Raw genomic sequence first — 54894 nt, 5'->3', positions numbered from 1 at the left:
GCCTCCCGGCCATAACCGATAGAGATTGGGAAATGCCCGATAGCATTCAGGAAGTCTTGCAGGCCTTTGCCCGGGGCGAGCTCGTCGTCGTCACCGATGATGAGGACCGCGAGGGCGAGGGCGATCTGATCGTCGCCGCCTCGCTCTGCACCGCCGAGAAGATGGCGTTCATCATCCGCCACACCTCCGGCATCGTCTGCGCGCCCGTGACCACGGAGGACGCGCGCCGCCTGCGGCTCGATCCGATGGTCGCCCACAACGATTCCGCGCACACCACCGCGTTCACGGTCTCGATCGACTACAAGCCCGACGGCGGCACCGGCATCTCGGCCGAGGAGCGCGCCTCGTGCTGCCGGGCGCTGTCCAATCCCAATGTCGGCGCCAACGACTTCGCCCGCCCGGGCCACATCTTTCCGCTGATCGCCAAGGATGGCGGCGTGCTGCTGCGCTCCGGCCATACCGAGGCCGCGGTCGACCTCTGCAAGCTCTCCGGCCTGCCGCCGGTCGGCGTCATCAGCGAGCTCATGAACGACGACGGCAGCGTGATGAAGGGCGAGCAAGTCGCCCGCTTCGCCGCCGAGCACAAGCTCAAGCACGTCACCATCGCGGACATGATCGCTTACCGCCAGGGGCGCGAGAAGCTGATCGAGCGGGTCTCGACCTTCGTCACCGAGAGCCCGATCGGGCCCTTGCAGGGCTATGCCTACCGCTCGCCGTTCGATTCCATCGCCCACGTCGCCTTCGTCTACAATGGCGTCGGTGACGGCAAGAACGTGCTGACGCGCTTTCACAAGCCGAACATCGTCAAGGACGCTTTCACCGGCCACAAGCGCATGGCGGCGGTGCTCGAGCATTTCAAGAAATCCGGCCGAGGCGTGCTGGTTTATTTGCGTGATGGCGCAGCCGGTGTGCCCGTGGAGCCGCTGCCGGACGAGACGTCCACGGAAGCCGACCGCAACCGCCAGTGGCGTGAGGTCGGCGTTGGCGCGCAGATCCTGCGCGATCTCGGCGTGACCTCGATCCGGCACCTCACCTCCTCGGTGCACGACTACAAGGGCCTGTCGGGCTTCGGCATCGAGATCGTCGCCAACGAGCAGCTCGAAAGCTGACACGCAGCGTAGAGGCGAGGAGATTGCGGGTTCGACGTTTCGCCTCGCCCCGGAATGACCGAAACCAGGATGCAATTGCACTTGTTGCCGCGGCGCTTTAATTTGTCGGGCAATTTATGACGGAACCAGACGCGAAAGGACGTTTCATGAGCGTGCGCCCTCAGGCCAAGGACAAGCCGGCTGCGGCTTCTTTCCAGTGGGACGATCCGTTCCTGCTCGACGAGCAGCTCACCGAAGACGAGCGCATGGTGCGCGACACCGCTCGCGCCTACGCCCAGGACAAGCTGCTGCCACGTGTCTCCCAGGCCTATCTCGAAGAGAAAACGGATCGCGAGATCTTCAACGAAATGGGTGAGCTCGGCCTGATCGGCATCACGCTGCCGGAGGAATATGGCTGCGCCAATGCGAGCTACGTCGCCTATGGCCTCGTCGCGCGCGAGATCGAGCGGGTCGATTCCGGCTATCGCTCGATGAACTCGGTGCAGTCCTCGCTGGTGATGTATCCGATCTACGCCTATGGCGACGAGAACCAGCGCAAGAAGTACCTGCCGAAGCTCGCCAGCGGCGAGTGGGTCGGCTGCTTCGGCCTGACCGAGCCCGATGCCGGCTCCGACCCGGCCGGCATGAAGACGCGCGCCGAGAAGGTCTCGGACGGCTATCGCCTCACCGGCAGCAAGATGTGGATCTCGAACGCGCCGATCGCGGATGTGTTCGTGGTCTGGGCCAAGTCGGCGGCGCACGACAACCAGATCCGCGGCTTCGTGCTGGAGAAGGGCATGAAGGGCCTCTCCGCACCGAAGATCGGCGGCAAGCTGTCGCTTCGCGCCTCCATTACCGGCGAGGTCGTGATGGACGGCGTCGTGGTTCCCGAAGACGCGCTGCTGCCCAACGTCTCCGGCCTGAAGGGCCCGTTCGGCTGTCTCAACCGCGCCCGCTACGGCATCTCCTGGGGTGCGTTAGGGGCCGCCGAGGACTGCATGCACCGCGCCCGCCAGTACACGCTCGACCGCAAGCAGTTCGGCAAGCCGCTCGCCGCCACCCAGCTGGTGCAGAAGAAGCTCGCCGACATGGAGACCGAGATCGCGCTGGGCCTACAGGGCTCGCTTCGTGTCGGCCGCCTGATGGACGAGGGCAAGTTCGCGCCAGAGATGATCTCGATCATGAAGCGCAACAATTGCGGCAAGGCGCTCGACATCGCCCGCACCGCCCGCGACATGCACGGCGGCAATGGCATCTCGATCGAGTACCACGTGATGCGCCACGTCCATAACCTCGAGACGGTCAACACCTACGAGGGCACCCACGACGTCCACGCCCTGATCCTGGGCCGCGCGATCACGGGCATTCAGGCGTTTTTCTAGTCGCCGCTTTCTTCGGCTGTGGCTAGTTTGCTCCGTTGTCATCGCCCGCCTTGTGCGCAATGCGCACTGGGGCGGGCGACCCAGCATCCCAGAGACCTCGCCTTCGCCACAGGCGCCACGGCGTACTGGATACCCCGCCTTCGCGGGGTATGACGGCGGGGGTTGGGGCAGCAGTGCACAGGAAGTCCCATGTCCGACAATGACGACGTCCCGTTCAACCGCAACTTTCCGCTGAAGCCCGGAATCGTCGAGGAGGTTCGCCCCGGCGTGCGGCGCGTGCTCTGTAACAATCCGAGCCCGTTCACATTCACCGGCACGGTCAGCTACATCGTCGGCACCGGCAATGTCGCAATCATCGACCCCGGCCCGGACGATGCGGCGCATGCGGCAGCGCTGCTCGATGCCGTGCGCGGTGAGACGGTGAGCCATATCTTCGTCACCCACACCCACCGCGACCATTCGCCGAACACCGCGCGGATCAAGCAGGCGACCGGCGCGCCCGTTTATGCCGAAGGCCCGCACCGGGCCTCGCGCCCGCGTTTCGAAAGCGAGAAGCACAATCCGGAATCCGGCGCCGATCGCGATTTCGCGCCCGATGTCAGGATCGCCGATGGCGACGTCGTCGAAGGCGCCGGCTGGCGGCTCGAGGCGGTGGCAACGCCCGGCCACACCGCAAACCATCTCGCCTTTGCCTGGCCCGAGCGGAAATTCAACTTCGTCGGTGATCACGTCATGGGCTGGTCGACATCGATCGTGGCACCGCCCGACGGCTCGATGATCGACTATATGGACTCGCTGGACCGCCTCGCGTCCCGCGAGGAGGACCTCTACTTCTCCGGCCATGGCCCGGAGATTCCGGACGGTCCGCGCTTCGTGCGTTTCCTGATCCGTCATCGCAAGGCGCGCGAGGCCTCGATCCTGCACCGCCTCGCCAAGGGCGAGGCCGACATCCCGACCATGGTGCGCGCGATCTATATCGGGATCGATCCCAGGCTGGCGACCGCCGCTGGCTACTCCGTGCTGGCGCACCTGGAAGACCTGGTCGCGCGAGGCCTGGTCGCAACGGATGGCGATCCCGTGATCGGCGGGACATATCGGATGGCGAGCTAGCCGCCCGTCATTTCTTCACTGTCTTCGCCGGCGCCTTTGGCGGCGCGACCGGCGTCTTCTTCACCGGCTTGAGCGCATCGGCATCGGCGGCGGTGTTGAGATCATCAATGAATTTCTTGACGCGGGCAGCGTTGCTGCCGAGGTCGCTCTCGAAATAGCGCGAGGCGGAGCGGATATCGACGCGGGAATCATCGCCATCAGGCACGACCCGGATCGAGATGTCCTCGCGGAACCCCATGATCGGCGTGCGCGCGACCGCCTCGATGCGACCGATACGGCGCGGCGGCTGCGGCGCACGCTCGTCGATGACGAGCCATTTGCGCTTGTTGACGAGCTGGCGCGTGATCGCATAGGCGCGGTCAGCCGGGATCTCCAGCTCGATCGGCTCGATGTCGGGATAAAACTGGCGCTGCTGCTCGGCCGAATAGAGACCGGCATAGACCGCGGTGTTGGTGCCATCGCCGGTGCGTATGGGCGCCAGCGCGTCGAAGCGCGGCGGGTCGATCGGATTGGTGGTGATGTCGTGGATCGCCGGCAGCTTACGATATTGCAGGCCGAGATAGGCGGGATAGGCGAGGATCAGCGCATCGATCAGGAAAGCGAGCAGGATGCGCGCCATGCCGCGTGAGCCGTTCTGCCAGATCGCGGCAAAGCCGGCGAGCCCGAACAGGATCGAGAGGCCGGCGATCGCGAGCCCGCCGAAGAAGGCCATCAGCGCCGGCTTCATCTCCAGGAAGTCGAAGCGGACGATGATGATCGAGACCACCACCGCCACCACCGCGAACACGGCCAGATTACGCGCCCAGCTCGCGAGGCTGGACACGGGCTCCGACTGATAGGGAGCGGAAAACCTGCGGGCCATCGGGTGAGCTCTGCCGGGTGTTGCGGGCGGCGCCGGCCGATATGGCGCGACGATGCGCCGTTGAGACCACGGCGCGGGGGCAAATTCAAGGGTCGTTCACCCTCCCCTGGAGGGGGAGGGTCGATCGCGCGAAGCGCGAGCGGGGTGGGGTGACGGTCTCTCACTGAGGCGGTGCCCGTGTGGAGAGATCACCCCACCCGTCTCACATTGCGCTTCGCTCCATGTGAGCCGACCCTCCCCCTCCAGGGGAGGGTGGCACCGTCTTACGCCGCCGCGTTCGGGAAACGGTAATCCTTGAACTGGTCGCGCAACTCCGTCTTCAGGATCTTGCCCGTCGCGGTGTGCGGAATGCCCTCGACGAAGACGACGTCGTCGGGCATCCACCACTTGGCGATCTTGCCATCCATGAACTTCAGGATGTCCTCGCGCGTGGCCTGCTGGCCCTGCTTGAGGTGCACGATCAGGAGCGGCCGCTCATCCCATTTCGGGTGGAACACGCCGATCACGGCGGCTTCGGCCACGGCCGGATGGCCGATCGCGAGGTTTTCGAGATCGATCGAGGAGATCCACTCGCCGCCGGACTTGATCACGTCCTTGGAGCGGTCGGTGATCCGCATGTAGCCGTCCTCGTCGATGGTCGAGACGTCGCCGGTGTCGAAGAAACCTTCCTCGTCGAGGATGTTGGCGTCGAGCCGGTAATAGGCCTTGGCGACGGCTGGGCCGGCGACCTTGAGGCGGCCGAAGGTCTTGCCGTCCCAGGGCAGCTCCTTGCCGGCATCGTCGGTGATCTTCATCTGCACCGCGAACGGCGCATAGCCCTGCATCTGGAGCACGTCGAGCCGCGCCTCTCCGGTCGCGTTTTGGAACGGCGGCTTCAGCGCCGCGACGGTGCCGATCGGGCTCATCTCGGTCATCCCCCAGGCGTGGCGGACGTTCGAGCCCATGTCGAGGAAGGCCTTGATCATCGAGCGCGGCATCGCCGAGCCGCCGCAGATCACCATCTTCAGGTCGGGCAGCTTCAGATTGTTGGCGGCCATGTGCTGGAGCAGCATCAGCCACACCGTCGGCACGCCGGCAGTGTGCGTCACCTTCTCGGTCGAGAGCAGCTCGTAGACCGAGGCGCCGTCGAGCTTGGCGCCGGGCATCACCAGCTTGGTGCCCTGCGAGGGCGCGGAGAAGGCGATGCCCCAGCTGTTGGCGTGGAACAGCGGCACCACCGGCAGCATGGTCTCGGAGGCGCTGGTGCCGAGCGCGTCGACATTGTTGGCCATCAGCGCGTGCAGCACGTTGGAGCGATGCGAATACAGCACACCCTTCGGGTCGCCCGTCGTGCCCGACGTGTAGCACATCGCGGCTGCCGTGTTCTCGTCAAAGTCCTTCCATTTGAATTTACCGTCGGCCTGCGCAATCCAGTCCTCGTAGGCGACCACATTCTTCAGTGTGGTTTCCGGTAAATGCGCCTTGTCGGTGAGCACGACATAGCGTTCCACGCTCGGAAGTTTGTCGGCGATCTTCTCCAGGATCGGAACGAAGGTGATGTCGGTCATCACGATGCGGTCCTGCGCATGGTTGATGATCCAGGCGATCTGCTCGGGGAAAAGGCGGGGATTGACGGTATGGCAGATGGCGCCGATCCCCATGATGCCGTACCACACCTCGAGATGGCGCCAGGTGTTCCAGGCGATCGTTGCGACACGGTCGCCGAGCTTGATGCCGTCGCGCTCCAGCATCTGCGAGACCTTGAGCGCGCGCTGGTGGATCTCGGCGTAGTTGGTGCGATGGATCGGCCCCTCGACAGAGCGCGTGACCACCTCCTGCTTGCCATGAATCCTGGCGGCGTGTTCGATGATCCGGTGGCAGAGCAGGGGCCAATCTTGCATCAAACCGAGCATTCTGACGTTCCTCCGAGAAGTCGCTGGGCGCGTTATCGCTCTCAGCCTTGGGCCAAACAATTGTGATGAGTTTTAGCCTGCCGGACTTTCGCCGCAAATGGTCTTGTCGCGGCTATATGTCCACCGGCGCGGCAATGGTTACCGCCGCGCTCGCGCTGTCGCTAGTGCTCGCCGAGAGGGCTGAGGCGCGGAAATATCCTGCGCCATGGGATATCTTCGGCCTTGGTACACCACGACCGCGCGCAGCCGTTCGTCACGCCAAGATTCCACTGCCAAAACCGCGCCCCGAAGAGGCCCCCAAGGCGTCGGACGAGGGGGCGCCGGAGCCAGAAGGCAAGCCATCCGAGGACAAGCCAAGCGCCGACAAGCCCGCCGAGGCCGCGCCGCCGCCCGAGAAGCAGGCCTCGGCCTGCCGGCTGGCGCTGACCGAGGAGATCGCGATCGCGCCGTCGATTCCGGATATCCGCGGGCCCGGCGCCTGCGGCGGTGAGGATCTGGTGCGGCTAGAGGCTATCGTGCTGCCGGACAAGCGTAAGGTGGTGGTCAAGCCGGCAGCGATCCTCCGCTGCAACATGGCGTCCGCGGTCGCCGATTGGGTGCGCAAGGACATGGTGCCGCTGGCGGCGAGCCTCGGCTCGACCATCAGCGACCTCGACAATTTCGACAGCTTCGAGTGCCGTGGCCGCAACCGCGTCGTCGGCGCGATGCTGTCCGAGCACGGCAAGGCCAACGCCCTCGACGTCCGCGCCATCAAGCTGGCCAACGGCCAGTCGATCGGCCTGACCGACCGCACCATGTCGCGCGATGTGCGCGAGCGCGTGCTGCATTCGGTGTGCGCGCGCTTTTCCACCGTGCTCGGTCCGGGCTCGGACTGGTACCACGAGGACCACATCCATCTCGATTTGGCGCAGCGGCGCAATGACTACCGGATCTGCCAGTGGAACGTCTGGGATCCCCTGCCGCAGGTCGCCCCGCTGCTGCCGGCGGAGCGCCCCGAGGAGGCCCCGCCGCGCGAGGTCGCGGCCAAGCCCGACGGCAAGGAGGACGCCGACGAAGGGGCAGCGGAGACTCCCCCTGCGGCTGCGGACAAGCCGTCGGCTGGTGGCAACAAAGCCCGGTCGCACAAGCCGGCAACAAAAAAGCGCCGGTAAGACCGGCGCTTTTGGATGTCAGAGATCAGAATGCGATCAGTAGCTGCCGGCTTGGCCGGTTTGGCTGCCGCCGAGCGCCAGGCGCGAATTATACGGCGAGTCGCCATGCTTCGGCTCGAGCACCACGACGATGGTGCCGACCTTGACGCGGTTGTAGAGGTCGATCGCGTCCTCGTTGGTCAGGCGGATGCAGCCCGACGAGATCGAGGCGCCGATATATTCCGGCTGGTTGGTGCCGTGGATGCGGAACAGCGTGTCCTTGCCGCCCGAATAGAGGTACATGGCGCGGGAACCCATCGGATTGTCCGGACCCGGCGCGACATAGGTCGGCACGCCCAGGCGCGAAATCTCGCCCGGCGTCGGATGCCAGGCCGGCCATTCGGTCATGCTGCCGACCTTGGCAATGCCGGACCAGGCCATGGCCTCTTCGCCGACGGTGATGCCATAGCGGATCGCCTTGCCGCCCTCCAGCACGTAATAGAGGTAGTGGTTGTCGGAATCGACCACGATCGAGCCCGGCGATTCCTTGCGGTGATACTCGACGATGGCGCGGCGGAACGGCTCTGCGACCGGGGTATTTTCATACCGGACCTTGGCGAGGAGTTCCTTGTCCTTCGGCTTGAAGGCTTTGGTGTCGGTCGCCTCGAAATGCGTGGCCTGCATGCAGCCCGACAGCATCAGGCCAGCGGCCAAGATCCCCAATTTAACTTTCAGCGACGACATGGTTTGGTTCCAATCAAAACAATACCGTACGGAACGCCTGAGCTTAGCGCCCAAGTTCCTCGACTCCGTTAATCCCATTATCGTTGAAATCTGCCACAATTCCAGCACTGAAGCCCTTATCCCGCGCTGCAAGACCCCAGCTGTGGCTTTTTTGCCGCAAGTTTTGCGGCGCTGTGCGGATTTTGCGGCAGGAGGCTTCGAACTGTCGATTCCGCGCCACAGTTGAACCCCGACCCCGCCACAAATACCAACGCTTCGTTAATCCGGTTGTCATCGTGAACTTGTCAGAATCGCGCTAAGGGCTGTCATTCTGTCGCAGGTTCTCTGGAGTTGTCATGTTTTCGGTGTTTGTTCCCTCCGAGGCCTCCCTCAAGAAGGCTGTCATCGAAGATCTCACCGCGCTGCCGGAGAGCGCGGTCTGGATCGACCTCGTCAACCCGAGCGCGGCCGAGGACAAGGCGGTGGAGCGGCTGGCGGGCATCGCCATCCCGACCCGGGAAGACATGCAGGAGATCGAGATCTCCAGCCGGCTCTATATCGAGAGCGGCGCGCGCTACATGACCGCGACGCTGATGTGCCACTCCGATACCGACATGCCCCGGACCACGGCAGTGACCTTCATCCTCGGCGACCACCGCCTGGTGACGGTGCGCTACGATTTGCCGAAGCCATTCGCCCTGGTCGAGGCCAAGCTCGGTCGCTCCTGCACGCCTTCCATCACCGGCGAGATGGTGCTGATGGAACTCCTGGACGCCGTGATCGACCGCTGCGCCGACATTCTGGAGCGCTGCGGCGCCGAGATCGATCAGGTCTCGCACGACATCTTCGAACCCGAGAGTGAGCGCCACGGCCACGCCAAGCAATATTCCCAGATCCTGATCTCGATCGGCCGCAAGGGCGATCTGACCTCGAAGGTTCGGGAGAGCCTGGTGTCGATCGGCCGCGTCGTGACCTTCTTGTCCGCAGTGGTGGAAGGCGTGAAATGGTCGAAGGACATGCGCGAGCAGCTCAAGACCATGCAGCGCGACGTGGGCTCGCTGACCGATCACGCATCCTACCTCTCCAACAAGATCACCTTCGTGCTCGACGCCATGCTCGGCGTCGTCAATCTCGAGCAGAACAACATCATCAAGCTGTTCTCGGTCATGGCTGTTGTCCTGATGCCGCCGACGCTGATCGCCTCGATCTACGGCATGAATTTCAAGGTGATGCCGGAACTCGAATGGATCCACGGCTATCCGATGGCGCTGGTGATGATGCTGGTGGCCGCAATCGTCCCGTACTGGATCTTCAAGTGGAAGAAGTGGCTCTGATCTCCCGCGCTCTCGGAAGATAGCTACCGAGACCTTACGCGGTTCGCAAAGACACGGTCGATCGTGTCGCAGAATAGAGCGGGATTGAGGCGCTGCCGTGATGTGTGCGCTGTGCCCCAATTCCTCCGGTAAAATTTGAGCGGTGGGCTGAACGTTTGCGCGAAACTTGTCTGCGATAAGCAGCGTGTTAGCCGCGAGGAACAGCCATGGTTGAAAAACACATAACGACGCCCCGCAACGTCATCGATCTGGCGAACTATCGTCAGGTCGTGACGAGCGGCAAGGCGCCGTCGTTGTCGGCACGCCTGTGCCGACACTGTGGTGCTCCGCTGCTCGACGGCGAAAACGACGACGACTGCTCGACTGCATTGAACGTCGCCGCTCCGCGGCTGCGCGAACGGTCGCGTCGGATTCGACTCGATTGAGGAACGGAAGGAAGGCGGGCGATCCAGGTCTTGCGGCGGCGTTGTCTGGATCGCCTTGCTTCCGTCTTTCGGCAAATCAGCTAGCGCTTCACGATCTGCGCCGTCGAGACAATGGTCTCGGCGATGGCGCCGTCGCGGCTGAAAGCGACGAGATGCTTTAAGACATCGCGCAGCATAGCCTCGACATTCTCGCCCAAAGCATCCGGTGATGACGACGAATAAGTGAGAGTGCGTTGCGCCAAGTCGTACAGGCCGACCAGATGGCTGGTTTCGACTGTGACGAGCTCGGCGGGCTGAAACGAGCTGCCGCGGAAGAACGCGGGAAGGTCGCGGTGGGTCCGTGTGCCCCGGCCGGCTTCCTCCCAGAGCTTTGCCGGTGACCAGCGGCGGCGGATCTCGTTGTAGCCATCAAGCCAGGAGTTGCGGCCATCGGCGGCCGAGAACGAGGCGCAGATCGCGAGCGCACCGTCGTGCGCGACCAGCCGATCGAGCAATGCAAGCGTCAAGTCACGATCCATCCAATGCAGCGCGCGGCCGATTGTGACGATGTCGAAACTGCCGATGTCGGAGGCGAGCGTCTCGGCGTTGCTTTCGATCAGCGTGACATGTCGCCCCGCGCGCGCTGCCGCGAGCCGGGCGGCGTCGAGCATCGCAGGCTCAGGGTCGACACCGACGACACGGCCCACATAAGGGCCGAAGCCGAGCGCCAGCAGCCCGGGTCCGGTGCCGAGATCGATCAGGCTGCTCTCCCTGGAGAGGCCGAGATTGTGCGCGACACTGCGAAAGAATTCGCGCGGGTAAGGCGGGCGCAAATGCTCGTAGAGTGACGCCGTGCTTGCGAATCTGCCCATGCTTCCACCGTTCTGGCCTATACGTGCTCGCCGCCTTGATGTGCCGCGCGATCACGACAGAATGCGATGTCGCCCGTCGGGCAAAACACCGTGCGATCACAGCCGTGTTGTCAAGATGCCTGCTCGGAAATATTCCACTTTACCGAAATTCGGATTTGTCGTATGTGTCGTCTATCCCGGCTCATCCTTGAGGGGCGATCGTGTGGTCGTCATGTTTCGTGAGCCGGGCTTGCGGTGGACGCAGCAGCGTCGGGCGCGAACAGCCAGGGCAGGGCGGATTGCTCTCCGTGAGCCCAGGGCTTCGTGCGGACGGACGGCGCTGTCAGGTTCGTCTCGCCCGTAAGTTTCCTGCTCCGTCGACAGGGCTGGGAAAACTGCGGCGAAATGGCGGGCCGTGCGTACGGCAAAACCGTGTGGTCCTGGCCGTCGTTGCTACGGTCAAGCTCTTGCGGATGTGGCAATCGCGTCAACCGGCGCGGTGCCGGCGACTTTCGCAAGCGTGAGGGAGGCCAGAAGGAACTCGGCTCCCGGGAGAGCTCGGTATACGCCGTCCGACCATCGCGCAGGGAAGGCCGAGTGATTGGCTACACCTGTATGCTGCTGTGCGGTTCTTCCTGCGTGTGCTTTTCGCGCAGCGGACCGCGGGTGCCGGCCGGCACCCGGCCTTCCCTGCGCCCTCTTGGCTTCGAGGGTGGAGAGATGAAGCAAAGCTCGGGCGAAATACGCCGCGAGAATGCGAACGCATGTCTGCAGCCACAACTCGCTGTCATCGCCCGGCTTGACCGGGCGATCCAGTACGCCGAAGCGGCAGTGACGAATCGAGAAGCTGCGGCGTACTGGATTCCCCGCCGGAGCCTGTCATCGGGCTCGCCGAAGGCGAGACCCGGTGGCGGGGAATGGCAGTGGAGATTGGAGTGCCAGCCGTCGCCTCATGCTCTGTCATTGCCGTGCAGCGACGAGAGCGGATCAAACGTGCTGGCCGCCGTTGATGTGGATCTCGGCGCCGTTGACGTAGGAACTGGTGTCCGTGCACAGCACATAGATGATCTTGGCGACCTCGTCGGGTGTGCCGAGACGATGCATCGGGATCTGCTGCTCGACGATCTTCTCGGTGCCGGGCGAGAGGATCGAGGTATCGATCTCGCCGGGCGCGATCGCGTTGACACGCACGCCGATGCGGCCGAAGTCGGAAGCCATCTCGCGCGTCAGCGCGGCGAGCGCGGCTTTGGACGTCGCGTAGGCGGCACCCGCGAAGGGATGCACGCGCGAGCCCGCGATCGAGGTGACGTTCACGACCGATCCCCTGGCCGCCTTCAATTCTTCGATCAGCCCGCGCGCCATCATGATCGGCGCGAAGAAGTTGACGTTGAAGACATGCGTCCAGGTGTCGAGGTCGGTGTCGACCGAGCCGAGCCGCGCGCCGCCCGCGCCCTTCGGCGAGATCGCGGCGTTGTTGACCAGCGCATGCAGCGTGCCGCCTTCGAGCCGGCGGCGGATCTCGGTGATCGCGCGCGCCGTATCCTCGGGATCGCCGAGGTCGACCTGGATGTGGTCCTCGGGGCCTGCGTCCCACGGGCAGTCCTCCGGGAAAGCATGCCGTGAGCAGGTGATGACGCGCCAGCCGGCCGAGGAGAAACGGATCACGGTGGCGTGGCCGATGCCGCGGCTGGCCCCGGTCAGGAGCAGCGTACGACGCGGCACATTGGACGAATGCGGCATGGACATCTTTCAGGTCGGCCCAAAGCTAAAGACAACGCTCAAGGATACATCCGAGTCTTGGACCATTTCTGGCCGGCCGCGTCACGGCGAAATTCGATGCGGTCGTGCAGGCGGAATGGGCGGTCGTGCCAAAACTCGATGCGCACCGGCGCGATGCGCCAGCCGCTCCAGCCCGGCGGCCGCGGCACCTCGCCGATGACGTATTTGGCCGCGACTTTCGCGATGGCCTGTTCGAAGGCAAAGCGGCTCTCCAGCGCCTCGGATTGCTTGCTCGCCCAGGCGCCGATCTGGGCCTGCTTGGGGCGGGTGGCGAAATAGGCATCGGCCTCGGCGTCGGTCACCGGCGTCACGTTGCCGCGGATGCGGACCTGACGCCGCAGCGACTTCCAGTGAAAAAGTAATGCTGCCTTAGGATTTGCGGCGAGTTCGCGGCCCTTCTGGCTGGCGATGTGGCTGTAGAAGACGAAACCCTCGGTATCGAAACCCTTCATCAGCACCATGCGCACGTCCGGAAGCCCGTCCGGGTCGACGGTCGCGAGCGCCATCGCGTTCGGATCGTTCGGCTCGCTCTTGATCGCCTCGTTCAGCCAGGACTCGAACAACGCAAATGGCTCGTCGGCGGCGGTGAAATCACCGGATGTTAAGGGTGTCTGGTGTTTCATCGAGGTCGTGTCGGTCATGTCTGGAGTCCGAGTTGCGTCCCGCGGCCCAAAACGCGCTATTGTCCGCTACCGCCCTATATAGGGCATGGGGACGCGTTGGCCTATCGGTGATCCGTCCGTCCGGCTTCGTCATGACGATGATTCTAATCGGGCTTGGTGCCGGCGGTTGCAGCTTTTCGCGCAACGACAGCAGTGCCTATGCCAAGGCCGACGACAGCGACCTGACCGGATCGATCGCGCGGCCGGCGAAGGACGCCCCGCCGACCGAGACCGATCTCGCCTTCGCCCGCAACGCCGCCTCCGACGTCCTCAGCAAGGGCGACAAGGATTCCAGCCAGCACTGGGAGAATCCGGAGACCGGGGCGCGGGGCTCGGTCACCCCGATCGCACAGTCCTATGCCGCGGAGGACGGCCGCAAGTGCCGCGACTTCCTGGCGAGCTACGTCAACGGCAATACCGAAAGCTGGCTCCAGGGCGCCGGCTGCCAAAGCAGCCGTGGCCGTTGGGAGATTCATACGCTAAAGCCGTGGCGGAGCTAGGATCCGGCGCGGGCCCTAGTTGCAAAAATGCCACTCTCTCCCCACATGATCTGCAGGTGGGGCGGGGAGCCCTTTGAACAATTCGATTCCGTGAAGGAGACGTGACGGATGCGCGACCCCTATGAGGTCTTGGGGGTGCCGCGGAGCGCCAACGCTGCCGCCATCAAGAGCGCCTATCGCAAGCTTGCCAAGAAGCACCATCCCGACAGCAACAAGGGTGACCCGAAGGCTGCCGAGCGCTTCGCCGAGATCAACTCGGCCAACGAGATTCTCGGCGACGAGGACAAGCGCAAGCAGTTCGACCGCGGCGAGATCGACGCCGAAGGCAAGCCGCGCTTCCAGGGCTTTCCAGGTGGCGGCGGGCCGCGCGGGCGCGCGGGCCCCGGCGGGTTCGAGAGCTATACGTTCCGGAGCGGCGGTGCGGGTGGCAGCCCGGGCGGCGGCGCGTTCGAGGATATCCTCAACAGCATGTTCGGCGGTGGGATGCGTGGCGCGCGGCCCGGGGCCGGGGGCGGCGCCCAGTTCGACTTCGACACCGGCGGGATCGGGCTCGATCTCGACGTGAACGTTGCCATGTCCGTCTCTCTGGAAGAGGCGGTCAAGGGCGGCGAGAAGCGCGTCCGGCTGCCCACGGGCAAGGAGCTGAACGTCAAGATTCCGGCCGGCGTCACCGAAGGCCAGCAGATCCGGCTGAGGGGGCAGGGCGAAAGCGCGCAGGGCCATCCGCCCGGCGATCTCCTGATCACCATCAACATCGCGCCCCACCCCCACTTCAAGGTCGAGGGCACGGACTTGCGGATCGATCTGCCGGTCACGCTCTATGAGGCGGTGCTCGGCGGCAAGGTCCGCGTCCCCACCCTCGGCAATGCCGTGGAGCTCTCGGTCCCGAAAAACACCTCCAGCGGCCGGACCTTCCGCCTCAAGGGCAAGGGACTGCCAAAGGCCGGTGGAACCGGAGACCTCTTCGTCGTCATCAGGATTATGCTACCGGACGGGAACGATGCCGAGCTTGAGACATTGATGGAAAAGTGGCGGGACCAACATCCCTACAATCCGCGTAGCGGGCTCGGCTAGGGCGCTATCCGAGGCCACCTCGACGATCGGAGCATTCTCTTCCTGAAAGGATGATGCTCAACATACGCCTGAAGCGCGGTCGCGCTTCAACGCTGACGTTTGAGGCGTGTCGGCTGTCCGGCGGGGCCGCCGATAAAAAGGTGCGGCCTCGAGAGGGGGACCAGCGCGGTACCAAAAACCCCAATCGAGGCCGCCTGCGTCGATCGGCGGATCGAACGCTGCTCATTTTCGCGTGATCATCCGGTGCGATTCTGAGACGCGCCGATGTCCTGATTCCAAATTTTCGATGTCGGAATCGAGGCATCGCGATAGCGCGGGTTGTCTAGGTACCGTGCTTCTCTGCCTGGTCGTAAACGGCCTGCGCCACCTTGGTCAGCCGGTCGCGGTCGGCGCCGCCGCTGACGACGTAACCGACGCCGCGCTCGGCCCAGAACAGCGCCCCGTCCTTGTCCGTTTTGGCGTAGCGCATCTGCGTCGCGCCGTTCTCGGTCTTGGCCGTGTAGATCGTGTACCGCTCGCCTGAGGCGCCCTCATACATCAGGAACGACGCCGGACCTTTCGGCCCTGGCAAGAGCCGGCCGCCGACGAGCTTCAGCCCGCTCGCCTCCAGGTTCGGCGCGAACACGGTCCAGCCGCAGCGCCGGGTCAGCCAGGCCTGGAGATGGTCACGCTCGTTGCCGCCGACCTCGACGGGGTGGCGGACCTCGACGACATAGAGGCGGTGGGCGTCGAGCGCGTCCGCCGTAAAACTCTGGAAGGTCGAGGGCGCGTTGGCGGCGCCATGCGCGACCCAGCCGGCCGTGCCGCCGGCGACGAAAGCAACCAGCACAGCCGCGGCGGCGCCATAGAGCCATTGCCGGGGTCGGCGCTCCAGCCGCTCGAGCTCCAGCCGTGCCGGCACCGGCTCCTGGGCGACGGCGTCGTAGCGGGCGTGCAGCATCTCGGCCATGGCGCGCCAGGACTGCACACGCTCGGCCTCGTCAGGATGGGCGGCAAGCCAGGCCTCGACGTCGGCGCGACGTTCGGCCGGCAGCTCGCCGTCGACATAGGCGTGCAGCTCGTCTTCGGTGATCGGAATGTTGCGGTCGTTCATATCGGTCGTCTCTGGCTCTGCGGCCTAAAATGTCCTTCGTTACTCAACGTCGCCCGCTCCATCGGCATGTGGGCGGACAACACGCGATGCATCAGCCCTGCCATCATTTCACCCGCCTGAGCGCCGGGCGCGCGCCCTCGAGCGAGGCTTTGACGTGGGCGCGGGCGCGCGCCAGGCGCGACATCACGGTGCCGATCGGCACGCCCTGGATGTCGGCGACCTCGCGATAGCTCATGCCCTCCAGCATCACTAGGAGCAGCACCGAACGTTGGTCCTCCACGAGCGTCGCCAGCGCCTTCTCGATGTCGCGCCCTTCGGCCTCAGTCCCGCTGGCGTCCGGGTTGTTCTCCGTCAGCGGCATGAATTGCGGCCGCCTGGCCAGTGAGCGCCGCCGGTTCTTGTTGAGGTTGGTCAGGATCGTGTAGAGCCAGCTCCTGACGTCGCCCCCGAGGAACAGACGCTCCGAACGCAGCGCGCGTACCAACGTATCCTGTACCAGATCGTCGGCCGCATCCGCATCGCGCGTGAGCGCGCGGGCATAGCGGCGCAACGCCGGGATCATGGTTTCCACACTCTGGCGAAACGCATTCATTGCGGTTTTCACGTCCCGGTGTTCGGCGCGAGCGCTACAACGATCATAACACCCGAATGAAACGGCTATTCCGGCGCTCGAAACAGCGTTAACGCCGCGTATTAGGACTGTACCGCGAAGGAGGGCTGGTGTACCTCCAGACCTTAACCCGCTCGATGGGACGTTGAAAAAATGGCGCAGAATTCAGGTCTGATGCAGGGCAAACGGGGCGTGATCCTCGGCGTTGCCAACAACCGATCGATCGCCTGGGGCATCGCCAAGGCATGCCGCGCGGCCGGTGCCGAGCTCGCCTTCACCTATCAGGGCGATGCGCTGAAGAAGCGCGTCGAGCCGCTCGCCGCGGAGGTCGGCGGTCTCGTGCTCGGCCATTGCGACGTCACGGATGCCGCCACCATCGACGCCGCCTTCGCGGTGCTGAAGGAGAAGTGGGGCAAGATCGATTTCCTGGTGCACGCGATCGCCTATGGCGAGCAGCTCGACGGCCGCTATGTCGACACCACGCAGGAGAACTTTTCGAAGTCGATGCTGATCTCCTGCTATTCGTTTACCGCGGTGGCGCAGCGCGCCGAGAAGCTGATGACGGATGGCGGCTCGCTCATCACGCTCAGCTATTACGGCGCCGAGAAATGGATGCCGCATTACAACGTCATGGGCGTGGCGAAAGCTGCGCTGGAAGCCAGCGTGCGCTATCTCGCCGCCGATCTCGGCGAGAAGAACATCCGCGTCAACGCGATCTCGGCAGGTCCGATCAAGACGCTCGCCGCCTCCGGCATCGGCGATTTCCGCTATATCCTGAAGTGGAACGAGTACAACGCGCCGATGCGGCGCAACGTGTCGACAGAGGATGTCGGCGGCAGCGCGCTGTATTTCCTCTCCGACTTGTCGCGCGGCGTGACCGGCGAGGTGCACCACGTCGATTCCGGCTATCACGTGCTCGGCATGAAGCGCCCGGACGCGCCGGATATCTCACTCGGCGGGTAGAGCATGATCCGGAAAAGTGGGAACCGGTTTTCCGATAAGATCATGCTCGAACAAGACTAGCCTTCGAACCGCAATGCCCGTGCCCACGATCTATTTCCTGCGCCACGGCGAGACCGAGTGGAACGCGCTCGGGCGGCTCCAGGGCGCCCAGGACATTCCACTGAATGCACGTGGCCGCGGACAGGCCGTGCACGCAGCCGGCGTTCTCGCCGATCTGTTGAGGCGCGACGGCAAGGACAAAGCGGCGCTGCCCTACGTGTCGAGCCCACTCGGGCGTGCGCGCCAGACCATGGAACTCGTCCGCCGCAAGCTTGAAATGCCGCTTGCCAATTATTCGCTCGACGACCGCCTGCGGGAGATCGGCTACGGCACCTGGGAGGGGCTGACACTGGCCGAAAGCGAGGCCTCCGATCCCGCGGTCTATGCAAGGCGCCTCGCCGACAAATGGACGGTCGCGCCAATCGGCGGCGAGACCTATGCGGCGGTGCAGCTGCGCATGCTCGATTGGTACGAGTCGCTTCTGGTCGATACCGTCGCGGTCGCCCATGGCGGCACCTGCCGGGCCCTGATGGTGGCTTTGGGCATTGAGACCCCCGCCGGTGCCGCCGAGCTCTATATCGAGCAAGGCGCCGTCTATGTGTTTCGCGACCGGCGGCTGGAGAAGTTTAGTTAGCCTGGAACGCGGTCATTGCGGGTTCGATGCTTCGCATCGCCCCGGAATGACCGAGTGTGTGTTTGACCCGGGTGTTCCCCCGCGTTACCACCACAAGTCAGAACTGACGAGTAGAGACGGATGTCCTTCAACACCTTCGGCCACATGTTCCGCGTCACCACCTTCGGCGAGAGCCACGGCGTGGCGATCGGCTGCGTGGTCGACGGCTGTCCGCCTATGATCCCGCTCACCGAGGCCGACATCCAGGGCGATCTCGACCGCCGCCGGCCCGGCCAGTCGCGCTTCACCACCCAGCGCCAGGAGCCGGACCAGGTCAAAATCCTGTCCGGCGTGATGGCGCATCCGGAGACCGGCGTGCAGGTGACGACGGGCACCCCGATCGGGCTCCTGATCGAGAACACCGACCAGCGCTCGAAGGACTATTCCGAGATCAAGGACAAGTTTCGCCCCGGTCATGCCGACTTCACTTATGAGGCGAAGTACGGTCTGCGCGACTATCGCGGCGGCGGGCGCTCCTCGGCGCGCGAGACCGCGACGCGCGTTGCCGCCGGCGCGATCGCGCGAAAAGTGCTGCCCGACGTCAAGGTGCGGGGCGCGCTGGTGCAGATCGGCCCGCACAAGATCGACCGCGCCAAATGGGACTGGGACGAGATCGGGAAAAATCCGTTCTTCTGTCCCGACAAGGACAAGGCCGCCTTCTTCGAGACCTATCTCGACGGCATCCGCAAGAGCGGCTCCTCAATCGGCGCGGTGATCGAAGTCGTCGCCGAGGGCGTGCCGGCGGGCCTGGGTGCGCCGATCTATGCCAAGCTCGATTCCGATCTGGCGGCTGCGATGATGACCATCAACGCCGTGAAGGGCGTCGAGATCGGCGCCGGATTTGGCGCGGCCGAATTGACCGGCGAAGAGAACGCCGACGAGATGCGCACCGGCAATGACGGCACGCGCTTTCTCTCCAACCATGCCGGCGGCGTTCTGGGCGGCATCTCCACCGGACAGCCGGTGGTGGTGCGTTTTGCCGTGAAGCCGACCTCGTCGATCCTCCAGCCGCGCCGCACCGTCGATCGCAAGGGCACTGATACCGAGATCGTCACGAAGGGCCGCCATGACCCCTGCGTCGGCATCCGCGCCGTCCCCGTCGGTGAGGCCATGATGGCCTGCGTGCTGGCCGATCACTTCCTGCGCGATCGCGGGCAGGTGGGACGCTAGTTTTTTCACCTCTCCCGTAGGGAGAGGTGAGCACACCGCGAATAACGCGCCCTGTCGCGGTACTAGCCCACCGCGCAGCTTGACGGGCCCACAACTTCGTCCGCAAATGCGGGCATGAACAGCTCCGAGCTCCAGCGCCTCTGCAACTGGCTGATCGGCGGTGCCTGGTCGTCGCTAGAGCCGGCCGAGATGATCGCCGATTTCTGCGAACGTCTGGTCGCGGCCGGCCTGCCAGTGTGGCGGTTCGGCATCTTCATCCGCACGCTGCATCCGGAAATCTTCGGCCGCAACTTCATCTGGCGGCAGGGTGGGGAGGTCGAAATCGGCAGCGTCGATTTCGAGATCCTGGAGACGCCCGAATTCGCCCGCAGCCCGCTCCGCATCGTGTTCGAGCAGGGGGTGGAGGTCAGGGGACGCGCGAGCGATCCCGACAGCAAGCGATTTCCGTTCCTCGACGACATGCGCGCCGAAGGTGCGACCGACTATATTGCGGTGCCGGTGCCTTTTCTCGATGGCTCCATCCACGCCACCAGCTGGATCACGCAGCATCCCGATGGCTTCAGCGACGACGACATCGCGGCGATCCGAAGCATCATAGCGCCGCTCGCGCGCGTCAGCGAGATCATCAGCCTGCGACGCACCGCCGAGATGCTGCTCGACACCTATGTCGGCAACCGCGCCGGCGCACGCATTCTCGGCGGCCAGATCCGCCGTGGCCACACCGACACCATGCAGGCGGTGATCTGGCTCTCGGACCTGCGCGGCTTCACTGCGCTGTCGGACCGGCTGCCAGCCGAGACGGTGGTCGCAATCCTCAACCATTATTTCGATTGCCAGGTCACCGCGATCCGGGGCCACGGCGGCGAGGTGTTGAAATTCATGGGCGACGGCCTGCTCGCAGTGTTTCCGATCGACGAATATGTCGGCGATGCCGCCCATGTCTGCGCGCGCGTGCTGGAGGCGGCGCGTGAATCGCGCGCCAGCGTGGAGCAGCTCGCGTTTCCGGTCGGCGATGTCGTCGAGCGCTTCCGCTTTGGCGTCGCGCTGCACATCGGCAACATCCTCTACGGCAATATCGGTGGCGGCAACCGGCTGGACTTCACCTGCATCGGGCCCGCCGTCAATCTCGCGGCCCGGTTGGAGAAGATCACGGGGCGGCTGGGGCGGACCGTTGTGGCCTCGGAAGGTTTTGCCAATGTCTGCCACCACGATTGGCATGAGCTCGGCGAATTTCCGATCGCAGGATTTTCCAAGGCACAGCGCGTGTACGGGCTGGCGGAAGAAACGCACGCGCTGGTGGGCTGAGCTTTATTCCTCCGGCTCGGTCGTGAACAGCAGCGGATAGCCCTTGGCGCGGCCGGCATCGGTGGCACGCGTCGCCTTGGTCTCGGCGACGTCCTTGGTGAACACGGCGACGACGCAGGTGCCCAGCTTGTGCGCGGTGATCATCACCTTGTAGGCCTGATCCTCCGTCATGCGGAATTCGGCCTTGAGCACCATGGTGACGAATTCGCGGGGCGTGTAATCATCGTTGATCAGGATGACCTTGTGCAGCCGTGGCCGCTCGACCTTGGTCTTCGTCCTGGTTTTCGGTGTGGTAACGGTATCGTTCATTCCGCCTCCCGGACACGGCGGGCTCGGGTTCCTGCTGGAGCGATCAGCTCGCGGCCTTCGCACCATATTGTAGGACCTGCACCTTCTCCAAGGTGATCAGGCCGCTCGACATCATGCCATCCAGGATGGGCAGGAATGCGTTGATGTTGTCCTCGCTGTCGACGATCTCGATCAGCAGCGGCAGGTCTTCCGAAAGTCGCAGGATCTTCGAAGTGTGCAGCCGGCTCGATTTGCCGAAGCCCATCGGACCGCGCAGCACGGTGGCGCCGGCGAGGTGCCGCTCGCGCGCCGTCATCACGATCGCTTCATAGAGCGGCTTGCCGTCGAAATGGTCGCTCTCGCCGATGAAGATCCGGAGCAAAACGGCCTGAGCGGGGATTTGCATGGTCAACTCCTTGTCAAGCGGTTGTAGCGGCTCGCCATCATATGCCCGAGCCACGCCGACACCAGCCAGCAGATGACGGACGCCGCGCCATAGGCAAGTGCCGTGTACTTCATGCCGCCGTGGAGTAGGCGGAAGGTCTCCAGGCTGAAGGTCGAGAACGTGGTGTAGCCGCCGCAGAACCCGGTCATGACGAACTGCCGGTGCTCGGGACGCGCCAGCATGCGGCCGTCGGGGCCGGTCAGCGTCGCGTAGAAGCCGATGATCAGCGATCCCGTGGCGTTGATGAACAGCGTGGCGAAGGGAAAGCCCGGTCCGGTGTCGAGCGCGAGACCGACCAGATAACGGGTCAGTCCGCCGACGATGCTGCCGGCGGCAACCCAGGCGTAGAGTATCGCGCTACGCCAGCGCTCGGCGGAGGAGGGGACGGCCATGCGCTTCTATCCTCCAAGCCTGTCCGCGAGGAGGAAGCCGCAACTGACGGCTGCAAGGCACAGCCCGACCGAGAGCACGACATTGCCGAGCGCGGAGAGCGGCTCGCCGCTCCGCGCCAGCGTCAGGGTTTGCAGGCTGAACGAGGACACCGTGGTGTAGCAGCCGAGAAAACCGGTCACCGCGAACAGCCAGGGGGTGGGCGCGGCGAAGGCCGAGCCGGGATGGGTCGCGAGCGCGCCGAAAATGCCGATCAGGAAGGCGCCGGTGACGTTGATGGTCATGGTGCCCCACGGAAACGTCTCGCCCAACCGCCGCGCGATCGCGCCGGACACGAAATAGCGCGCACAGCCGCCAAGCATGCTACCCATCATGATCGCAAGCACCCCACTCAGCACGACGAAAAACTCCCCGTCATCATTTTTGCTCTGCTGCCAGACCGTTGCCGATGGCAAGCAGCCCCATGAGCGAGATCAGCGCAAAGCCGAGCCCCGCCAGGAACGTGCCTGCCGGACCATAGGCATCCCACAACGCGCCGGCGATCACGCTCGCAGCCAGCAGGGCCAGACCCGTGAATAGGTTGAAATAGCCGAATGCGGTGCCGCGCAGGCTCGGCGGCGCGGCATCGGCGACGAGCGCCGAGAGCAGGCCTTGCGTCAGCCCCATATGCAGCCCCCACAGCACGACGCCGAGCGCGAGGCCTGCAAGGCTCGGGAGCAGTGCCAGCGCGAGGTCGCCGCCGGCGAGGAAGACCAGGCCGAGCGCGAGCAGGCCGGTCCGGTTGATCCGGTCCGACAGCACGCCGGCGGGATAGGCCGACAGCGCATAAGTGACGTTCATCAGCACCAGCACCGCCGGCACCCACATCGGGTTGAGCCCGATGTTCTGCGCGCGCAGGATCAGGAAGGCCTCGCTGAAGCGCGCCAGCGTGAACACGACACCGACCGCGACGACGCGCCAGTAGACTGCCCCGAGCTGCTGCATCGCGGCAAGATTGAGCGGGTTCGTCGCAGGTTTGCGGTTCGGATCCGGCTCCGGCTCGTGCACGGCGAAGGCGATCAGGCCGAAGGACAGAAAGGCCGGCAGCACTGCCACCCAGAACACGATCGTAAAATTGTCAGCCGTCCACCACATCATGCCGATGGCCGCGAGCGGCCCGACGAAGGCGCCGATGGTGTCGAGCGATTGTCGCAGGCCAAAGCTTGCGCCGCGCAGGCCGATGGGAGCGATGTCGGCGATCAGCGCATCGCGCGGCGCGCCGCGAATGCCCTTGCCGACGCGGTCGATGAAGCGTGCCGCAACCAGCCATCCGACGCTCGGGGCGAGCGGAAACAGCGGCTTGGTGAAGGCGGCCAGCCCGTAGCCGAGCGCGGCGAGCAGCTTGCGGCGACCGAGCCAGTCCGACAACGCGCCGGAGAAGATCTTTGTGATCGAGGCGGTCGCCTCGGCAATGCCCTCGATGAATCCGACTGTGAGCGTGGAGGCGCCGAGCGCGGTGACGAGATAGACCGGCAGCAGCGCATGGATCATCTCGGAGGAGATGTCCATCAGCATCGAGACGAAGCCGAGCACCCAGATTCCCCTGGGTAAGGTGGCGCGCGCAGCATTCGGTGTCGTCGTGGTCACGTCTTCACTTTCTCCTGGCCTTGGCTTGCTGGCCCAGTTCCTGCCTTCGCCACCAGGCAATAAAAAACCCGCCATCGGCGGGTTGGTCCATGCTCCCACCAAAGGCAGAGGCTCAAAGATTGCCCCACCTCAAGCAGGAGTCATCAGCCCAGTACGATCATCGACCGCCGGGCGGTTGTCGGGGGACTCCATCCCCATCTGTGCATCCAGCCTAGCATGGAAATTGCGGCGGACAAGTGGGCCGGCCGCGCTGTCCCTAGGCGTCATTCTGCGCGCGTCGCGAGCTCTGGAACGACGGTGCCGGTCTCGCTGTGTGTTCCAGTCGCGCGAAGCGAGGCAACACGGCGGCGAGCACGTCGTTCCTAACTCGAATGTGAAGCGCAAGCGATCTTCGCACTTTGCGGCAAGGCGATTGCATGTCACCATCGCGTCATACGACGGGAGACCGCTGCGATGCGCTTGCTGTTCTCGATCGGGGCTGTGCTGGTGGCCGGCGTGCTTGTTGGAGGGGACGTCGCGGGCATCGCGGCGCCAGGACCTAAATTCGAGCCGCTTGAGAATCAGCCGCAGCGGCTGGCTGCCGACAAGGATGCACAGACGGTCGACGTCGAACTGATCCTCGCGGTCGACGTCTCCTACTCCATGGACATGGACGAGCTCGCGGTCCAGCGCGAAGGCTACGCGCTGGCGATCCAGTCCAAAGAATTCCTCCAGGCGCTGAAGCTCGGTCCGAACGGCCGGATCGCGGTAACCTATTTCGAGTGGGCCGCCTCCAGCGACCAGAAGATCATCATCCCCTGGCGCCTGATCGACGGCCCCGAGACCGCGGATGCGGTTGCCGCCGAAATCATGAAGACGCCGATCCGGCGCGCCTCGCGCACCTCGATCTCCGGCGCGATCACGTTTGCGATGCCGCTGTTCGACGAGGATCCATATCGGGGCTTGCGTCGCGTGATCGACATTTCCGGTGACGGCCCCAACAACAATGGCATCCCGGTCACGGTGGCGCGCGATGCCGCGCTCGAGAAGGGCATCGTCATCAACGGTCTGCCGATCATGGTCAAGGAGCCGTCCTATTCGACCATGGATATCGACAATCTCGACTTCTACTACGAGGACTGCGTCATCGGCGGTCCCGGCTCTTTCGTCATCACGATCAAGGACCGCGACAAGTTCAAGGAAGCGATCCGCACCAAGCTGCTGATGGAGGTCGCTGGCCGCATGCCGGAGCGCCCCGTGATGCGGGTTGCGGACAAGGAGCCGCGCGTCAGTTGCATGATCGGCGAGAAGATCTGGTCGGACCGCTGGGGCCGTTAATAGCGTACCCCGTTGGGACCTTTCGCCTCATCTCGCCCGACGGTTGAATTTAACTGCTCGTTAACCGGCACATGGCCCTAATCCGGTTGTTTCAGTTCGTTTCCGATCGCAGTTTTGACTTTGCTGTCGGGCGCGCGAACGAGAGCGGGTTCGTCGAACCCGTCCACCGAGCAGACCATGGCCATCGTCACGTCGAGCACCAGCCAGATTTCTCCCGCCAACGAGCGGCTGTATCACCAGAGCGCGCTGCTTGGTGACTGGAAGGGCAATTGGGTGGGCAACAACCAGCCCGTCGGCTTCAAGGTCGTGAACATCCGCGGTGCCCGGGCGCAGGTCGAGTACACCCATAACGGCCACACCGAGCGCGGCTTTGCCGAGGTCAAGGGCACGCTCATCACCTTTGGCGGGGTTACGGTCGGCACCAAGGACGGCAAGAACATGGTGCTGCTGTTCTCCTTCGGGGGCGCTGGCAAGCAGACCGCGAACCTCGAGAAGCAGGACCCGCCGGCTTCCGACAGCCGCCTCATGGGAAGCTGGGGCGGCTATTCCAGCGAGAACGGCAAGAGCGCGAGCTTCAAGGTGCTTTCCGTCAATGGCAAGGAAGCCCAGGTCAGCGTCACCACCGACGGCGTCACCCGCCAGGGCACCGGCACCGTCTACAAGAACGTCATCATGTTCGGCCAGGCGCAGATCGCGACCGATGACGGGCAGAACGGCAAGGTCATCTACCAGGTCGGCACGAAATCCTTCATGGTGCCAGTGACGAAATATCCGCCGGCGGACTCCTCGTCTTCGGTCGACAAGACCGCCTGAAAGCTGCCGTCCTCACCATTTCGGCAGCCGCTTCTCCACGAACGCTCTCAAGCCCTCCTGCGCCTCATCCGACGTCGCGACATTGCAGAAATCGTCGACGGCGCTTGCAATGCTGCGCCGATAGTCGAGATCGATCTGGCGCATGAAGGCGGCGCGGCCCATCCGCAGCACCGCGGCCGATTTTCCCGCGAACTGCGCCGCGAGCCTTGCGACCTCGGCCTCGAGCTCCGCATCGCCGACGACGCGGTTGACCACGCCGAGCTCGCGCGCCTCGGCGGCGCTGAAGACGCGGCCGGTGAACAGCAGCTCGAAGGCGCGGTGACGTCCGACGATCCGCGGCAGATGGGCATAGTGGATCGCCGGGATGACGCCGACGTCGATCTCGGGATAGCCGAACGTCGCGCTCTCGGCCGCCAGCACCACATCGCAGGACACTGCCATGGTCATGCCGCCGCCCCGCGCCGCACCGCCGACGGCGGCGATCGACGGTTTGCCGAGCCGATACTGCGCGTCGTAGAGGTCGATATAGAGCGCCTGGAGGAATTCGCGGATCTCGGCGCCGGGCTTGCCGAGCAGGATGTCGAGATCGAGGCCCGCCGAGAAGCGCTTAGGGATAGCGCTCGCCAGCACGACCACGCGCGCCTCCGGATCGTCCGCGGCGCGGCGGAGCGCCGCGACCACCGCGCGGATGAGTTCGAGGCTGAGCGCGTTGACGGGCGCGCGGCGCAGCGTGATGCGGGCGATGTTGCCTGTACATTCGTAAGTGACGGGATCGTCGGATGTCACCGGGTTCTCCATGCTTTCAAGATGTCAGCACCTTCAGCTGCCGGTCGATCCTGCGCAAGGCCTCGCAAGCGGGCGCAAAGGTGCCGTCGCCGATCAGCCGCCAGACCTCGTTTGCCTGCTCCTCCAGTTGCGGAATCGTCAGCGGCAGGCCGGCCGCCTCCTGGAGCGCGCCCTTTTCGTTGATGAGATAGCGTTCGTTCAGTGCGAACAGCACCTGCGCAATGCAGGCGAGCGATCTGTAGAGGCATCCCGCGATGTGGGTCCGCTCGTTACGTGCCGCCGCGAGCTCGGCATTTTCGATGCTGAACAGGACTTCCCACTGGAAGCGCTGGATCAGGGCGCGGCGCAGAGCCTGCGGATAGGGAAGTGCGATTGATTTGAGCTGAGCGATCAAACCCTTCGGATCGTGCAACGGCTGACAATACGCGATCTCGCCCATCCAGATTGCCGAGCAGAAGCCATGCGGATGGCCGGGCTGATAATCCATGGTGACCACGCCGGCGCGGCTGGATTCCATCGCCGCTTCGACCGCGTCGGCGTTGCGATAGAGCAGGTCGACCTTGCGGCCTTCCACTGAAAGCCAGGCGCCGCCGACGATCCACGGACCCCATTCGCCGACCGGCGTCACGGTCGTGGCTGCGGGATCGTCGGCGATGTCTTTTGCGGCGGCCAGCAGCCGTTCGGTATCCAGCGGGATCGCCGTCTTGAAATAGAGGCCGACATCGTAGTCCGACGTGGAGTGCCCACTGCCCCGCGCACGCGAGCCGCCGAGAACGACAGCCTCGACGCCCGGTACTCCGGCAAAGGCGGATGTCAGGCGCGTGAGCAGCGGATCGTGGGGCATCAGGTGGAGCTCTCCGGGAGGCTCGGGGCCGTGACGTCGGCGCGGTCGCACCGCTGGCATTGGTGATGTCCGAGGAGTATAATTTGCAAAACTCTTGACGGTCATCTGAATGTTCAACCCCGCAGCTTCACGCGCTCTTGCAACTCTCGCCTTGCTCTGCCTCACCGGCGCACAGGCTCATGCGCAAGTTGCGCCGCTGAGATATTGGATTCCCGGCGGGCCTTTCGGCCTCAGTGGTGGTGCCGAGCAGAGTTCCGATACTTACGGCGGCTTCTCGAGCTTCAATGCCGGCGATGCGGGTTGGCGTACCAGCTATGCGAACGGTTTCTTCGTCGGCAGCGAGCGCGGCAATTTTGGTCTGAGCGGCTTCAATCAGGCCGGCTCGGCCGGCAATTTCAGCGCACTGTCCTATGACAGCACGCAGTTCGGCTACACCACCAAGACGGCGGGCGGCCTGCCCGTCACGTTCTTCGCCGGATTCGACACGTTGAAATTCGGCAACGGCATCGGCAGCTCGCTGGCGCCGCTGACCTCCAGCGCCACGCCCGGTTATGGCGCGTTCGCGGGTGTCGAGTTCAAGCCGACCTCCAATCTCAGCCTGTCGTTCGGTGCCGGCTTCATCCAGCAGCAGTCGGGACGCCTGGACAGCGACATCAACTCCTCGATGCTGCCCGGCGAGTCGCCGGCGTTGGGCGGCTTGCGGCGTTAGAATTGCATCACCAGCTCCGGCGGACGCCGCAGCGATTTCGGCAGGTTCGGGCCGGTCCCGAAGCGCATCACGATATCGGGGCGCCGTTCGCCCAGCCCGAGCCGGGTCGCAAATTGCGGCCTCAGCGCTGCCACCTCGACCGGCTGGTTGACGAAGGAATATTTCAGTCCCAGCGCGGTCGCCTGCAAGCCGAAACGCTGACAGGCGCGGCCGACCGCGATCCAATGCCACTTGTCGCTGCGATCGGCAGCGAGCACGATGACGCCCGCAGAGCTCTCGAGCTCTTCGCGGTATTTCTTGTTTTCCCCGCGCTCGGTGAAGAAGAGCTTTAGAAGCGGTCGCGCCGCCCATGAAGGCAGCGAGGGGTTTCCCGACGCGGGCGAGAACAACCCGTCCATGGTCGCGAGCGCCTCCGTCTCGTTGAAGCGGATCCAGCTGACGAGCTCGCGCATGAAGGCCTTGTCGCGCATTTGCGCCGAGTTGCCATCGAGCACATAGTCGGTGACCTCAGCGATCGCGGCGCGTTCGGTTATCAGGACCGCCGCGACGTTCGGTTCGCGACAGGCGTTCTCGAGCCGGCGCAAGATCTCCGGTGTGGCCGGCCTGCCGTCGAAGGTCGCACGGGTGCATTGCCTGACGGGAATCGCGGCGGCCAGCTCCGATGCTGCCGGCGGGGCCTCTTCGAGCGTGATCACGATCCGGTCGCCATCGACGAACGGAGTGGCGTGCCAACCCAGTGTGGAAGCTGCGAGGATGAGGTTTTCCGCAGCGCAGCCGAGACTGACGAAGAGATGATGGTCATCCGGATCGACGGCCGGACAGCGGCGCGCGAAGTCGGGGGCAATTACGATTTCGTTGCCGAGCGCGGAGAAGATCCACGGCTGGGTGTTGTGGCTGTTGGCCGCCAGGGTCGCAAATCGGACGAGCTCGCGATCCCTCGGCCTGGCTTGAAGTGGGGCCCGTGATGCATCCACCGCCTCGTCGTAGGTCATCGTTGCTCCTGCGGCAGGAGAGCCGCTGACCGCAGCCGCGGACAACCCGAGCGCGGTTATGATGAACTGCCGTCGGTTGAACACGAACGTCCGCTCCCTGCCGTTGCGCAGGACGCGTTAGCACCAACGGACGCGAGAGCGATTGACCGGAATCAAGCTGGGATGGCAGCAATTTGGTTCGCGCATCACGACAAGCCCGCCACCAGCGGGCGTTGCAGGTGCCGGGCCATCAGGTCGGCCGCCTCAGTGTAGCGCCGCGTCTCCAGGACGTCGAGCAGGCGCAGATGCTCGCGCACGTGCCGCCGCATGCCGTCGCGGTCGGCGAAGCTGCGATAGGCAAACAGGCGTCTGATCGAGTTCACGCGCTTGAGCGCTTCGAGAAAGAAAGGGTTGCCGGCGCCGCGGATGATCTCTTCGTGGAATTCGCAGCCGGAGTGAAAGACCTCGCCGATCGTCATCTTCTCGAGTTCGCCTTCGAAGACGCGCTGTTGGCGCTCGCGCAAGCGTACGATCACCTCCTGCGGCAGCGCAAAGCCCGGCTGCGCGATCGCCGCCGGCTCGATCACCGCGCGAAACGCCATGGCCTTGGCCTGGGCTTCGGGATTCGAAACCGTCTCGGCGAAGCGCCAGCCGTAGCCGGGGAGGCGTGCGATCCAGCCCTCGGCGGCGATCCGGTCCAGCAGCCGCTGTAGCTCGGCCCGGCTGAGGCCATAGCGGCGCATCAGCTCTGCCTCGGTGACGTCGGCCGGCAGCCGTGTTGCGAGCACGTCGCCTGCGATGGTCGCATAAACCTGCTCGTTGCGCCTGACCGCCGCGAGCGCCGGTTGGGCCGCGCCGCTGGTGGGATTCTTTGCCAGCACAAAGCCGCGATGCGGCTCGCCGCGCGCCAGCCCCGCTGCTTCCAGAGCCTTCAGGCCGAGCCGGATCGGCGCGCGTGAAAGGTCCAGCGCATCCGCAAGCCTTTGTTCGATCAGGCGGTCTCCGGCCTTCATGCCTTCGCGCCGGGCCAGCGCCATGATCAGCCCGGCGAGGTGCTCGGCGCGCTCGGAACCGTTTTTGACGCTGCGCTGTCGGGAACTGTCGGATGCGATCATTGCAGTGCACGCAAGTTTTGGGCTTGACAGACTGTCCCATGGATTGTTGTTTTATGCAACAATATACAATCGACCCAGGGAGAGCCACGATGGCGCGCGCGCCCGATGTCCACATTTGCGAGGTTGCTCCCCGCGATGGTCTCCAGAACCTGGACGTCTTCGTTCCGACCGAAGCCAAATGCGCGCTGATCGACACGATCGCGGCCGCCGGCGTGCGCGAGATCGATGCCGGATCCTTCGTCCCGCCAAAGGTCGTGCCGCAATTCGCCGACGTCGATGCGGTGATGGCGCATGCGCTCACGCACAAGTCCGCAACCATCGGCGCGCTGGTGCCGAACCCGAAGGGCGCCGAGCGCGCCATCGCCGCAGGCGTCAACGCCGTCTATTTCGTCATCTCGGCAAGCGAGACGCACAACCGCGCCAATGTGCGCCGCACGATAGAAGAGCAGCTTGACGGCTTTCGCGCGGTCCGCGCCGCGATCGACGCCCGACCGGCGGACCAGCGGCCGCAACTGATGGGCGCGATCTCCACCTCCTTCGGCTGCTCGCTGGAGGGCGAGGTGAGCGAGGCGGCAGTGTGCCGTGTGGCACGCGCTTTTGCCGAAGCCCGCGCCGACGAGATCGGGCTTGCCGACACCGTCGGCTATGCGACTCCCAAATCGATCCGGCAGATCGTCACGGCCGTGCGGCGCGAGGTCGGGCCGCAAATGATGCTGCGACTGCATCTGCACGACACGCTCGGTGCGGGCCTTGCCAATGCCGTCGCCGGCCTCGAAGCGGGCATCCGCCGTTTCGACGCCGCGGTGTCCGGCCTCGGTGGCTGTCCCTTTGCACCTGGTGCGCGTGGCAACATCGTCACCGAGGATCTCGTGTTCATGCTGGAGCGCATGGGATTCTCCACCGGCATCGACCTCGACCGCCTGATGCAGACGCGCGATATTCTCGCCCGCCATATCCCGGCAAAACATTTGACGGGGCATCTGCACGAGGCCGGCATCCCCAAGGTCCTGCGGAGCGCGGCATGAACAGGGCTGCGCGCGAGACGCCATCGGAGCTTCGTCCGCTGGCAGGCCTGCGGGTCATCGAGTTCAGCCAGATGGTGATGGGGCCGAGCTGCGGCTTGATCCTCGCCGATCTCGGCGCCGACGTGATCAAGGTCGAGCCGCCCAAGGGCGACCGCACTCGGTACTTCAAGGGGCCCGCCGCCGGCTTTTTCGCGACCTACAGCCGCAACAAGCGCAGCATCGCGCTGGATACGTCGACTGCGGAAGGCCAGACGATCGCACGCAGGCTGATCGAGAACAGCGACGTCCTGATCGAGAATTTCAGGCCGGGCCTGTTGAAGCGGATCGGCCTCGACTACGAGACTGTCGCCGCCTTTGCACCACGCCTGATCTATTGCTCGCTCAAGGGCTATTTGCCCGGGCCTTACGAGAACCGCCTCGCGCTCGACGAGGTCGTGCAGATGATGGGTGGCCTCGCCTACATGACCGGCTTGCCCGACCGTCCCATGCGCGCCGGCGCCTCGGTCAACGATGTCATGGGCGGCATGTTCGGCGTGATCGCAATTCAGGCTGCGCTGGCCGAGCGGCAGCGGACCGGCCGGGGGCGCTACATCCAGAGTGCGCTGTACGAGAACAACGTGTTCCTGATGGCGCAGGCCATGATGTGCGAGGTGGTCAGCGGCCAGCCCTCGATCCCGTATTCGATCAAGGACAGCCCATGGCCGGTTTATGATCTCTTCGACACCCGGGACGGCTCGAAACTGTTCGTCACCATCGTCGGTGAGGAGCAATGGGCGGCGTTCTGCCGCGCCTTCGATCGCGAAGCCTGGCTCGCTGACCCGCGCTTTGCCACGAGCAACGACCGCGTCGATCATCGCGGCTGGCTGATCCCCGAGATCGCGAAGATCTTCAAGCAATGGGACAAGGCCGATCTCGCCGCGCGTCTCGAGCAGCTCGATCTGCCCTATGCGCCGGTGAACAAGCCCGGCGATCTCTTCGATGATCCGCATCTCAACCAGTCGGGAGGCCTGACCGATATTCGGCTGCCTGATGGCGGCGAGGCCAAGACGCCGCTCTTGCCGATTTCCATGGACGGGAGGCGTCTGCCCAACCGTTACGATCCACCTGAGATCGGCGAACACAGCGGCGAGATCCTGAGCGAGATCGGCATGTCGCCGAATGAGATCGAAACGCTGCGACAGGCAGGGACGATCAAGGTCGCGCCGTCCTGACCGATCGGCGCAATCGAACAAAGAAACCAAGGGAGGAGGAGCACATGAGCATTACCAGGCGCCAGGCGCTGATCGCAGGCTCCGCATGGGCCGGCGCATCGCTGCTGCCGGGGCAGCTGCGCGCGGAGGCCAAGCAAGTCTCGCTCGCCTTCGGACCGGTGTCGCCGGTCTATGCCATCGGCATGATCGCGGAGCTGAAGGGGTACTTTAGGGACGAAGGACTCGATTCCAAGCTCGTCACCGGCAATGCCGGCACATTCGGTCGCCAGACGCTGGCGGCAGGGCAAGCGCTGTTCGCCCATGGCGATGCCAGCCACCCGCTCCAGCTCAGTGCTCGCGGCAAGTCCTGCAAGATCCTGCTCGCGACCGAGATGGTATGCTCCTACGCCAGCATCATGGTCCGGCAGGACCTCCACGACAGCGGCATCAATTCGGTCGAGAAGCTCGCGGATTACAAGCGCCCCGATGGCGCCAAGCCGATCGTCGCCGCCACCGCCATCGGGTCGGGCACCTGGGTGTTCGGCACCTACGTGTTCGAAGCGCGCGGGCTCGGCGGCAAGGTGAACTGGGTCGCGGGCGGCGGGACCAACACCATGTTCCCCTCGCTCCAGACCAAGCAGTTCGACGCCATCATGGCGCCGCCGAGCTGGATCGTCGAAGTCGAGAAGAAGGGCTTTGGCCGGACGATTTACGACACCTCAAAACCCGGCGTGTTTGAGAAGGATTTCGGCGGGACGCTGCCCGTACTCGTGATCTACACGCTCCAGGACACGATCGAGCAGGACAAGGCGATGGTGCAGGCCTATGTCAATGCGATCCATCGCGCGATGGCTTTCGTGAAGGCGACGCCGCTCGCGGAGGTGCAGGCGCTGGTCACGCCGAAATATTTCTCGGGCATCGATCCCGACGCGGTCAGCGCCGAGCTCGGCTTCGACAAGTCGACCTGGGCCTATGACGGTGTCATCGACAAGCCCGCGTTCGAACGTGGCGCCAAGCCCTGGTACCGCAAGGGAACCGATATTCCCGAGACCAAATACGAGGATGTCGTCGACATGAGCTTCCTCCAGGCAGCCAGGGCGAAATACAAATGATCGCCGCGCCAGGTCAGGGCCTCGCGCTCGCGCGAGACGAGGATCAAATAGCGGCGGCGCGCACCCGCATTGCCGTGCAGGGGCTCGCCAAGCGATTCAACGCGTCCGGCCGCGAGTTCGTGGCGGTGGATGACGTCTCCTTCGAGGTCAAGCAGGGCGAGTTCGTCGCGTTGCTCGGTCCCTCCGGCTGCGGCAAGAGCACCATCCTCAACATGGTCGCGGGGCTGTTGCCGCGCTCTGGCGGACGCATCCTGATCGACGAGGACACGGTCGAGACCGGCAAGGTCAACCCCAGGGTCGGCTATGTCTTCCAGCGCGATACGCTGTTTCCCTGGCGAACCGTGGAGCAGAACATCGGTTATGGGCTGGAGATCGCGGGACTGCCGAAGACCGAGCGCGCAGAGCGCGTCGCTTCGGCGGTCGAGAAGGCCGGGCTCTCGGGCTTTGCGCAGAGCTTTCCACGCATGCTGTCCGGCGGCATGCGCCAGCGCGTCGCCTTGATGCGCACGCTGATCCTGGAGCCCGAGATTCTGCTGATGGACGAGCCGTTCGGCGCGCTCGACACTCACACCAAGCTGGAGATGCACAAGACGCTGCTGGAGATCTGGGAACGCGAGCGGCAGACCGTGCTGTTCGTGACGCACGATCTCGGCGAAGCTTTGACGCTGGCGAGCCGCATCATCCTGCTCTCGGCGCGGCCCGGCCGTCTCAAGGAAGACTTCGACGTCGCCATCCCGCGTCCGCGTGACCCCGTGGCCGTGCGCGAGACCGCCGAATTCGGCCGTCTCTATTCCCACATCTGGCATTCGCTCGGCGAAGAATTCCGCCGCACCAAGGCCGACTGACCATGTCCAACAGCCGCACCGTCATCCTGTTCTGGCAACTGGCCATTCTCGCAGCCGTTCTCGTCATCTGGCAGTGGGGCTTTGAATGGAGCAAGGCGCTGCTGCCGAAGGCCTACGTACCGAAGATCCTCGATCCCTATTTCGTCGCCAAGCCGTCGCTGATCTGGCAGAGCTTCCTGCGGCTTGGCTGCTTTGCCGATACGAGCGGCTTTGCCGCCTGCATCAAGGGCAACGACAACAATCTGTGGCTTGCGACGCTCGTCACGCTGAAGAACACCTGGTGGGGATTTTTGTTCGGATCTGCGAGCGGCATCGCGGCCGGCCTGATCCTCGGCCGTTCGGATTTCCTCGCCCGCGTATTCGGGCCGTACATCGTGGCATTCAATTCGATACCGCGCATCGCGCTGGTACCGCTCGTCATCCTGATCTTCGGCCTCGGCGATCTCTCCAAGATCGCGACCGCCTGGCTCGTCGTGTTCTTCGTGGTGTTCTTCAACACTTTCGAGGGAACGCGTGCGGTCGACCGCGACCAGATCGCCGCCGCTCGTCTGCTCGGCGCCAGCGAGTTCACCGTGCTGCGCACGGTCGTGATCCCGTCCGCCCTCGCCTGGGTGTTCGCCTCGCTGCTGCCGGCCGTGTCTTTTGCGCTGATCGGCGTCATCGTCGGCGAATTCATCGGTGCCGAGCGCGGGCTCGGCAAGCTGATCATCGAAGCCGAGGCGCGGGCCAATGCCAGCGAGATGATGGTCGCCATCTTCGTCATGATGTTCGTCGGCATCCTGCTGGCGATCGCGGTGCGCTCGCTCCAGTCCTACCTGCTGCGATGGCAACCGCAATTCGAGCCGTCGGCATAGCGATCCGACGTCACCGGCTGAACCGCGCCACCAGCTCCACATGCGGCGTGTGCCGGAACTGGTCGACCGGCACCACCGCCTCCAGCCGATAGCCGCCGTCGATGAGCAGTCGCGCATCGCGGGCGAAGGTCGCGGCGTTGCAGGACACGGCGACCACGACGGGTACCTTGCTTGCGGCAAGCTTCAGCGCCTGAGCTTGGGCGCCCTGGCGCGGCGGGTCGAATACCACCGCGTCGAAGTCGCGCAGTTCCTGCGGCATCAGGGGACGGCGGAACAGGTCGCGCGGCTGGGCTTTGATCGGCTTCAGGCCGGGCGTGCGCGCCGCTTTCGCCAGCGCTGCGATCGCGCCGGCGTCGCTGTCATAGGCGGTCACGCGCGCCTTCTCCGCCAGCCTCAGCGCGAACGGGCCGACGCCACAGAAGAGGTCGAGAACTTCCTTCGCCCTGCCGATGCGGTCGGCGACGAGAGCCGCAAGCGTCTCTTCACCCGCGACTGTTGCTTGCAAGAACGAGCCCGGCGGCAGCGTCACCTCAGCGCGGCCCATCTTTAGCGCCGGCGGCAGGCGTTGCAGCACCAGTTCGCCATGCCGGGTCAGTCGCGCCAGGCGGTGCTGCTCGGCGACGCGGGACAGCGCCGTCACCAGTGGCGTCGGCAGCGGGCCGGAGCCGCGCACATCGACATCGAGGCCGTTGGTGGTGGCGGTGACCTGGATGTCGAGCGGCTTCGTCACCGGCATCTTGGTCGTCAGCGGTTCGGCCAGCGCCCAGGCGGCGTCTATCGCGCCTGCGAGCGCGGGATCGAGGATGGGACAGCGATGGATTGGAATGACGTCGTGCGAACTCGTCGCGGAGAAGCCGACCTTGAGAACGTCATGCGTGCCGAAGCGGCTGTGCAGCGTGATGCGCCTGCGCCCGGCGCCGTGCGCATCGACCAGCGGTGCCACCTCGCAATCGACGCCAGCCTGCGCCAGCGTTTCGACCACGATGCCGCGCTTCCAGGCGTGATAGGGTTCGCTCGCCCAATGCTGGATGGCGCAGCCGCCGCAGACGCCGAAATGCGGGCAGAACGGTTCGATGCGCTCGGGGCTTGCGACGTCGACCGCGAGCAGCTTGCGGCGGTCGGGATGGTGGCCCGCGACGTGATCGACCTCGACGGTCTCGCCGCCAAGCGTATAGGGCACATAGATCGCTGCGCCGGCGTCCAGGCAGACGCCGTCGCCGCGATGGCCGACATGATCAATCGTCAGGCGCTCAACCACGGCGCGCGCCCAGGAAAAATTCGATGTTGCCGTCGCCGCCCGTGATCGGTGAGGGGAATATCTCGATGTCGGTGCAGCCGAGCGAAGCGGCAAAGGCCGCGATGTCGTCACAGATCTCCTGGTGCACGGCGGCGTCGCGGATGATGCCCTTCTTGTTGTGCTTTCGCTCCGCCTCGAATTGCGGCTTGATCAGCGCCAGCAGGCTCATGGGTGCCGCCGCCAGCGACAACGCCACCGGCAGCACCGCCTTGAGCGAGATGAAGCTGACGTCGATGACGACAATATCGGGCCGCGCCGGCAGACGTTTGCCTTCGTAGGACCTTATATCGGTCTCCTCCATCGACACGATCTTGGGATGATCGCGCAGCGAGGGATGCAATTGGCTGGTGCCGACGTCGATGGCGAACACCAGGCTTGCCCCGTTCGCCAGCAGCACCTCGGTGAAGCCGCCGGTGGAGGCGCCGACATCGAGGCAGACATGGTCCTCGATTTCAATCGGGTAATGCTCGAGCGCGCCGGCGAGCTTGACGCCGCCGCGGGAGACATAGGGATGCGCCGGCTCGGCCTGGATCACCGCATCCTCGGCGATCGTCTCGGACGGTTTCGAAACCGGCTTGTCGTCGGCCGTGACCAACCCGGCCTCGATCGCCGCGCGCGCCCGCGCCCGGCTTTCGAACAGGCCGCGCTCGACCAGCAATACATCCGCGCGCTTGCGGGCAGGGGGCATCACGCTCTCATGGGCACGACTGAGATGCTTATGTAGCGATCAATCGCGCGGCCGCCATCCGGACGCAAGCCTCGAACGCGGCGAGATCGTGCCAGACATCGACCGGCATCTGCGCCGGCGTCACCAGCGGGCAGCCGTGCAGTTCCAGCGCATGGATCATCATGAGGTTGTCGACGAGACCGAAATCCTCGACCGTCAGCCCCTGCGCATCGACCAGCCGTCCGTCCTCGGAGGCGACGTCCATGAAACGGCCGACGCGGTCGGCATACACGGCGCCGTCATTGGAATAGGCGAGGCAGAACTTACGCCGCCCGGCCATGTAGCCGAGCTCGTAGACGGTACCGGGATCGGCGCCGGCGCCGCGGAACGGGGTGAGGTTCGCAATGATGGCGTCGGCCCCGTCCATCATCGCCTCGTTGCCGCAAAAGATCTGCCGCGAGGCATCGGGCGCGGTGAGGTCGATCGCGTTGTCGAGGGGATAAAGGCCGGTAAGGCCATGAGCCGTGCAGATATCGACCTTGCGGCGGCCGATCTCTACCGCGTCCGGCAGGAACACGTCGGGGCCTGCCAGATAGATCTTCATGGAGTCAGAACCGGAAAATTAGGGTCGAGGAGCAAGCCACCGCGTGCGGTCTGCTCCCTCCCCCGCCTGCGGGGGAGGCATAGGCGGCCTTTTGGCCGCCGTACTTGGGAACGCCGATGCGAAAGCATCGGCTTACGGGAGAGGGTATCTCGGCAATCGAGAACCCCCAAGAGGAGAAAGCCCTCACCCGGATCGCTTTCGCGATCCGATCTCTCCCGCGAGCGGGAGAGGTGAAACCCATCAAGCCAGCTTGACCGTCTCGGCCTTGACGTCCTTGCCGAGCGCTTCGAACACCTTGGCGACGATGCCCTTGGCGTCGAGACCGGCGCGGGCGTACATCGCGGCGGGCGTGTCGTGGTCCTGGAACACGTCGGGCAGCACCATCGAGCGGAACTTGACCATGCCGCTGTCCAGCACGCCCTGATCGGTCAGGAACTGCGCGACATGCGAGCCGAACCCGCCGACCGAGCCTTCCTCGATCGTGATCAGGATCTCGTGGTCGCGGGCGAGCTTGAGCACCAGCTCGGTGTCGAGCGGCTTCATGAAGCGCGCGTCCGCAATCGAGGTCGACAGGCCGTGGGCTGCGAGCTCGTCGGCCGCCTTCTCGCATTCGGCGAGGCGCGTGCCGAAGGAGAGCAGGGCGATCTTGCTGCCCTGGCGGATCATGCGGCCCTTGCCGATTTCGAGCGGAATGCCAACCTCGGGCATGTCGATGCCGCGGCCTTCGCCGCGCGGATAGCGCAGCGAACTCGGACGGTCGTCGATCGCGACCTGGGTCGCCACCATGTGCACGAGCTCGGCCTCGTCCGCCGCCGCCATGATCACCATGTTCGGCAGGCAGCCGAGATAGGCATTGTCGAACGAGCCGGCATGGGTCGCGCCGTCGGCGCCGACCAGGCCCGCGCGGTCGATGGCGAAGCGGACGGGCAGGTTCTGGATCGCGACGTCATGCACGATCTGATCATAGCCGCGCTGCAGGAAGGTCGAGTAGATCGCGCAGAACGGCTTATAGCCTTCGGTCGCAAGACCGGCGGCGAACGTCACCGCGTGCTGCTCGGCGATGCCGACGTCGAAGGTGCGGTCGGGGAACGCCTTGTTGAAGATGTCGACGCCGGTGCCCGACGGCATGGCCGCGGTGATAGCGACGATCTTGTCGTCCTTCTGCGCTTCCTTGACGAGGCTCTGGCCGAACACGTTCTGGTAGGCCGGCGCGTTCGGCTTTGCTTTCGCCTGGGTGCCGGTGGCGACATCGAACTTGACCACCGCATGATACTTGTCGGCGGATGCTTCCGCCGGGCCGTAGCCCTTGCCCTTCTGGGTCACGACGTGAACCAGGATCGGGCCTTCCTCCATGTCGCGCACGTTCTTCAGCACGGGCAGGAGGTGGTCGAGATTGTGGCCGTCGATCGGGCCGACATAGTAGAAGCCGAGCTCCTCGAACAGCGTGCCGCCATCCATCATGAAGCCGCGGGAGTATTCTTCGACGCGGTTGGCGCGGTTGGCGAGGATCTTGGGCAGGCGCTTGTTGATCTGCTTGGCCGCATCGCGCAGCGTGCGATAGGTCTTGCCTGAATAGAGCCGCGACAGATAGGCGCTCATGGCGCCGACCGGCGGCGCGATCGACATGTCGTTGTCGTTGAGGATCACGATCAGGCGCGAGTTCATCGCTCCCGCATTGTTCATGGCCTCGTAGGCCATGCCCGCCGACATCGCGCCGTCACCGATCACGGCGATAACGTTGTTCTTGCCGCCGGAGAGATCGCGCGCCACGGCCATGCCGAGGCCGGCCGAGATCGAGGTCGAGGAATGCGCCGCGCCGAACGGATCGTAGTCACTCTCGCTGCGCTTGGTGAAGCCGGACAGGCCGCCGCCGGTGCGCAGGGTGCGGATGCGGTCGCGCCGGCCGGTGAGGATCTTGTGCGGATAGGCCTGATGGCCGACGTCCCAGATCAGCCGGTCGCGCGGCGTGTCGAAGACGTAATGGATCGCGGTGGTGAGCTCGACCACGCCGAGACCCGCGCCGAAGTGACCGCCGGTCACCGAGACGGCATCGATGGTCTCCTGCCGCAGCTCGTCGGCGACTTGGCGAACCTGCTCGATCTTGAGCTTGCGCAGGTCTTCCGGCGTCCGGATGGTGTCGAGAAGCGGCGTTTTACTGTATGCGTTCACGGCCATTTCCAATTTGTCAGCGCCGGAAGGTCATTCCGGTGCGCGATGGGTTTGCTCAATATCGGCGCAGCGCGAGTCCTCAAACCGTCGGAGCCACCTGCATGGGGCCAGGCCCCGTCTTCAAGCTTAGGTAAGCTTAAGTGCGCTCCGGTTCAGTCTCTGTGATCCCTGTCACTTAGATCGGCTTCGCCCGTCCCAGCCAATTTCATCAGCAGTTTGAAGCACTTGTCGTCGGTAATTATTGCCCACGCAAGGCTTACAAAAAGCCACACTCCGCGCAGCTTTACACCAAAGCTTGGGCCAAAGCCAACCCGCCGGGCCGATTGGGGGTATGCAGGTCCAACCGGCGGGCCGGCTTGGTTAACTGCGGCCCGTGACGAGGGGTTCCGGGCTCGTCCGGTTTCTTGGCGGACTTTTTTGCCAGAATCAGATCTTTTTCGTCGCTCGGAAGGCCTCGATCCGGAACGACCCCGACCAGCTCCCACCCCATGGAACCGTCACGCTTCGAGGGACGGCGCCGTGCGATCATGAAAAATGCAGCCGGCAGCGCTCCCCGTGCCCTGTTAAAGGGCAAGCGTGGTCAGAAACCGAATGGTGGGAACTTGGCTTACTGGACGTCGAGCGGCGCGGTGCCGTTGGCCTGGCCGCTGGCATCGGTGGTGATCTTGTCGACGCGGGCCTCGGCCTGACGCAGCAGGTCCTCGCAGCGGCGCTTCAGGGCCTCGCCGCGCTCATAGATCGTCACGGATTCCTCGAGCGGCACCTTGCCGTCTTCGAGCCGCTTCACGATCGTTTCGAGTTCCTCGATCGCGCGCTCGAAGGTGAGCCTGGAGACGTCGATTTGGGTATTTTCGGCCATATCCGTTTCCGATTGCCCGATTCGCTTCAAATGAGCAAAAGCAGAATTTTGCGGGCTTAATGTGGCGGGTTCGTCACGCGCCCATCAGGGCGCCGACATGCGCCGTAACAGATTCTTTCAGTCCTTGCAGATCATAGCCGCCCTCGAGCACCGAAACAATGCGGCCCCCTGCGCTCTTGTCGGCGAGGTCCATCAGCTTGCGCGTCACCCAGGCATAGTCCTCGGCACGCAGGTTCAGCGAGGCCAGCGGGTCGCGATAATGCGCGTCGAAACCGGCGGAGATGATGAGGAGCTCGGGGCTGAATTTTTCGAGCCGCGGCAGGATCAGATTCTCGAACGCGTTGCGGAATTCCGGCCCGCCGTCCTCGGACGCGAGCGGCGCATTGACGATGGTGTCGTGGTCGCCGCGCTCGCTCTTGGCGCCGGTGCCCGGAAACAGCGGCATCTGGTGCGTCGAGCAGTACATCACGGTCGGGTCCGACCAGAAGATGTCCTGCGTGCCGTTGCCGTGATGCACGTCGAAATCGACGATGGCCGCGCGTTTGATGCCGAATTTGCGCTGCGCATGGCGCGCCGCGATTGCGACATTGTCGAAGAAGCAGAAGCCCATCGGCTTGCCGATCTCGGCGTGATGTCCGGGCGGGCGCACCGCGACGAAGGCGTTGCGATGCTCGCCGGCCATCACCGCTTCAGCGGCCGCGACCGCGCCGCCGACGCCGCGCATCACCGCTTCCCAGGTGCCCGGCGACATCGAGGTGTCGCCATCGAGATAGACTTGGCCGCTGGTCGGCGCGATGTGGCGCAGCTCGGTGACGTAGTGCTCGTTGTGGCACAGCGTGACGAGATCGAGATCGCCCTCCGGCGCCTGGTCGCGCGCCAGAAACTGGAAACGCTCGTGCGACAGCGCTTCTTCCACCGCGCGCAGTCGATCCGGCCTTTCAGGATGTCCCGGCGGCGTGACGTGGTCGAGGCAGGCCTTGTGGGAGAGAAGAAGCGTGCTCATCAGGTCGGCCTCACAGAAAACGGCTCTTGACGTCGCTTGGCGCATCCGGCGCCAAAACGCAATGCAAAACCCAATCTAGGCGTTTGGACGGCAATGGCAAAGGGTCGTCCCGCGCCGGCCCGTTTGATCCGGATCAATTCACCCGCAGGATGCGGGTGGGCGGTAGCGGACCGATCGGCCCATGCGCCCGGAAGAACGCAAACAGCGCGTCGGCGTCGTAGCCGCCATATTGCGGCGCCGAGCCCTGTTTGGCGACGGCAAAGCCGTCGCCGCCGACGGCGAGGTAATCGTTGAGGGTGACGCGGTAGCCGCTTCCAGCTTCGATCGGCCTGCCGCTGAGCGTCATCTTCTCCGGCATTACGCGCTCGCCGAATGGTTTCGCCGCGTCCCAGGCATAGCTGAATCCGTTCGACACCTGCAGGATCCGCGGCCGCTTCGGGTCGAGCCATTGTTGTTCCAGCAAGTCCTTGAGCTGGCGGCCTGTGAGCGTCATGGTGACGAGGCGGTTGCGGAACGGCTGGCTGGCGAAGACGTCGCCAAACGTTATCGCGCCGTTCTCCTTCGGAACGATGTCGGTGCGGATGCCGCCGGGATTGGTGAGCGCGATGACGGCGCCGCCGTCCTTGGCATCGCGGGTTGCAAGCAATTGCGCATCCGCAATGACGTCGCCGAGCGCGCTTTCGCCGGCCTCGTTCGGAATGCGCGACAGCGTCTGCGTCACCGATCCGGCCGGCCGGTTGGCGATCGGCGCCGACAGCTTGTCGTAGGCTTCGATCAATGCGGTCTGCTCGGCATCCTTTGCCAGCGAGGCATTGGCGACGATGACGTTCTCGGCCCTGGCGCTGACGATGTCGCGGCTTGCGGGATCGAGCTTGAGGTCGATCGCGGTGACCAGCGTGCCGAATTTGTCGCCGCTGGTGACGAGGCGTCCATCGATATTGCAGACATAGGCGCGATGGGTGTGACCGCTGACGACGACGTCGACGGCGCGGTCGAACTTCTTGACGATGTCGACGATCGGGCCCGAGATGCCGGGACATTCGTTGTAGTCGCCGGCAGGCTCGCCGCCTTCGTGGATCAGCACGACGATCGCTTCCACCCCGCGCGCCTTCAATTGCGGCACGAGCGCATTCACCGTCTCGGCTTCGTCGCGGAATTCGAGTCCGGCGATGCCCGCGGGCGAGACGATGCCGGCGGTGCCTCTCAACGTCAGTCCGATGAAGCCGACGGGAATGCCGTCGAACTCCCTGATCTCAAAGGGCGGCAGCACGCTTTTGCCGGTCGCGGTCTCGATTGTGGAGGCTGCGAGATAATGGAATTTGGCGCCCGTGAAGGGATGCGGCCCCTGGCAGTCGTCGATCGGATGGCAGCCGCCGTTCTGCATCCGCAAGAGCTCGGTCTTGCCCTCGTCGAATTCGTGATTGCCGACCGAGGTGATCGCAAGACCCATCATCGACAGCGACTCGATCGAAGGCTCGTCGTGAAACATCGCCGACAGGAACGGGCTCGCGCCGATCAGGTCGCCGGCGGCGACGAAGATTGTGTTCCTGTGTCCTTCGCGCAGCTGCTTCACCAGCGTCGCCATGTATTCGGCGCCGCCGGCCGCCACCATCACCTTCTTGGCTCCATCCTCGGGATCTCCGATGCGAATGCCGCCCGGCGGCGGGCGCAGATTGCCGTGAAAATCGTTGATCGCGAGGATGCGCAGCTCGACCGGCGCGGCGGTCTGGGCCGAGGCGGGGAGGGCAAAGGTGAGGGCGAGTGCGAAAGCGGTCAGGCGGAGAAGATGTCGCATGGAACCAGATTAGACGTTCGGCGCGAAGATTTCACGAAACCTTCTGTTGCATGCGGTGACTGCCGCGCACTCCCACCCGCCCCTTGAGGGGGCGGGTCGGTTCGCATGAAATGCGAACCGGGGCGGGGTGACAGACCATCCTGGCAGAAGGTGCCAGAAATTCTCGCGCATACGAGCGGGAGTCTTTGTGCGGCCCACCCCACCCCGCCCGCGCTTCGCGCGAGCGACCCTCCCCCTCCAGGGGAGGGTGGCAGCAGCGTGCTCACCTCACCGCTTCTTCCGGTTCGCGAACGCATTGAACGCCGCCACCGCTTCGTCGGACTGCAGCCGCTCGCCGAACAGATGCCCTTCCTGGTCGATGCGGCGGGTGAGCTCCTCGGGTGGGGCGCGCAGCAGTCGGCGCGAGGTCGCGACCGCCTCGGCTGGCAAGCGGCAGATCTCGCGCGCCACCTTGCGCGCCTCGACCTCGGTGTGTCCCGGCGAGACCACGGTGTTGACGAAGCCTGCGGCGTGCGCCTCCGCGGCGGAAAAAGTCCGCCCCATCACCAGCATTGCAAATGCCCGCTGGTAGCCCATCGTGTTCGGCATCAGCAGGCTGGCCGCGCCGACTGGTACGAGCCCGAGATGGATATAAGGTGCGGAGAAGGTCGCAGCGTTCGAGGCGAGCACATAGTCGCAGTGGAACAGCATCACGGTGCCCATGCCGATCGAGGCGCCGTCCACGGCCGCGATGATCGGCTTGGCATTGAGGGCGAGCGAATAGAGAAACCTGGCGCCATTCGACAGCATCTCGGGCTGCGAGGCGTCGGCCTTGAGGAAATCCTCGATGTCGTCGCCGGCGGTGAACACGCCGGAGCCACCGGTGATGATCATGCAGCGGATATCTGGGTTGTTCTGCGCGGTGTCGATTGCGTGACTCATCTCCCGGTACATGTCCTGCGTGATCGCGTTCTTCTTGCTCGGACGACGCAGGGTGATCACGCGCGTTCCACGCTCTTCGGTGACGACGATATTGCCATTCGGCATGAGAGCCCCCTGCGGTCGCCGCGGCGCTTGCCTTTAGCGTGACTCACGAAACGTCAGCCTACATCATCTTGCAGGCGTGCCAATGCGCTGGCTCAAGCTTTTCGATGCCGATCTTGTGACGCAGGTACATGGCGCCGGCCGCATCGGTGGGGTCACGCTATTGCGCGTTGCAACAAATGGCTACAATGTTTCAATTGAAAAACCGCTGGTTGTGGGGCACGATCGCACATTGCACCGTTTGCTTTGACCGATTGCTCGATTGATGATTGCCACAACTGGTGTTGACGAATCCTCGCTGCACTACCGCGGCTGGCGCGTGGTGCTGGCCTGCTTCCTGATGGCCTTCTTCATGTTCGGCTTCGGCCTCTACGGCCAAGGCATCTATCTCGCCGAGCTGCAGCGCGCCCATGGCTGGCCGGGCACGCTGGTCTCCGCGGCCAGCACCTTCTCGTTCCTCCTGACCTCCGTCCTCGTCATCTTCACCGATGGTCTGCTCGCCCGCATCGGGCTGCGCGCGCTGATCCTGTGCGGCCTGTCGGCGCTCGGCGCTTCGACCGTGCTGCTGGCGCTGATGCAGACGCCCTGGCAGCTCTATCTGGCCTATGCGCTGATGTCGGTCGGCTGGACCGGCATGGGCACCGTGGTGATCGCAACCGTGCTGAACTCCTGGTTCGAGCGGCGCCGCGGCCTCGCGCTCAGCCTCGCCTTCAACGGTGCGACCTGCGGCGGCATCGTCCTCGTCCCGCTGCTGCTGTCGCTGACCGGCAGCATCGGCTTCCGTTTCGCGATGCTGGCGGTCACGCTCGCAATGGTGCTGCTGGTGCTGCCGGTCGTCGTGACGTTCATCGGTTGGCCCGCCGGGACCTCGCGGGCATCGGCCGGGCGTCCATCCGGTCGTGATGCGGCCGCACCAAGCCAGTCGCGCAAGGCGCTGCTCGCCAACGCGGCGTTCTGGACCATGGTGCTGCCGATCGCGATCGCGCTGCTGGCGCAGATGGGATTCATCATCCATCAGGTGACGTTTCTCGAGCCGCTGATCGGGCGCGCCAGCGCGGGCCTCGCCGTCACTCTCATGGCGGCGATGGCGGTGGTCGGCCGCCTGTCGCTCGGCCTGTTCGTCGACCGGCTCGATCCGCGGCTCGCCTGCGCCGCGTCGATGACGAGTCAGGCCGCGGCTCTCTTCGTGCTGCTCCAAAGCACGAGTCCGACCGTGCTGCTGGCCTGCTGCGCCGTCTACGGCTTCTCGATCGGCAACATGATCACGTTCCCGCCGCTGATCATCCAGCGCGAGATCGGCGCTTCCGCCTTCGCGGCCGCGATGGGGCTCGGCACCTCGATCAGCGGCATCGTCAGCGCCTTCGGCCCCGGCATCGTCGGCCTGGTGCGGAGCATTACCGGCAACTACACGACGGCGTTCGCGCTATGCGTGGTGCTCGATCTCGTCGCGGCGGCGGTCGTGCTGTGGCGGCCGGGGAGAAGCGTAGCCCGAATGTCCGCAAGCTGAGGCGAAGGTGTGCGCAAAATATTCGGTGTCGTCCCGGCCTAGCGCGCAATTGCGCGCGGGGGGCCGGGACGACACCGGTTGTGTGGCAGGCAGGCAGGTCTTACCCCAGCAGCACCGCGTCCGCCGCCGCGACCGATTCCGCGCTCTCCGTCACGGTGCGTTCGAGCGAAGGCGCCTGCACCGTGATGTTCTCGGCGAAGAAGCGGGCGAGCGAGACGTAGCGCGCGGCGTCCGTGGTGCCGTCGGCCTTGGCGGCGAGCGCTTCGGAGGCCAGCATGCAGCCCCCGAGCGTGGCGCCGAACTGCTGCAGATAGGGCGTAGCTCCCGCAAGCGCCTCGTTCGGTGCGGACGCAACGCGCTCCAACAGCCATTTGCTGGTGCGCGTCAGCGCTTCCAGCGCCTCGCGCAGCTTGGTGGCGGTGGTGCCGAAGGCGGGATCGTTGGAGGCCTCGACCTGTTTGACGGTGGCCGAGAGCTCGTCGAGCAGCGCCCACACCGAGGCACCGCCATTGGCCGCGAGCTTGCGCGTGACGAGGTCGATGGCCTGGATGCCGTTGGTGCCTTCGTAGATCGCGGTGATGCGGGCATCGCGATAGTGCTGCGCAGTGCCGGTCTCCTCGATGAAGCCCATGCCGCCATGCACCTGCACGCCGAGATAGGCGACCTCGTTGCCGATGTCAGTGGAATAACCCTTCGCGATCGGCGTCAGCAGCGCCGCGCGTGCGGCCGCATCGGCACGCACCTTCGCGTCCTTGGCGCGGGTCGATACGTCGATCGCGACCGCGGTCGCATAGCAGATGGTGCGCGCCGCCGCGGTCTGCGCCCGCATCCGCATCAGCATGCGCTTGACGTCGGGATGGACGAAGATCGCATCCGAGCCGTCGCCTTTCTTGCCGACCGCGCGGCCCTGCTTGCGCTCTTGGGCGTAGGACAGCGCCTGCTGATAGGCGCGATCGGCGACGCCGACGCCCTCGAGGCCGACGCCGAGGCGGGCCTGGTTCATCATCGTGAACATGCAGCGCATGCCCTGGTTCTCTTCGCCGATCAGGAAACCGATGGCGCCGCCATGATCGCCCATGGTCATGGTGCAGGTCGGCGAAGCATGCATGCCGAGCTTGTGCTCGACGCCGCTCGCATAGATGTCGTTGCGCTGCCCCAGCGAGCCGTCGGCATTGACCATGAATTTCGGTACGAGGAACAGCGAGATCCCCTTGGTGCCGGCGGGCGCGTCAGGCAGGCGCGCCAGCACGAAATGCACGATGTTGTCGGTCATGTCGTGCTCGCCATAGGTGATGAAGATCTTCGTCCCCTTGATGCGATAGGTACCGTCGGCCTGTCGTTCGGCGCGGGTGCGCAGCGCGCCGACATCAGAGCCGGCCTGCGCCTCGGTGAGCTGCATCGTGCCGGTCCACTCGCCGGAGACGAGCTTCTCGAGATAGATCTTTTTCAACTCGTCGCTGCCATGCGCCTCCAGCGCCTCGATCGCGGAGGCCGTCAGCAGCGGGCAGAGGCCGAAGGCGACGTTGGCGGCGCTCCAGATCTCGGTGCAGGCGGCGTTGATCGCGAGTGGCAGACCCTGGCCGCCAAAACCCTCCGGGCCCGAGACGGCGTTCCAGCCGCCCTCGGTCCAGCGCTTGTAGGCGTCCGGCCAGCCCGGCGCGGTCGTGACCTTACCCTCGCTCAGCTTGATGCCGTGCTCGTCGCCGACCTTGTTGAGCGGCGCCAGCACGTCGGATGCGAACTTGCCGGCTTCCTCCAGCACGGCTGCGGCTATATCGGCGTCGAAATCGCCGTAATGGCCGGCCGCCACGGCGGCCTTGAGGCCCGCGCCGTGGTTGAGCGACAGCAGCATGTCAGAGATCGGCGCGCGGTAGGTCATGGCTCACTCCCGTGGACAAATATTGGCGCCGTATTCCCATGAAACGGAGGCGGTCTCAATGGCCGGGAAGGGAGACGGCGCCGGCCGGGAGCGGGGCCATCGCCGCGCCTATAATATAGAGTGAGGAGGGGAGGGTCGCCCGCCCGTGTGGTATTTTGCCCCTCCAGGCGGTTGAAATGCCGCGCCGCTCCCTATAGACCGGCAGCACCTGAGGGAAATCCGCGGTAGCCCGATCTTCCGCCGTTCCGTCAGTCACCTGTTGGGGCGTAGCCAAGCGGTAAGGCAGCGGATTTTGATTCCGCCATTCGGAGGTTCGATCCCTCCCGCCCCAGCCAGTTGATATTGTTCGTCAAATCTCGTTGCTTCATTTGGAAATGGCGCTGTCCACTGTCCGTAGGGCGCCACGGCCCGGCACGCAATCAACATCTCTACACGTCCGTTGCTTCACCGCGCGCCGGATAGTTGTTCTTGAGCACATAGTCGATCGCAGCAAGAATGTCGGAGAAGTGCGGCCGCGCGAACGGCATGGTCTGGACGCTGCCGAAGTACAGCGTGCCGTCCGGTCGGATCAGATACAGCGCCGGTTCGGAGAAGCGCGCGGGCTCTTCCACGCCGGCGGACGTCATGCCGCGCCCTGATGAAATGAACAAGCCCCATCGGCGCGCGACAGCGAGATCGAGTCCATAGCCGATACGTAGCCGCGTCAGTCCCCAGGCTTCCCTGGTCTGCAGTGCCCGTTCCCTCGTATCGGATGATATTGCCACCACGGCTACGCCGCGCTTCTCGAACTCCTCGAGCTTCGATTCCAATTCCCTGAGCTGGGTCTTGCAAATCGGACAGTGAAGGCCGCGATAGAACACGAGAAGCGTGAACTGCTCCGGCTTCTCGCTTGCAGGATCGAAGGCGCCGCCCGAAGCAAGCTCGACGTGGAGTGGTGGCACGGGCTGCCGTGGAAGCAGTGGTTCCGGATTTGTCATGTAGATCATCCTCTAAAGGTGCTTCATGGCTGCGAAGCTGAGGCTCCAGGACTTGTGAGCCCACCCGATCTCTTTCATGCTCTACGCGCCGAAGGGATGCAGCCGCAAACTTCGCCCGAGATGCCAACGAGCTTAGTCCTTCGCATAAAGCGTTCGCGGCGCCACCCATCGGAACATCTTCCGGCCGAAAGCGCCTGCGAGACCGATAAACAGCACCGCCGTGCCGAAGTTCCACATCAGGATCATCATGGTCGCATCGATGATGTGGAAGAGTGACAGCGCGGTTGCCGTGATCGCGGCGACGGCCACGCTTCCCATGAAGATGACGGCGGTCGGACGCAGCGGCGCTGCGTGGCGCAGCATCACCAGCATTGCGAGCGACAATGGCAGGCTGGTGAGCACGAGCGTGGCGAAGCAACGCGCGGCCTCGCCAAGGCTCATGCCGTCAGGACCGATGGCAACCCATTGCGTGAGGCACTGATAGCCGACATTCGAAAGCCAAAGGATGAGCGCGGGCATCGGCAGCAGAAGCCACAGACGCGACCGGTCGGGGAGGCTGACCAGGAAGGCCGCGATGGCCGCGAGCATGCCTGTCAGAGCTGCGGCCGCCATGCTGACGACAAAGGCTGGCTCCTGCAGCCGCTGCATCAGGTCGGGGCGAATCCCCTGACTGACGGCCAGCAGCGTCAGGACGACCGCTGCAAGCAGGAGCCAGCACGCCGCCCGCATCACCGGCGGTCGCAACCGCCGCACCGGCGTGGCGTTTGCCGCAAGGGAGGCAATGAGATCGGATGTCTTGATCACGGTTCGCTCCGGTCGAGCAGCATTTTCCGTAAGCTCTTCAGCGCGCGATGAGCGTTCACCTTCAGAGATGTAACCGACATGCCGCTCACTGCTGCCGCCTCTTTTAGCGACAACTCCTTGAGTTTGAGCAAGCGGACTGCATTCTGTTGGGCAGGAGGGAGGTTGCTGACCGTCGTCTCGAGCTCTCGTTCGTCCAGTCTCTCCCCTAGGTTCGCTGCAGGTTCGCAAAAGGTTTCATGCTCGATTGTCAAAGGAATTTCACGGTTTCTGGTGCGGCCCTGACGGCGCAGCCTATCAATGAAGCGCCGGTTGGCGATTGCGACGAGCCAGGGCGCAAAGGGCCGGGCTGGATCGTAGGTCTGCCGGATCGAATGGACGGTCAGAAGGACGTCCTGAACTGAATCCTCGACATCGCCGAGGTCACGGTGCCGCCGCGCTGCCAGAGCACGCAAGTACGGCGTGATTTCCTGAAGCAGCCGGTGATAGGCGGCTCGATCCCCCTCCTGCGCACGGGCCATCAGGATGGACCAGTCGATGTCTCTGACGAGTGGCGCGGCCTGAGGCGCGCCGCTCTCGTTCTTCCCGACGAGCCTGAGCGATGGTCCGCGGTTGCGCGGGTCGTGCGTCATGGGCGTGCGCTCCGTCCGCCGGGTTGCGTGGATTCCCGCTTCCAGGGCCACGGCAGCTGTTCAAGCCAATGATCGAGCGACAGCAGCCCGGGACCGAGCGCGATAATGGCGAGTGCCAGGCCCGCCCATGGCAGGTGAAAGTTCGCCCAACCCTCCGGCACCACGAGCTGAATGACGCCAGTCATCACGAGAAGAGCCAGAGCGCTGAAGCGGGTCGCAAGACCAACAACGAGCAGAACGGGCAGCACGATCTCGGCGACGCCGTCGAGGTACGCGACTGCGGTCGGGAAGGGGAAATTGTAAGCTTGGCCCCAAATATGCAGCTTGAACTCGTCCTCGAACAGGAACTCGGCTGCCGGCGACAGCGAGAGAAGGCCGTCCCATTTGGTCAAGCCGGATTTGAAAAAGGGCACGGCGAGCGCGATTCTTAGCACCGGTGGAGCCACCACCTGAGCGACGCGGGCGAGCCAATCCGCAAGCCGCCGAGCGGCACTATCGATCGTCGCGATGTTCAGATGCATGCTCATGTCCGCATCAATTCCGGCGCCAGGCTGTAGCCAGCAAAGGCACCCGCGCGCATAAGATCGGCAAGGTTGGCCGAAAGATCGAACCGGGAATTCGCGGTTAAGGCGTCCTCCAGCGCGGCGAGTACCGGCTTTCCGTCGCTCAGCGCCTGGATGAACTCCAAGCTGCCCCTGGGGATCAAACGAACCTCAACGTCGGCGACGGGGCGGACGACCAGGGCATCCTCGCCACCGGCGGCCAGATCGACCGGAGCCGGGATGCCGTCGGCAAGGTTCATTTGCCAGATCGTCAGCGCCGGGAAGTGCGATCGGACCAGACGCAGCGACGGGTGAAGCTCGAGCTGCATCGCGGGCAGCTGGTCCGGAGCGACCGCGCTGAACGTGCCTGGATCGATCGGCGACGCCTCGGGTGCGTGATAGGCCTCTGTCCAGGCGCGCTCGATCCGTGCAACGTCTTCCAAGTAGGGCAGCCCGGCAGCCGGCTCGAAGCTCCGGATGAACTCCGGGAAGCCGGCGCCGTAATCCAGCATGATTGGCGAGCGCGGCGGCTGGACCATGACGTAAGCGCGCGCCATGGCACGAAAGAAGTCGGCGCCTACAATGCGCTGCACCGCCGGGAACGCATCGTCCAAGGCCTCAATGAGGCTGACCGCGACGTTGTTGCGATATACGGCGAACCGCCTCGGGTCTGGTTCACCGTCCGGACCGACAAGACCATGCGGCATCGGCAGCCCTGGATCCAGCAGAGCCGCCGCGAAATCGCGCTGCCTTTCAGCGAGCTGCTGCACGACGTGTGGCCTCCGATCTGGTTGCAAGCATGATGGCCTCGGCGCGCTCGGCCTCGTACTGGAGCGTGGCCCAGGCAGGCACATCGGCGTCCCATTCGATCAAGGTGGGAAGCGGTCCCGTGAGTCCGACTGTATGGGCGTAGAGATCCCAGACGATCTCGTCGACCGGACGATCATGGGTGTCGATCAGCAGTGGCCGGCCCTTGCCGTCGAGATCCATTGTATGGCCGGCAAGATGAATTTCCTGAACGTGTCCGAGCGGGTAGGCCTCGATATACACGACCGGATCCCATTGCTGATTGGTCGAGGCGACGTAGACGTTGTTGACGTCGAGCAAGAGGCCGCAGCCGGTGCGCCGGACCACCTCGGCGATGAAGTCGATTTCCGAATAGGTGCTTTCGGCGAACGCGACGTAGGTCGAGGGATTCTCCAGCAACATCTGCCGTCCGAGGGTGCTCTGCACCTCATCCACATGCTCGACGACGCGGGCGAGCGTCTCGCCGATATAGGGCACGGGCAGCAGGTCATTGAGGAACCCGGTGTCGTGGGACGACCAGGCTAAATGCTCCGAAAACAGGCCCGGTCGGTAGCGAATGATCAGCTGGTTGAGGCGCTTCAGATGCTCCTTATCCAGCGGCCGGTCGGCGCCGATCGAGAGGCCAACGCCGTGGAGCGAGAGCGGGTATCGCTCGCGAACGGCTGACAAATAGCGGTGCGGCGGTCCGCCGGCGCCCATGTAGTTTTCCGCATGAACCTCGAAGAAGCCGATGTCGGGCTGCGTCTCGACAATCGTGCGGTAGTGTGCGGCCTTGAGGCCAACGCCCCCGCGCGCAGGAATGCAGTTTCGCGTGCAAGACAACGCAAGCGGCACGGCAACCTCCAATCAAAGAAGGGGTAAGCGGGCAGTGGATGCCCGCCAACCCACTTCATCAGGCCTTCTTTTCGGTCAGGCTTCCCGGTCCCTTCGGCGTCTGCATGGTCGTGCAGGTGCCCTTGGCCTCGAGCTTGAATGCATTACCCTGGTAGTCGACCGTGCTGGTCCCGGCGCAGGTCGTGCCCGGCCCCGCATAGCAGTCGTTCTGTCCCTTCAGCGCCACGCCGAAGCACTTCTCCATCTTGCCGGATTTCAGCGCCTTTGCAGTCTCGGCCTGCTTTTCCTTCATCATCTTTTCCATGTCGCCCTTCCCCATGTGTTCCATGCCGCCTTTCATCTGTGCGGCGGCCGGGGCGACGGCGAGCGATGCGACGGCTGTGACGAAGGCGCCGGCGACCAGTGCGGATAGGCTGCGATTGGACATATCCATTCCTCCGAATGCGGGTTTGCTGCGCGACAGTACGCGAATTGCTGTTGCGGCGCGCCGAACCGGCCCGCCAATAAGCAAGTTCGCCCCGGGAGGGCGAAAGGTTACATCAGAGGCTTCCCAAGTAGGCCCGGCGGTCGCGGTAGCAGGTCCTTGATCGCATCGCATTAAGACTGACCTCTGCGTCAGAAACTGACTCATTAGTCATTCGCGCGCTCCTCCGTCCATGGGAACGCGTCTTTGTGCCCGGCGTTTCGCTTCTGAGAGTTGAGGTGCAGGGCATGGCCGAAAAGGAGACGCTCTATGTGGAAGAACTTGCTCGCTATGACTGCAGCCATTGGATTTTGCGTTGCGATAGCCGGTCCTGCTGATGCGCAGCGATCTGGCATGGGTATGAGTGGCCAGGGCATGGCCGGTGCGCACACTGGCTTTAGTGCTAGCCGAATGTCTCCGACGGCCACGCACAGACCCATGATGGCGAGAGCGCAAATGCATGGTCCTGCGTTCAGGCCGCCCGGCTGGAGTCATGGAAGGAAGGTCGGTTGGCACTGCCGTGTTGGGACCCGAGGGTGCATCCCGCCCGGCCTGCGTTGATGGAGTGACCGTCCGCCGCCCGTGCACGGGTTCTCTGGCGAAGTGCCTGGAGCATCTGAGCAGGTGGCGAGAGCGTATTCTCTTTCGCCGCCGCCGCGTTCGGGCCTCGACGACGATCACCCAGCGCAGCACGACAATTTGGAAATCTCTTTGCCAAACGACAGCGCTGCGAGCCTGAGGCCTTCGACGGTGGTCAGATAGGGAAAGATCGTCTCGACGAGATCAGCGACAGTCAGGCCCTGTCGGATTGCGAGCGTAGCCGTCTGAATGCTGTCAGCACCTTCCGGTGCGAGGATGTGCGCGCCGAGCAGCCGGTCGCTCCGTGCATCCGACACCAGCTTGATCAGCCCACGGGTATCGCGAGCGGCCATCGCCCGCGGCACCTGGTCGAGACCGATCGTAGAAACGCGCACGTCGTGCCCGGCGTTGCGTGCCGCAGCTTCCGTGAGGCCGACGCTTGCCACTTGCGGGTCGGTGAACACGACGACCGGCATGGCGCGGTTGTCGTAGCGCCGGCTATCGCCATTCAAGGCATTGATCGCCGCGAGCTTGGCGCCATAGGCCGCCATGTAGACGAACTGGTCGCGACCCGTCACGTCTCCGGCGGCGTAGATGCCAGTCCGGGTGGTTCGCATATGCTCATCGACGACGATGCCGCCCTTTGGCGATACGGCAATCCCGTATTCGGCAAGCCCAAGGCCTTCGATGTTGGGTGTGCGCCCGGTGGCAATGAGCGCCTGGTCGGCTTCGATTACTAGATTCTGTTCGCCGCGCGCGACGGTGATCGCGATGCCTTCTCCTGTCTTCCGGATCTCGCGGTAAATAACACCGGCGACGACACGGATGCCCTCATCCACGAAATACTGCGTGAGCGCCGCGCTGATTTCAGGCTCGGCCTCTGGGAGCAGACGGGATCGGCACACCAGCGTCACGGTTACGCCGGCGCGGGCGAACATCTGGGCAAGCTCCGCCCCGACATAGCCGCCGCCGATCACGAGCAGCGACCGCGGCAGAGTCTCGAGATCGAGCGCCGTCGTGCTCGTCAGATAAGGCACGGTGTCGAGACCGGAGATCGTTGGAACTGACGGACGCGCGCCGGTCGCGACAATGATCTTGCTGGCAAGAATGTGCGTGCCATCTACCGCGACCCCGCCGTCCGCAAAACGCGCTGGCCCTTCGCGAAGAGTGATGTCCCGGTAAGCCGGCAGCAGGTCGACATATTTGGTCTGGCGCAGTCCCGTGACGAGCGCGTTCTTCTGGCGAACGGTCTGCCGCCAATCGGTCACCGCGGCCTCAGCCGTGATCCCGGCGAAGCGCGCGGCGACGCGCGCATTGTGGAGTTGTTCTGCGGCACGGATCAATGTCTTCGATGGGACGCAGCCGACGTTGACGCAAGTGCCGCCGATGGTACCTCTGCCGACGAGAGCCACGCGGGCGCCCTGATCGGCAGCCGTGATCGCCGCCGAAAATCCGGCCGAGCCCGCGCCGATGACGACGAGG

General features: G+C 64.7%; 56 protein-coding genes, 1 tRNA gene and 1 riboswitch (1 of these 58 running past the window's edge). Of the genes, 23 read left to right on the top strand and 34 right to left on the bottom strand.

Going from position 1 to position 54894, the window contains the following annotated elements:
- Positions 1–32 precede the first annotated feature (32 nt).
- The 3 genes from ribB to AAE027_RS02555 all read left to right on the top strand — a co-directional run bounded on the left by ribB (position 33) and on the right by AAE027_RS02555 (position 3580).
- A complete protein-coding gene (gene ribB / locus AAE027_RS02565; RefSeq protein WP_091892435.1) occupies positions 33–1109 on the top strand; it encodes a 3,4-dihydroxy-2-butanone-4-phosphate synthase in 1077 nt (358 codons plus the stop codon).
- Positions 1110–1255: 146 nt separating this feature from the next.
- The gene (locus AAE027_RS02560; protein ID WP_091892433.1) at positions 1256–2470 is read left to right on the top strand and encodes an acyl-CoA dehydrogenase; all 1215 of its coding nucleotides are present in this window, start codon (positions 1256–1258) and stop codon (positions 2468–2470) included.
- A gap of 189 nt (positions 2471–2659) precedes the next feature.
- The gene (locus AAE027_RS02555; RefSeq protein ID WP_370984940.1) at positions 2660–3580 is read left to right on the top strand and encodes an MBL fold metallo-hydrolase; all 921 of its coding nucleotides are present in this window, start codon (positions 2660–2662) and stop codon (positions 3578–3580) included.
- A 7-nt stretch (positions 3581–3587) separates the two neighbouring features.
- Here the strand turns inward: AAE027_RS02555 and AAE027_RS02550 are convergent, their stop codons facing one another.
- Entirely contained in the window at positions 3588–4442 is an 855-nt protein-coding gene (locus AAE027_RS02550) for a DUF1499 domain-containing protein (protein ID WP_091893582.1), read from the bottom strand.
- 263 nt (positions 4443–4705) lie between these two features.
- Positions 4706–6334 (bottom strand): fatty-acid--CoA ligase, encoded by a 1629-nt coding sequence (locus AAE027_RS02545; RefSeq protein ID WP_370984941.1) that lies wholly within the window; start codon positions 6332–6334, stop codon positions 4706–4708.
- Positions 6335–6399: 65 nt separating this feature from the next.
- Here AAE027_RS02545 and AAE027_RS02540 point away from each other — a divergent pair, with 65 nt between their 5' ends.
- On the top strand, positions 6400–7485 hold the full coding sequence (locus AAE027_RS02540) for an extensin family protein (protein ID WP_370984942.1): 1086 nt from the start codon (positions 6400–6402) through the stop codon (positions 7483–7485).
- Between the two features lie 36 nt (positions 7486–7521).
- On the opposite strand, the gene AAE027_RS02535 is transcribed toward AAE027_RS02540, so the two are convergent.
- Entirely contained in the window at positions 7522–8208 is a 687-nt protein-coding gene (locus AAE027_RS02535; protein WP_130212824.1) for a L,D-transpeptidase, read from the bottom strand.
- A gap of 335 nt (positions 8209–8543) precedes the next feature.
- Between AAE027_RS02535 and AAE027_RS02530 the strand changes: the two genes are divergently transcribed.
- Positions 8544–9521 carry a magnesium transporter CorA family protein gene (locus AAE027_RS02530; protein ID WP_091893590.1) on the top strand — a complete coding sequence of 326 codons (978 nt, stop codon included), beginning with the start codon at positions 8544–8546 and terminating at the stop codon, positions 9519–9521.
- A gap of 206 nt (positions 9522–9727) precedes the next feature.
- Entirely contained in the window at positions 9728–9946 is a 219-nt protein-coding gene (locus tag AAE027_RS02525) for a hypothetical protein (RefSeq protein WP_370984943.1), read from the top strand.
- Positions 9947–10026: 80 nt separating this feature from the next.
- On the opposite strand, the gene AAE027_RS02520 is transcribed toward AAE027_RS02525, so the two are convergent.
- The 3 genes from AAE027_RS02520 to pdxH all read right to left on the bottom strand — a co-directional run bounded on the left by AAE027_RS02520 (position 10027) and on the right by pdxH (position 13196).
- On the bottom strand, positions 10027–10797 hold the full coding sequence (locus AAE027_RS02520; protein ID WP_370984944.1) for a class I SAM-dependent methyltransferase: 771 nt from the start codon (positions 10795–10797) through the stop codon (positions 10027–10029).
- Positions 10798–11763: 966 nt separating this feature from the next.
- On the bottom strand, positions 11764–12516 hold the full coding sequence (locus AAE027_RS02515) for an SDR family NAD(P)-dependent oxidoreductase (RefSeq protein WP_128939757.1): 753 nt from the start codon (positions 12514–12516) through the stop codon (positions 11764–11766).
- 38 nt (positions 12517–12554) lie between these two features.
- Positions 12555–13196 (bottom strand): pyridoxamine 5'-phosphate oxidase, encoded by a 642-nt coding sequence (gene pdxH / locus AAE027_RS02510; RefSeq protein WP_091893596.1) that lies wholly within the window; start codon positions 13194–13196, stop codon positions 12555–12557.
- 113 nt (positions 13197–13309) lie between these two features.
- Between pdxH and AAE027_RS02505 the strand changes: the two genes are divergently transcribed.
- Both AAE027_RS02505 and AAE027_RS02500 read left to right on the top strand, forming a co-directional pair.
- Positions 13310–13717 (top strand): RT0821/Lpp0805 family surface protein, encoded by a 408-nt coding sequence (locus AAE027_RS02505; RefSeq protein ID WP_164934631.1) that lies wholly within the window; start codon positions 13310–13312, stop codon positions 13715–13717.
- 108 nt (positions 13718–13825) lie between these two features.
- Entirely contained in the window at positions 13826–14791 is a 966-nt protein-coding gene (locus AAE027_RS02500) for a DnaJ C-terminal domain-containing protein (RefSeq protein ID WP_091893598.1), read from the top strand.
- A gap of 322 nt (positions 14792–15113) precedes the next feature.
- Here AAE027_RS02500 and AAE027_RS02495 read toward each other — a convergent pair whose 3' ends face one another.
- Complete coding sequence (locus AAE027_RS02495) at positions 15114–15884, bottom strand: anti-sigma factor family protein (RefSeq protein ID WP_128935307.1); 771 nt, start codon at positions 15882–15884, stop codon at positions 15114–15116.
- A 103-nt stretch (positions 15885–15987) separates the two neighbouring features.
- Positions 15988–16476: an RNA polymerase sigma factor gene (locus tag AAE027_RS02490; RefSeq protein ID WP_370984945.1), complete on the bottom strand. Its 489-nt coding sequence runs from the start codon at positions 16474–16476 to the stop codon at positions 15988–15990.
- A gap of 171 nt (positions 16477–16647) precedes the next feature.
- Here AAE027_RS02490 and fabI point away from each other — a divergent pair, with 171 nt between their 5' ends.
- From fabI to AAE027_RS02470, 4 genes are all read left to right on the top strand, one after another.
- On the top strand, positions 16648–17457 hold the full coding sequence (fabI, locus tag AAE027_RS02485; RefSeq protein WP_128935306.1) for an enoyl-ACP reductase FabI: 810 nt from the start codon (positions 16648–16650) through the stop codon (positions 17455–17457).
- Positions 17458–17530: 73 nt separating this feature from the next.
- Positions 17531–18130: a histidine phosphatase family protein gene (locus AAE027_RS02480; RefSeq protein WP_370984946.1), complete on the top strand. Its 600-nt coding sequence runs from the start codon at positions 17531–17533 to the stop codon at positions 18128–18130.
- Positions 18131–18250: 120 nt separating this feature from the next.
- Positions 18251–19339, top strand: a complete 1089-nt coding sequence (aroC, locus tag AAE027_RS02475) for a chorismate synthase (RefSeq protein WP_370984947.1) — start codon at positions 18251–18253, stop codon at positions 19337–19339.
- A gap of 114 nt (positions 19340–19453) precedes the next feature.
- Entirely contained in the window at positions 19454–20644 is a 1191-nt protein-coding gene (locus tag AAE027_RS02470) for an adenylate/guanylate cyclase domain-containing protein (protein ID WP_370984948.1), read from the top strand.
- A gap of 3 nt (positions 20645–20647) precedes the next feature.
- Here the strand turns inward: AAE027_RS02470 and clpS are convergent, their stop codons facing one another.
- The 5 genes from clpS to AAE027_RS02445 are packed head-to-tail and all read right to left on the bottom strand — an operon-like array spanning position 20648 to position 23393.
- Entirely contained in the window at positions 20648–20953 is a 306-nt protein-coding gene (gene clpS / locus AAE027_RS02465; protein ID WP_091893614.1) for an ATP-dependent Clp protease adapter ClpS, read from the bottom strand.
- A 43-nt stretch (positions 20954–20996) separates the two neighbouring features.
- Positions 20997–21338, bottom strand: a complete 342-nt coding sequence (locus tag AAE027_RS02460; RefSeq protein WP_091893616.1) for a DUF190 domain-containing protein — start codon at positions 21336–21338, stop codon at positions 20997–20999.
- 2 nt (positions 21339–21340) lie between these two features.
- Positions 21341–21769, bottom strand: coding sequence for a fluoride efflux transporter CrcB (gene crcB / locus AAE027_RS02455; RefSeq protein WP_370984949.1), 429 nt, complete (start codon positions 21767–21769; stop codon positions 21341–21343).
- A 6-nt stretch (positions 21770–21775) separates the two neighbouring features.
- A complete protein-coding gene (gene crcB, locus AAE027_RS02450; RefSeq protein WP_128935300.1) occupies positions 21776–22165 on the bottom strand; it encodes a fluoride efflux transporter CrcB in 390 nt (129 codons plus the stop codon).
- A 19-nt stretch (positions 22166–22184) separates the two neighbouring features.
- Positions 22185–23393 carry an MFS transporter gene (locus AAE027_RS02445; protein ID WP_370984950.1) on the bottom strand — a complete coding sequence of 403 codons (1209 nt, stop codon included), beginning with the start codon at positions 23391–23393 and terminating at the stop codon, positions 22185–22187.
- A gap of 127 nt (positions 23394–23520) precedes the next feature.
- Positions 23521–23598, bottom strand: a riboswitch (Fluoride riboswitch).
- Between the two features lie 248 nt (positions 23599–23846).
- On the opposite strand from AAE027_RS02445, the gene AAE027_RS02440 reads away from it, so the two are divergent.
- Positions 23847–24710, top strand: coding sequence for a DUF1194 domain-containing protein (locus AAE027_RS02440; protein WP_370984951.1), 864 nt, complete (start codon positions 23847–23849; stop codon positions 24708–24710).
- Positions 24711–24887: 177 nt separating this feature from the next.
- Positions 24888–25523 carry a hypothetical protein gene (locus AAE027_RS02435; protein WP_370984952.1) on the top strand — a complete coding sequence of 212 codons (636 nt, stop codon included), beginning with the start codon at positions 24888–24890 and terminating at the stop codon, positions 25521–25523.
- A gap of 12 nt (positions 25524–25535) precedes the next feature.
- Here the strand turns inward: AAE027_RS02435 and AAE027_RS02430 are convergent, their stop codons facing one another.
- Positions 25536–26309, bottom strand: coding sequence for an enoyl-CoA hydratase/isomerase family protein (locus tag AAE027_RS02430; RefSeq protein WP_370984953.1), 774 nt, complete (start codon positions 26307–26309; stop codon positions 25536–25538).
- Between the two features lie 16 nt (positions 26310–26325).
- The gene (locus AAE027_RS02425) at positions 26326–27153 is read right to left on the bottom strand and encodes a nucleotidyltransferase domain-containing protein (RefSeq protein WP_370984954.1); all 828 of its coding nucleotides are present in this window, start codon (positions 27151–27153) and stop codon (positions 26326–26328) included.
- Between the two features lie 109 nt (positions 27154–27262).
- On the opposite strand from AAE027_RS02425, the gene AAE027_RS02420 reads away from it, so the two are divergent.
- Complete coding sequence (locus tag AAE027_RS02420; RefSeq protein ID WP_370984955.1) at positions 27263–27862, top strand: hypothetical protein; 600 nt, start codon at positions 27263–27265, stop codon at positions 27860–27862.
- Here AAE027_RS02420 and AAE027_RS02415 read toward each other — a convergent pair.
- Both AAE027_RS02415 and AAE027_RS02410 read right to left on the bottom strand, forming a co-directional pair.
- Positions 27859–28854: an Acg family FMN-binding oxidoreductase gene (locus AAE027_RS02415; protein WP_370984956.1), complete on the bottom strand. Its 996-nt coding sequence runs from the start codon at positions 28852–28854 to the stop codon at positions 27859–27861. The two genes, AAE027_RS02420 and AAE027_RS02415, sit on opposite strands and share 4 nt — an antisense overlap.
- Before the next feature lie 185 nt (positions 28855–29039).
- Positions 29040–29948: a GntR family transcriptional regulator gene (locus tag AAE027_RS02410; protein ID WP_244551254.1), complete on the bottom strand. Its 909-nt coding sequence runs from the start codon at positions 29946–29948 to the stop codon at positions 29040–29042.
- A gap of 89 nt (positions 29949–30037) precedes the next feature.
- Here AAE027_RS02410 and AAE027_RS02405 point away from each other — a divergent pair, with 89 nt between their 5' ends.
- From AAE027_RS02405 to AAE027_RS02385, 5 genes are read left to right on the top strand one after another with little or no spacing between them, the layout of a single operon-like run.
- Complete coding sequence (locus AAE027_RS02405; protein ID WP_370984957.1) at positions 30038–30973, top strand: hydroxymethylglutaryl-CoA lyase; 936 nt, start codon at positions 30038–30040, stop codon at positions 30971–30973.
- Positions 30970–32184 (top strand): CaiB/BaiF CoA transferase family protein, encoded by a 1215-nt coding sequence (locus AAE027_RS02400; protein ID WP_370984958.1) that lies wholly within the window; start codon positions 30970–30972, stop codon positions 32182–32184. Before AAE027_RS02405 ends, AAE027_RS02400 begins: the two co-directional genes overlap by 4 nt.
- Before the next feature lie 44 nt (positions 32185–32228).
- Complete coding sequence (locus AAE027_RS02395; protein ID WP_370984959.1) at positions 32229–33275, top strand: ABC transporter substrate-binding protein; 1047 nt, start codon at positions 32229–32231, stop codon at positions 33273–33275.
- Positions 33272–34120 carry an ABC transporter ATP-binding protein gene (locus AAE027_RS02390; RefSeq protein WP_370984960.1) on the top strand — a complete coding sequence of 283 codons (849 nt, stop codon included), beginning with the start codon at positions 33272–33274 and terminating at the stop codon, positions 34118–34120. The genes AAE027_RS02395 and AAE027_RS02390 overlap by 4 nt, the downstream gene beginning before the upstream one ends.
- Before the next feature lie 2 nt (positions 34121–34122).
- Entirely contained in the window at positions 34123–34974 is an 852-nt protein-coding gene (locus AAE027_RS02385; protein ID WP_370984961.1) for an ABC transporter permease, read from the top strand.
- 10 nt (positions 34975–34984) lie between these two features.
- Here AAE027_RS02385 and AAE027_RS02380 read toward each other — a convergent pair whose 3' ends face one another.
- From AAE027_RS02380 to AAE027_RS02345, 8 genes are all read right to left on the bottom strand, one after another.
- A complete protein-coding gene (locus AAE027_RS02380; RefSeq protein WP_370984962.1) occupies positions 34985–36232 on the bottom strand; it encodes a class I SAM-dependent RNA methyltransferase in 1248 nt (415 codons plus the stop codon).
- Complete coding sequence (locus AAE027_RS02375; protein ID WP_370984963.1) at positions 36225–36959, bottom strand: TlyA family RNA methyltransferase; 735 nt, start codon at positions 36957–36959, stop codon at positions 36225–36227. Before AAE027_RS02375 ends, AAE027_RS02380 begins: the two co-directional genes overlap by 8 nt.
- A 28-nt stretch (positions 36960–36987) precedes the next feature.
- Entirely contained in the window at positions 36988–37542 is a 555-nt protein-coding gene (locus AAE027_RS02370) for a nucleoside 2-deoxyribosyltransferase (protein ID WP_370984964.1), read from the bottom strand.
- Between the two features lie 240 nt (positions 37543–37782).
- Positions 37783–39711 (bottom strand): 1-deoxy-D-xylulose-5-phosphate synthase, encoded by a 1929-nt coding sequence (gene dxs, locus AAE027_RS02365; RefSeq protein WP_130220925.1) that lies wholly within the window; start codon positions 39709–39711, stop codon positions 37783–37785.
- A 607-nt stretch (positions 39712–40318) separates the two neighbouring features.
- On the bottom strand, positions 40319–40570 hold the full coding sequence (locus AAE027_RS02360) for an exodeoxyribonuclease VII small subunit (protein ID WP_370984965.1): 252 nt from the start codon (positions 40568–40570) through the stop codon (positions 40319–40321).
- Positions 40571–40643: 73 nt separating this feature from the next.
- Positions 40644–41573, bottom strand: a complete 930-nt coding sequence (locus tag AAE027_RS02355) for a histone deacetylase family protein (protein WP_370984966.1) — start codon at positions 41571–41573, stop codon at positions 40644–40646.
- A gap of 133 nt (positions 41574–41706) precedes the next feature.
- Positions 41707–43368 (bottom strand): bifunctional metallophosphatase/5'-nucleotidase, encoded by a 1662-nt coding sequence (locus AAE027_RS02350; protein WP_370984967.1) that lies wholly within the window; start codon positions 43366–43368, stop codon positions 41707–41709.
- 267 nt (positions 43369–43635) lie between these two features.
- The gene (locus AAE027_RS02345; RefSeq protein WP_370984968.1) at positions 43636–44394 is read right to left on the bottom strand and encodes an enoyl-CoA hydratase-related protein; all 759 of its coding nucleotides are present in this window, start codon (positions 44392–44394) and stop codon (positions 43636–43638) included.
- Between the two features lie 82 nt (positions 44395–44476).
- On the opposite strand from AAE027_RS02345, the gene AAE027_RS02340 reads away from it, so the two are divergent.
- A complete protein-coding gene (locus AAE027_RS02340; RefSeq protein ID WP_370984969.1) occupies positions 44477–44641 on the top strand; it encodes a hypothetical protein in 165 nt (54 codons plus the stop codon).
- Positions 44642–44656: 15 nt separating this feature from the next.
- Positions 44657–45898 (top strand): MFS transporter, encoded by a 1242-nt coding sequence (locus AAE027_RS02335; RefSeq protein ID WP_370984970.1) that lies wholly within the window; start codon positions 44657–44659, stop codon positions 45896–45898.
- Between the two features lie 100 nt (positions 45899–45998).
- Here the strand turns inward: AAE027_RS02335 and AAE027_RS02330 are convergent, their stop codons facing one another.
- On the bottom strand, positions 45999–47777 hold the full coding sequence (locus AAE027_RS02330) for an acyl-CoA dehydrogenase family protein (protein WP_370984971.1): 1779 nt from the start codon (positions 47775–47777) through the stop codon (positions 45999–46001).
- A gap of 260 nt (positions 47778–48037) precedes the next feature.
- Here AAE027_RS02330 and AAE027_RS02325 point away from each other — a divergent pair.
- Positions 48038–48112 (top strand) — tRNA-Gln (locus tag AAE027_RS02325).
- A gap of 93 nt (positions 48113–48205) precedes the next feature.
- Here the strand turns inward: AAE027_RS02325 and AAE027_RS02320 are convergent.
- The 8 genes from AAE027_RS02320 to merA all read right to left on the bottom strand — a co-directional run.
- On the bottom strand, positions 48206–48754 hold the full coding sequence (locus AAE027_RS02320) for a peroxiredoxin-like family protein (protein ID WP_370984972.1): 549 nt from the start codon (positions 48752–48754) through the stop codon (positions 48206–48208).
- A 132-nt stretch (positions 48755–48886) separates the two neighbouring features.
- Complete coding sequence (locus tag AAE027_RS02315) at positions 48887–49558, bottom strand: NrsF family protein (RefSeq protein ID WP_370984973.1); 672 nt, start codon at positions 49556–49558, stop codon at positions 48887–48889.
- Positions 49555–50187: a sigma-70 family RNA polymerase sigma factor gene (locus AAE027_RS02310; protein ID WP_370984974.1), complete on the bottom strand. Its 633-nt coding sequence runs from the start codon at positions 50185–50187 to the stop codon at positions 49555–49557. The genes AAE027_RS02315 and AAE027_RS02310 overlap by 4 nt, the downstream gene beginning before the upstream one ends.
- A complete protein-coding gene (locus tag AAE027_RS02305; RefSeq protein ID WP_370984975.1) occupies positions 50184–50714 on the bottom strand; it encodes a DoxX family protein in 531 nt (176 codons plus the stop codon). Before AAE027_RS02305 ends, AAE027_RS02310 begins: the two co-directional genes overlap by 4 nt.
- Positions 50711–51499: an HvfC/BufC N-terminal domain-containing protein gene (locus tag AAE027_RS02300; protein ID WP_370984976.1), complete on the bottom strand. Its 789-nt coding sequence runs from the start codon at positions 51497–51499 to the stop codon at positions 50711–50713. Before AAE027_RS02300 ends, AAE027_RS02305 begins: the two co-directional genes overlap by 4 nt.
- On the bottom strand, positions 51483–52370 hold the full coding sequence (gene bufB, locus AAE027_RS02295) for an MNIO family bufferin maturase (RefSeq protein ID WP_370984977.1): 888 nt from the start codon (positions 52368–52370) through the stop codon (positions 51483–51485). Before bufB ends, AAE027_RS02300 begins: the two co-directional genes overlap by 17 nt.
- A 58-nt stretch (positions 52371–52428) precedes the next feature.
- A complete protein-coding gene (locus tag AAE027_RS02290; RefSeq protein WP_091893668.1) occupies positions 52429–52797 on the bottom strand; it encodes a BufA1 family periplasmic bufferin-type metallophore in 369 nt (122 codons plus the stop codon).
- Between the two features lie 713 nt (positions 52798–53510).
- On the bottom strand, positions 53511–54894 hold the 3' portion of the coding sequence (gene merA, locus AAE027_RS02285; protein WP_479714200.1) for a mercury(II) reductase. The gene runs 77 nt beyond the window's last position; the window shows 1384 of its 1461 coding nt (coding positions 78–1461); the start codon falls outside the window, past its right edge — the gene reads right to left on this strand; its stop codon occupies positions 53511–53513.

The organism is Bradyrhizobium sp. DN3, assembly GCF_041357655.1.
Taxonomy (GTDB): Bacteria; Pseudomonadota; Alphaproteobacteria; order Rhizobiales; family Xanthobacteraceae; genus Bradyrhizobium.
This window is presented reverse-complemented; position numbering and strand designations above follow the sequence as displayed.

Bases quoted from the DNA above. Each gene is read 5' to 3' on its own strand.
- AAE027_RS02535 (WP_130212824.1), bottom strand. From the start codon at position 8,208: ATGTCGTCGCTGAAAGTTAAATTGGGGATCTTGGCCGCTGGCCTGATG.
- AAE027_RS02375 (WP_370984963.1), bottom strand. From the start codon at position 36,959: ATGCCCCCTGCCCGCAAGCGCGCGGATGTATTGCTGGTCGAGCGCGGC.
- AAE027_RS02530 (WP_091893590.1), top strand. From the start codon at position 8,544: ATGTTTTCGGTGTTTGTTCCCTCCGAGGCCTCCCTCAAGAAGGCTGTC.
- AAE027_RS02525 (WP_370984943.1), top strand. From the start codon at position 9,728: ATGGTTGAAAAACACATAACGACGCCCCGCAACGTCATCGATCTGGCG.
- AAE027_RS02320 (WP_370984972.1), bottom strand. From the start codon at position 48,754: ATGACAAATCCGGAACCACTGCTTCCACGGCAGCCCGTGCCACCACTC.
- AAE027_RS02460 (WP_091893616.1), bottom strand. From the start codon at position 21,338: ATGCAAATCCCCGCTCAGGCCGTTTTGCTCCGGATCTTCATCGGCGAG.
- AAE027_RS02390 (WP_370984960.1), top strand. From the start codon at position 33,272: ATGATCGCCGCGCCAGGTCAGGGCCTCGCGCTCGCGCGAGACGAGGAT.
- AAE027_RS02550 (WP_091893582.1), bottom strand. From the start codon at position 4,442: ATGGCCCGCAGGTTTTCCGCTCCCTATCAGTCGGAGCCCGTGTCCAGC.
- pdxH (WP_091893596.1), bottom strand. From the start codon at position 13,196: ATGACCGACACGACCTCGATGAAACACCAGACACCCTTAACATCCGGT.
- AAE027_RS02370 (WP_370984964.1), bottom strand. From the start codon at position 37,542: ATGAAGATCTATCTGGCAGGCCCCGACGTGTTCCTGCCGGACGCGGTA.
- AAE027_RS02355 (WP_370984966.1), bottom strand. From the start codon at position 41,573: ATGAGCACGCTTCTTCTCTCCCACAAGGCCTGCCTCGACCACGTCACG.
- AAE027_RS02540 (WP_370984942.1), top strand. From the start codon at position 6,400: ATGAGTTTTAGCCTGCCGGACTTTCGCCGCAAATGGTCTTGTCGCGGC.
- AAE027_RS02395 (WP_370984959.1), top strand. From the start codon at position 32,229: ATGAGCATTACCAGGCGCCAGGCGCTGATCGCAGGCTCCGCATGGGCC.
- AAE027_RS02440 (WP_370984951.1), top strand. From the start codon at position 23,847: ATGCGCTTGCTGTTCTCGATCGGGGCTGTGCTGGTGGCCGGCGTGCTT.
- aroC (WP_370984947.1), top strand. From the start codon at position 18,251: ATGTCCTTCAACACCTTCGGCCACATGTTCCGCGTCACCACCTTCGGC.
- AAE027_RS02555 (WP_370984940.1), top strand. From the start codon at position 2,660: ATGTCCGACAATGACGACGTCCCGTTCAACCGCAACTTTCCGCTGAAG.
- clpS (WP_091893614.1), bottom strand. From the start codon at position 20,953: ATGAACGATACCGTTACCACACCGAAAACCAGGACGAAGACCAAGGTC.
- AAE027_RS02515 (WP_128939757.1), bottom strand. From the start codon at position 12,516: ATGCCGCATTCGTCCAATGTGCCGCGTCGTACGCTGCTCCTGACCGGG.
- AAE027_RS02560 (WP_091892433.1), top strand. From the start codon at position 1,256: ATGAGCGTGCGCCCTCAGGCCAAGGACAAGCCGGCTGCGGCTTCTTTC.
- AAE027_RS02520 (WP_370984944.1), bottom strand. From the start codon at position 10,797: ATGGGCAGATTCGCAAGCACGGCGTCACTCTACGAGCATTTGCGCCCG.
- AAE027_RS02330 (WP_370984971.1), bottom strand. From the start codon at position 47,777: ATGACCTACCGCGCGCCGATCTCTGACATGCTGCTGTCGCTCAACCAC.
- AAE027_RS02345 (WP_370984968.1), bottom strand. From the start codon at position 44,394: ATGCCGAATGGCAATATCGTCGTCACCGAAGAGCGTGGAACGCGCGTG.
- AAE027_RS02545 (WP_370984941.1), bottom strand. From the start codon at position 6,334: ATGCTCGGTTTGATGCAAGATTGGCCCCTGCTCTGCCACCGGATCATC.
- AAE027_RS02305 (WP_370984975.1), bottom strand. From the start codon at position 50,714: ATGAGCATGCATCTGAACATCGCGACGATCGATAGTGCCGCTCGGCGG.
- AAE027_RS02400 (WP_370984958.1), top strand. From the start codon at position 30,970: ATGAACAGGGCTGCGCGCGAGACGCCATCGGAGCTTCGTCCGCTGGCA.
- AAE027_RS02340 (WP_370984969.1), top strand. From the start codon at position 44,477: ATGCGCTGGCTCAAGCTTTTCGATGCCGATCTTGTGACGCAGGTACAT.
- AAE027_RS02385 (WP_370984961.1), top strand. From the start codon at position 34,123: ATGTCCAACAGCCGCACCGTCATCCTGTTCTGGCAACTGGCCATTCTC.
- AAE027_RS02420 (WP_370984955.1), top strand. From the start codon at position 27,263: ATGTTCAACCCCGCAGCTTCACGCGCTCTTGCAACTCTCGCCTTGCTC.
- AAE027_RS02360 (WP_370984965.1), bottom strand. From the start codon at position 40,570: ATGGCCGAAAATACCCAAATCGACGTCTCCAGGCTCACCTTCGAGCGC.
- AAE027_RS02495 (WP_128935307.1), bottom strand. From the start codon at position 15,884: ATGAACGACCGCAACATTCCGATCACCGAAGACGAGCTGCACGCCTAT.
- AAE027_RS02505 (WP_164934631.1), top strand. From the start codon at position 13,310: ATGACGATGATTCTAATCGGGCTTGGTGCCGGCGGTTGCAGCTTTTCG.
- AAE027_RS02350 (WP_370984967.1), bottom strand. From the start codon at position 43,368: ATGCGACATCTTCTCCGCCTGACCGCTTTCGCACTCGCCCTCACCTTT.
- AAE027_RS02335 (WP_370984970.1), top strand. From the start codon at position 44,657: ATGATTGCCACAACTGGTGTTGACGAATCCTCGCTGCACTACCGCGGC.
- AAE027_RS02470 (WP_370984948.1), top strand. From the start codon at position 19,454: ATGAACAGCTCCGAGCTCCAGCGCCTCTGCAACTGGCTGATCGGCGGT.
- AAE027_RS02415 (WP_370984956.1), bottom strand. From the start codon at position 28,854: ATGACCTACGACGAGGCGGTGGATGCATCACGGGCCCCACTTCAAGCC.
- AAE027_RS02425 (WP_370984954.1), bottom strand. From the start codon at position 27,153: ATGCCCCACGATCCGCTGCTCACGCGCCTGACATCCGCCTTTGCCGGA.
- AAE027_RS02435 (WP_370984952.1), top strand. From the start codon at position 24,888: ATGGCCATCGTCACGTCGAGCACCAGCCAGATTTCTCCCGCCAACGAG.
- fabI (WP_128935306.1), top strand. From the start codon at position 16,648: ATGGCGCAGAATTCAGGTCTGATGCAGGGCAAACGGGGCGTGATCCTC.
- AAE027_RS02310 (WP_370984974.1), bottom strand. From the start codon at position 50,187: ATGACGCACGACCCGCGCAACCGCGGACCATCGCTCAGGCTCGTCGGG.
- AAE027_RS02410 (WP_244551254.1), bottom strand. From the start codon at position 29,948: ATGATCGCATCCGACAGTTCCCGACAGCGCAGCGTCAAAAACGGTTCC.
- ribB (WP_091892435.1), top strand. From the start codon at position 33: ATGCCCGATAGCATTCAGGAAGTCTTGCAGGCCTTTGCCCGGGGCGAG.
- AAE027_RS02480 (WP_370984946.1), top strand. From the start codon at position 17,531: ATGCCCGTGCCCACGATCTATTTCCTGCGCCACGGCGAGACCGAGTGG.
- AAE027_RS02500 (WP_091893598.1), top strand. From the start codon at position 13,826: ATGCGCGACCCCTATGAGGTCTTGGGGGTGCCGCGGAGCGCCAACGCT.
- AAE027_RS02405 (WP_370984957.1), top strand. From the start codon at position 30,038: ATGGCGCGCGCGCCCGATGTCCACATTTGCGAGGTTGCTCCCCGCGAT.
- AAE027_RS02490 (WP_370984945.1), bottom strand. From the start codon at position 16,476: ATGAATGCGTTTCGCCAGAGTGTGGAAACCATGATCCCGGCGTTGCGC.
- AAE027_RS02290 (WP_091893668.1), bottom strand. From the start codon at position 52,797: ATGTCCAATCGCAGCCTATCCGCACTGGTCGCCGGCGCCTTCGTCACA.
- crcB (WP_370984949.1), bottom strand. From the start codon at position 21,769: ATGGCCGTCCCCTCCTCCGCCGAGCGCTGGCGTAGCGCGATACTCTAC.